The organism is Labrys neptuniae (assembly GCF_040797145.1).
Taxonomy (GTDB): domain Bacteria; phylum Pseudomonadota; class Alphaproteobacteria; order Rhizobiales; family Labraceae; genus Labrys; species Labrys neptuniae.
In genome coordinates, this window is sequence record NZ_JBFNQD010000015.1 from 57,672 (window position 1) to 114,173 (window position 56,502).

General features: G+C 65.6%; 52 protein-coding genes and 1 pseudogene (2 of these 53 running past the window's edge). 34 read left to right on the forward strand and 19 right to left on the reverse strand.

Translation table 11 applies throughout. The features are described from left to right. Nucleotides 1-509: the 3' portion of a class I SAM-dependent methyltransferase gene (locus ABXS05_RS28535; protein ID WP_367626208.1), read on the forward strand. It extends 112 nt beyond the left edge of the window; 509 of the gene's 621 nt are visible here — the last part of the coding sequence; its start codon lies beyond the left edge, outside the window; its stop codon occupies nucleotides 507-509. A gap of 13 nt (nucleotides 510-522) precedes the next feature. Here the strand turns inward: ABXS05_RS28535 and ABXS05_RS28540 are convergent, their stop codons facing one another. From ABXS05_RS28540 to ABXS05_RS28560, 5 genes and pseudogenes are all read right to left on the reverse strand, one after another. Beyond that, nucleotides 523-2,529 carry a mechanosensitive ion channel family protein gene (locus ABXS05_RS28540; RefSeq protein WP_367626209.1) on the reverse strand — a complete coding sequence of 669 codons (2,007 nt, stop codon included), beginning with the start codon at nucleotides 2,527-2,529 and terminating at the stop codon, nucleotides 523-525. Further along, nucleotides 2,526-3,692 (reverse strand): 2Fe-2S iron-sulfur cluster-binding protein, encoded by a 1,167-nt coding sequence (locus ABXS05_RS28545; RefSeq protein WP_367626210.1) that lies wholly within the window; start codon nucleotides 3,690-3,692, stop codon nucleotides 2,526-2,528. The genes ABXS05_RS28540 and ABXS05_RS28545 overlap by 4 nt, the downstream gene beginning before the upstream one ends. 105 nt (nucleotides 3,693-3,797) lie before the next feature. Next, nucleotides 3,798-4,280 carry a class I SAM-dependent methyltransferase gene (locus ABXS05_RS28550; protein WP_367626211.1) on the reverse strand — a complete coding sequence of 161 codons (483 nt, stop codon included), beginning with the start codon at nucleotides 4,278-4,280 and terminating at the stop codon, nucleotides 3,798-3,800. Nucleotides 4,281-4,533: 253 nt separating this feature from the next. Continuing rightward, nucleotides 4,534-5,766: pseudogene (locus tag ABXS05_RS28555) on the reverse strand (glycosyltransferase family 4 protein); the annotation flags it as partial. Nucleotides 5,767-5,909: 143 nt separating this feature from the next. Continuing rightward, the gene (locus ABXS05_RS28560; protein WP_367626212.1) at nucleotides 5,910-7,184 is read right to left on the reverse strand and encodes a glycosyltransferase family protein; all 1,275 of its coding nucleotides are present in this window, start codon (nucleotides 7,182-7,184) and stop codon (nucleotides 5,910-5,912) included. A 357-nt stretch (nucleotides 7,185-7,541) separates the two neighbouring features. Here ABXS05_RS28560 and ABXS05_RS28565 point away from each other — a divergent pair, with 357 nt between their 5' ends. The 4 genes from ABXS05_RS28565 (at nucleotide 7,542) to ABXS05_RS28580 (ending at nucleotide 14,104) form a co-directional block, all read left to right on the forward strand. Continuing rightward, a complete protein-coding gene (locus tag ABXS05_RS28565; protein WP_367626213.1) occupies nucleotides 7,542-10,226 on the forward strand; it encodes an ABC transporter transmembrane domain-containing protein in 2,685 nt (894 codons plus the stop codon). A 178-nt stretch (nucleotides 10,227-10,404) separates the two neighbouring features. Beyond that, nucleotides 10,405-10,851 carry a cyclic nucleotide-binding domain-containing protein gene (locus tag ABXS05_RS28570; protein WP_311934536.1) on the forward strand — a complete coding sequence of 149 codons (447 nt, stop codon included), beginning with the start codon at nucleotides 10,405-10,407 and terminating at the stop codon, nucleotides 10,849-10,851. 230 nt (nucleotides 10,852-11,081) lie between these two features. Next, the gene (locus ABXS05_RS28575; protein ID WP_367626214.1) at nucleotides 11,082-12,257 is read left to right on the forward strand and encodes an aminotransferase class V-fold PLP-dependent enzyme; all 1,176 of its coding nucleotides are present in this window, start codon (nucleotides 11,082-11,084) and stop codon (nucleotides 12,255-12,257) included. Between the two features lie 179 nt (nucleotides 12,258-12,436). Next, nucleotides 12,437-14,104, forward strand: a complete 1,668-nt coding sequence (locus tag ABXS05_RS28580; protein ID WP_311934534.1) for an adenylate/guanylate cyclase domain-containing protein — start codon at nucleotides 12,437-12,439, stop codon at nucleotides 14,102-14,104. A 17-nt stretch (nucleotides 14,105-14,121) separates the two neighbouring features. On the opposite strand, the gene ABXS05_RS28585 is transcribed toward ABXS05_RS28580, so the two are convergent. Then, nucleotides 14,122-14,541 (reverse strand): hypothetical protein, encoded by a 420-nt coding sequence (locus ABXS05_RS28585; RefSeq protein WP_367626215.1) that lies wholly within the window; start codon nucleotides 14,539-14,541, stop codon nucleotides 14,122-14,124. Nucleotides 14,542-14,788: 247 nt separating this feature from the next. On the opposite strand from ABXS05_RS28585, the gene ABXS05_RS28590 reads away from it, so the two are divergent. The 13 genes from ABXS05_RS28590 to ABXS05_RS28650 all read left to right on the forward strand — a co-directional run bounded on the left by ABXS05_RS28590 (nucleotide 14,789) and on the right by ABXS05_RS28650 (nucleotide 27,595). Next, on the forward strand, nucleotides 14,789-15,892 hold the full coding sequence (locus ABXS05_RS28590) for a radical SAM/SPASM domain-containing protein (RefSeq protein WP_311934531.1): 1,104 nt from the start codon (nucleotides 14,789-14,791) through the stop codon (nucleotides 15,890-15,892). Beyond that, the gene (locus tag ABXS05_RS28595) at nucleotides 15,889-16,617 is read left to right on the forward strand and encodes an FkbM family methyltransferase (RefSeq protein WP_367626216.1); all 729 of its coding nucleotides are present in this window, start codon (nucleotides 15,889-15,891) and stop codon (nucleotides 16,615-16,617) included. Before ABXS05_RS28590 ends, ABXS05_RS28595 begins: the two co-directional genes overlap by 4 nt. 243 nt (nucleotides 16,618-16,860) lie before the next feature. Next, nucleotides 16,861-19,053 (forward strand): mechanosensitive ion channel family protein, encoded by a 2,193-nt coding sequence (locus tag ABXS05_RS28600; protein ID WP_367626217.1) that lies wholly within the window; start codon nucleotides 16,861-16,863, stop codon nucleotides 19,051-19,053. A gap of 107 nt (nucleotides 19,054-19,160) precedes the next feature. Then, nucleotides 19,161-19,802 carry a LysE family translocator gene (locus ABXS05_RS28605; protein ID WP_311934528.1) on the forward strand — a complete coding sequence of 214 codons (642 nt, stop codon included), beginning with the start codon at nucleotides 19,161-19,163 and terminating at the stop codon, nucleotides 19,800-19,802. A 125-nt stretch (nucleotides 19,803-19,927) separates the two neighbouring features. Continuing rightward, a complete protein-coding gene (locus tag ABXS05_RS28610; RefSeq protein WP_394310945.1) occupies nucleotides 19,928-20,680 on the forward strand; it encodes a phosphodiester glycosidase family protein in 753 nt (250 codons plus the stop codon). A gap of 115 nt (nucleotides 20,681-20,795) precedes the next feature. Next, nucleotides 20,796-22,217 (forward strand): 3-isopropylmalate dehydratase large subunit, encoded by a 1,422-nt coding sequence (gene leuC, locus ABXS05_RS28615; protein ID WP_367626218.1) that lies wholly within the window; start codon nucleotides 20,796-20,798, stop codon nucleotides 22,215-22,217. A 358-nt stretch (nucleotides 22,218-22,575) separates the two neighbouring features. Next, nucleotides 22,576-23,208 carry a nicotinate-nucleotide adenylyltransferase gene (locus ABXS05_RS28620; protein WP_367626219.1) on the forward strand — a complete coding sequence of 211 codons (633 nt, stop codon included), beginning with the start codon at nucleotides 22,576-22,578 and terminating at the stop codon, nucleotides 23,206-23,208. Nucleotides 23,209-23,375: 167 nt separating this feature from the next. After that, nucleotides 23,376-23,759, forward strand: coding sequence for a ribosome silencing factor (gene rsfS, locus ABXS05_RS28625; RefSeq protein ID WP_376717645.1), 384 nt, complete (start codon nucleotides 23,376-23,378; stop codon nucleotides 23,757-23,759). Between the two features lie 5 nt (nucleotides 23,760-23,764). Beyond that, a complete protein-coding gene (rlmH, locus tag ABXS05_RS28630) occupies nucleotides 23,765-24,244 on the forward strand; it encodes a 23S rRNA (pseudouridine(1915)-N(3))-methyltransferase RlmH (protein WP_367626220.1) in 480 nt (159 codons plus the stop codon). A 247-nt stretch (nucleotides 24,245-24,491) separates the two neighbouring features. Continuing rightward, nucleotides 24,492-24,818, forward strand: a complete 327-nt coding sequence (locus tag ABXS05_RS28635; RefSeq protein WP_311934523.1) for a PadR family transcriptional regulator — start codon at nucleotides 24,492-24,494, stop codon at nucleotides 24,816-24,818. Beyond that, on the forward strand, nucleotides 24,815-25,411 hold the full coding sequence (locus ABXS05_RS28640; protein ID WP_367626221.1) for a DUF1700 domain-containing protein: 597 nt from the start codon (nucleotides 24,815-24,817) through the stop codon (nucleotides 25,409-25,411). The genes ABXS05_RS28635 and ABXS05_RS28640 overlap by 4 nt, the downstream gene beginning before the upstream one ends. Nucleotides 25,412-25,447: 36 nt before the next feature. Then, complete coding sequence (locus tag ABXS05_RS28645) at nucleotides 25,448-26,176, forward strand: GIN domain-containing protein (protein ID WP_367626222.1); 729 nt, start codon at nucleotides 25,448-25,450, stop codon at nucleotides 26,174-26,176. 249 nt (nucleotides 26,177-26,425) lie between these two features. After that, complete coding sequence (locus tag ABXS05_RS28650) at nucleotides 26,426-27,595, forward strand: serine hydrolase domain-containing protein (RefSeq protein ID WP_367626223.1); 1,170 nt, start codon at nucleotides 26,426-26,428, stop codon at nucleotides 27,593-27,595. 13 nt (nucleotides 27,596-27,608) lie between these two features. On the opposite strand, the gene tlpA is transcribed toward ABXS05_RS28650, so the two are convergent. After that, on the reverse strand, nucleotides 27,609-28,286 hold the full coding sequence (tlpA, locus tag ABXS05_RS28655) for a thiol:disulfide interchange protein TlpA (RefSeq protein ID WP_311934519.1): 678 nt from the start codon (nucleotides 28,284-28,286) through the stop codon (nucleotides 27,609-27,611). A 15-nt stretch (nucleotides 28,287-28,301) separates the two neighbouring features. Here tlpA and argH point away from each other — a divergent pair, with 15 nt between their 5' ends. The 4 genes from argH to ABXS05_RS28675 all read left to right on the forward strand — a co-directional run bounded on the left by argH (nucleotide 28,302) and on the right by ABXS05_RS28675 (nucleotide 31,896). Beyond that, on the forward strand, nucleotides 28,302-29,684 hold the full coding sequence (argH, locus tag ABXS05_RS28660) for an argininosuccinate lyase (RefSeq protein WP_311934518.1): 1,383 nt from the start codon (nucleotides 28,302-28,304) through the stop codon (nucleotides 29,682-29,684). Between the two features lie 157 nt (nucleotides 29,685-29,841). Beyond that, a complete protein-coding gene (gene lptM, locus ABXS05_RS28665; protein ID WP_068291140.1) occupies nucleotides 29,842-30,045 on the forward strand; it encodes an LPS translocon maturation chaperone LptM in 204 nt (67 codons plus the stop codon). 18 nt (nucleotides 30,046-30,063) lie between these two features. Then, nucleotides 30,064-31,329 (forward strand): diaminopimelate decarboxylase, encoded by a 1,266-nt coding sequence (gene lysA / locus ABXS05_RS28670; protein ID WP_367626224.1) that lies wholly within the window; start codon nucleotides 30,064-30,066, stop codon nucleotides 31,327-31,329. A gap of 105 nt (nucleotides 31,330-31,434) precedes the next feature. Further along, nucleotides 31,435-31,896, forward strand: a complete 462-nt coding sequence (locus ABXS05_RS28675; protein ID WP_367626225.1) for a hypothetical protein — start codon at nucleotides 31,435-31,437, stop codon at nucleotides 31,894-31,896. Between the two features lie 276 nt (nucleotides 31,897-32,172). Here the strand turns inward: ABXS05_RS28675 and ABXS05_RS28680 are convergent, their stop codons facing one another. From ABXS05_RS28680 to ABXS05_RS28695, 4 genes are all read right to left on the reverse strand, one after another. Beyond that, nucleotides 32,173-32,667: a hypothetical protein gene (locus ABXS05_RS28680; protein ID WP_367626226.1), complete on the reverse strand. Its 495-nt coding sequence runs from the start codon at nucleotides 32,665-32,667 to the stop codon at nucleotides 32,173-32,175. Between the two features lie 116 nt (nucleotides 32,668-32,783). After that, the gene (gene bmt / locus ABXS05_RS28685) at nucleotides 32,784-33,776 is read right to left on the reverse strand and encodes a betaine--homocysteine S-methyltransferase (RefSeq protein ID WP_367626227.1); all 993 of its coding nucleotides are present in this window, start codon (nucleotides 33,774-33,776) and stop codon (nucleotides 32,784-32,786) included. Between the two features lie 147 nt (nucleotides 33,777-33,923). Further along, complete coding sequence (locus tag ABXS05_RS28690) at nucleotides 33,924-35,258, reverse strand: S41 family peptidase (protein WP_311934512.1); 1,335 nt, start codon at nucleotides 35,256-35,258, stop codon at nucleotides 33,924-33,926. Further along, entirely contained in the window at nucleotides 35,255-36,658 is a 1,404-nt protein-coding gene (locus ABXS05_RS28695; RefSeq protein WP_367626228.1) for a murein hydrolase activator EnvC family protein, read from the reverse strand. The genes ABXS05_RS28690 and ABXS05_RS28695 overlap by 4 nt, the downstream gene beginning before the upstream one ends. Before the next feature lie 405 nt (nucleotides 36,659-37,063). Here ABXS05_RS28695 and ABXS05_RS28700 point away from each other — a divergent pair, with 405 nt between their 5' ends. Together ABXS05_RS28700 and ABXS05_RS28705 are read left to right on the forward strand one after the other, a co-directional pair. Continuing rightward, entirely contained in the window at nucleotides 37,064-37,672 is a 609-nt protein-coding gene (locus ABXS05_RS28700) for a YqaA family protein (RefSeq protein ID WP_311934510.1), read from the forward strand. Then, on the forward strand, nucleotides 37,663-38,169 hold the full coding sequence (locus tag ABXS05_RS28705; RefSeq protein ID WP_367626229.1) for a disulfide bond formation protein B: 507 nt from the start codon (nucleotides 37,663-37,665) through the stop codon (nucleotides 38,167-38,169). The genes ABXS05_RS28700 and ABXS05_RS28705 overlap by 10 nt, the downstream gene beginning before the upstream one ends. A gap of 149 nt (nucleotides 38,170-38,318) precedes the next feature. Here ABXS05_RS28705 and ABXS05_RS28710 read toward each other — a convergent pair whose 3' ends face one another. Beyond that, a complete protein-coding gene (locus tag ABXS05_RS28710; RefSeq protein ID WP_437178708.1) occupies nucleotides 38,319-39,494 on the reverse strand; it encodes an NAD(P)/FAD-dependent oxidoreductase in 1,176 nt (391 codons plus the stop codon). Nucleotides 39,495-39,711: 217 nt separating this feature from the next. Between ABXS05_RS28710 and ABXS05_RS28715 the strand changes: the two genes are divergently transcribed. Together ABXS05_RS28715 and modC are read left to right on the forward strand one after the other, a co-directional pair. Continuing rightward, complete coding sequence (locus ABXS05_RS28715) at nucleotides 39,712-40,167, forward strand: thiol-disulfide oxidoreductase DCC family protein (protein ID WP_367626230.1); 456 nt, start codon at nucleotides 39,712-39,714, stop codon at nucleotides 40,165-40,167. Next, a complete protein-coding gene (gene modC, locus ABXS05_RS28720; RefSeq protein ID WP_367626231.1) occupies nucleotides 40,164-41,267 on the forward strand; it encodes a molybdenum ABC transporter ATP-binding protein in 1,104 nt (367 codons plus the stop codon). Before ABXS05_RS28715 ends, modC begins: the two co-directional genes overlap by 4 nt. A 3-nt stretch (nucleotides 41,268-41,270) precedes the next feature. Here modC and ABXS05_RS28725 read toward each other — a convergent pair whose 3' ends face one another. Then, a complete protein-coding gene (locus ABXS05_RS28725) occupies nucleotides 41,271-41,642 on the reverse strand; it encodes a YkvA family protein (RefSeq protein ID WP_311934506.1) in 372 nt (123 codons plus the stop codon). Between the two features lie 217 nt (nucleotides 41,643-41,859). Here ABXS05_RS28725 and sdhC point away from each other — a divergent pair, with 217 nt between their 5' ends. From sdhC to ABXS05_RS28745, 4 genes are all read left to right on the forward strand, one after another. Then, entirely contained in the window at nucleotides 41,860-42,279 is a 420-nt protein-coding gene (gene sdhC / locus ABXS05_RS28730) for a succinate dehydrogenase, cytochrome b556 subunit (protein WP_311934505.1), read from the forward strand. Between the two features lie 9 nt (nucleotides 42,280-42,288). Further along, complete coding sequence (gene sdhD / locus ABXS05_RS28735; RefSeq protein ID WP_149252777.1) at nucleotides 42,289-42,675, forward strand: succinate dehydrogenase, hydrophobic membrane anchor protein; 387 nt, start codon at nucleotides 42,289-42,291, stop codon at nucleotides 42,673-42,675. A gap of 22 nt (nucleotides 42,676-42,697) precedes the next feature. After that, a complete protein-coding gene (gene sdhA, locus ABXS05_RS28740) occupies nucleotides 42,698-44,524 on the forward strand; it encodes a succinate dehydrogenase flavoprotein subunit (RefSeq protein ID WP_311934504.1) in 1,827 nt (608 codons plus the stop codon). An 86-nt stretch (nucleotides 44,525-44,610) separates the two neighbouring features. Then, nucleotides 44,611-45,390 (forward strand): succinate dehydrogenase iron-sulfur subunit, encoded by a 780-nt coding sequence (locus tag ABXS05_RS28745; RefSeq protein WP_311934503.1) that lies wholly within the window; start codon nucleotides 44,611-44,613, stop codon nucleotides 45,388-45,390. Between the two features lie 88 nt (nucleotides 45,391-45,478). Here the strand turns inward: ABXS05_RS28745 and ABXS05_RS28750 are convergent, their stop codons facing one another. Continuing rightward, a complete protein-coding gene (locus ABXS05_RS28750) occupies nucleotides 45,479-45,697 on the reverse strand; it encodes a hypothetical protein (protein ID WP_311934502.1) in 219 nt (72 codons plus the stop codon). A gap of 411 nt (nucleotides 45,698-46,108) precedes the next feature. Here ABXS05_RS28750 and ABXS05_RS28755 point away from each other — a divergent pair, with 411 nt between their 5' ends. Continuing rightward, a complete protein-coding gene (locus ABXS05_RS28755) occupies nucleotides 46,109-46,540 on the forward strand; it encodes an AprI/Inh family metalloprotease inhibitor (RefSeq protein WP_068291175.1) in 432 nt (143 codons plus the stop codon). A 113-nt stretch (nucleotides 46,541-46,653) separates the two neighbouring features. On the opposite strand, the gene ABXS05_RS28760 is transcribed toward ABXS05_RS28755, so the two are convergent. Beyond that, nucleotides 46,654-47,490, reverse strand: coding sequence for a fatty acid desaturase (locus ABXS05_RS28760; protein WP_367626232.1), 837 nt, complete (start codon nucleotides 47,488-47,490; stop codon nucleotides 46,654-46,656). Nucleotides 47,491-47,738: 248 nt separating this feature from the next. Here ABXS05_RS28760 and ABXS05_RS28765 point away from each other — a divergent pair, with 248 nt between their 5' ends. From ABXS05_RS28765 to ABXS05_RS28775, 3 genes are all read left to right on the forward strand, one after another. Further along, nucleotides 47,739-48,587 (forward strand): helix-turn-helix domain-containing protein, encoded by an 849-nt coding sequence (locus tag ABXS05_RS28765; RefSeq protein ID WP_311934500.1) that lies wholly within the window; start codon nucleotides 47,739-47,741, stop codon nucleotides 48,585-48,587. Nucleotides 48,588-48,803: 216 nt separating this feature from the next. Beyond that, the gene (locus ABXS05_RS28770) at nucleotides 48,804-49,277 is read left to right on the forward strand and encodes a hypothetical protein (protein ID WP_311934499.1); all 474 of its coding nucleotides are present in this window, start codon (nucleotides 48,804-48,806) and stop codon (nucleotides 49,275-49,277) included. Nucleotides 49,278-49,411: 134 nt separating this feature from the next. Next, a complete protein-coding gene (locus tag ABXS05_RS28775; protein WP_311934498.1) occupies nucleotides 49,412-50,368 on the forward strand; it encodes an alpha/beta fold hydrolase in 957 nt (318 codons plus the stop codon). Between the two features lie 21 nt (nucleotides 50,369-50,389). On the opposite strand, the gene hisN is transcribed toward ABXS05_RS28775, so the two are convergent. From hisN to ABXS05_RS28795, 4 genes are all read right to left on the reverse strand, one after another. Beyond that, the gene (gene hisN / locus ABXS05_RS28780; protein ID WP_367626233.1) at nucleotides 50,390-51,178 is read right to left on the reverse strand and encodes a histidinol-phosphatase; all 789 of its coding nucleotides are present in this window, start codon (nucleotides 51,176-51,178) and stop codon (nucleotides 50,390-50,392) included. Between the two features lie 371 nt (nucleotides 51,179-51,549). Further along, the gene (locus ABXS05_RS28785) at nucleotides 51,550-51,861 is read right to left on the reverse strand and encodes a hypothetical protein (RefSeq protein ID WP_156771603.1); all 312 of its coding nucleotides are present in this window, start codon (nucleotides 51,859-51,861) and stop codon (nucleotides 51,550-51,552) included. Nucleotides 51,862-51,979: 118 nt separating this feature from the next. Continuing rightward, the gene (locus ABXS05_RS28790) at nucleotides 51,980-55,444 is read right to left on the reverse strand and encodes an ATP-binding protein (protein WP_367626234.1); all 3,465 of its coding nucleotides are present in this window, start codon (nucleotides 55,442-55,444) and stop codon (nucleotides 51,980-51,982) included. Next, nucleotides 55,441-56,502, reverse strand: the 3' portion of a protein-coding gene (locus ABXS05_RS28795) for a metallophosphoesterase family protein (protein ID WP_367626235.1). It continues 195 nt past the right edge of the window; 1,062 of the gene's 1,257 nt are visible here — the last part of the coding sequence; its start codon lies beyond the right edge, outside the window — the gene reads right to left on this strand; its stop codon occupies nucleotides 55,441-55,443. Before ABXS05_RS28795 ends, ABXS05_RS28790 begins: the two co-directional genes overlap by 4 nt.

Sequence of the window (56,502 nt, forward strand, 5' to 3'; positions counted from 1 at the left end):
CGCCCTCCAGCGACGCGCTTGCCCGGGTGATGACCCGCGAGATTTCCCCGGCGCTCGGCCCCGTGCTGGAACTCGGGCCCGGCACCGGCGTGTTCACCCGCGCTCTGCTGGCACGCGGGGTCGCCGAAAGCGACCTCACTTTGATCGAGTTCGGTGCCGATTTCGCCCACATGCTGGAGCGCCGCTTCCCGCGTGCCCGCATCCTGTCGATGGACGCAGCCCATCTCGCCCGGCACGCGCTCTATCAGGGCAGTCCCGTCGGCGCCGTGGTCAGCGGCCTGCCCCTGCTGTCGATGCCGCCCGACAAGGTGGCGGATATCGTGGCCGGCGCCTTCCATTATCTGCGCCCGGACGGCGCCTTCTACCAGTTCACCTACGGCCCGCGCTGTCCCGTTCCGCGTGCCGTCCTCTCCGATCTCGGCCTTGAAGCCAAGCGCATCGGCGGTGTGCTCTGGAACCTGCCGCCGGCCGCCGTCTATCGGGTCACCCGAAGCGACGGGAAAGCCTGAGGACCGGCAAACCTCAGGCGACAGCCGGCTGACTGCCCGGGCTCACTTGTGAGCCCGGGATCACCACGGTCTGCATCCCGTCGGCGAAGCGGATGCCGGCGGCCTGCAGGGCGGCCTCGATGCGCTTATAGGCTTCGGCCCTGACGTCGAACTGCTTGCCCGGTGCGGTCTGGAACTTGCAGCGGAAGATCTTGATGCCGGGATCGATGCGATAGAGCTTGGCTTTCAACGGCTCGCGGATCATCGGGCCGATATCGGGATCGGCCTGCATGCCCTCGCCCACCTTCTTGATGATCTTGCGGACCTGTTCGGAATCCACGCTCACCGGCAGCGGCAGGTTGAACTTCTCGATCACCCAGTCGCGCGAATTGTTGCGCACGGTGCCGAGCGATCCATAGGGCACGAAATGCAGGGGTCCGTTGTGGTGGCGCAGCGCCACGGTGCGCAGGGTGATGCGCTCGACCGTACCCTTGGTGCTCGAACCGCTCTCGATATATTCGCCGATGCGGAAGACGTCCTCGACCAAGTAGAAGATGCCGGCGATGATGTCGCGCACCAGGGCCTGGGCACCGAAGCCGACGGCGAGCCCGAGCACGCCCGCGCCGGCCAGCAGCGGCGTGATCTCGATGCCGAGGGTCCAGAGGGCGGAGAGCACCAGCAGTACCAACAGCACGATGGCGCTGGTCATGCGTAGCAGCGGCAGCAGGGTGCGCAGGCGTGCATTGGGCCCGGGCTCGGCATGGGGATCGAAGGGCCCGATGCTGCGCAGGCGCCGGTCGATCAGTTCGCGGATGGCGACCCAGCCGACATTGATGACGAGCGCCAGGCCGGCGACACCGAGCAGGTGCAGGACGAAACGCATCAGCGGGCTGTCGCCTCCCGCCATGTTGCGCATCGGCGCGTCGAGGGCGATGAGGGCGGCGGCGATGCCGGTGAGCACCACGCCATAGCGCGACAGCGACAATACGATGTTGGGAATGAGGCCGGCGCCGATGGTGCTGCCGTCGGGCGTGACCTCCTCGGGCCAGAAGAAGAACACCCAGCGCCTGAGCCGCGTCTGCACCGTCGCGACGATGGCCAGGATCGCCAGCAGCGTCGCGAGCGTCGAGCCGGCCGCCAGCCAGACGCCGTAAATGCCAAGGATCAGCGCGGCGGCGAGGAAGCCATAGGGAAAGCGAGGCAGCAGCCGGCCGCTGGCGCTGGCCGTGGCGCGGCCCCGTCTCAGACCGATCAGGACACCGGTCAGCACGATCAGGGTGATGAGCGTGGCCGAGATCACCCGCACCGCCGAAGCCGCATGCGGGGCGCTGGCGACATATTCCAGGAGTTCGGGCAGGAGGTGGCTGAGGGCGAGCAGGAAGGCCATGCCGACAAAGGCGGCCACGAAGCGCTGGGCATGGGAGGGATCGATGTCGCCGAGCCGCAATTGCGGATGGCCGGGTGCGGCGATGATATCAGCCATGAGCCAGGCCAGGCGCACGAACACGATGAGCAGGATCGAGGCGATCACGAAGCCGTCGAAGCCGGACGGCCAGTCGAAATAGGCGGCGGCGCCGACAATGGCCACCACGAACAACACGAGGCCGAAGGCGCGCAGGCCGAGGCGCCGCATGGCGAGGCTGAATGCCGCGCGGCGGCTCGTGACGGTGGCAGCCTCCAACGCGATCACCGCCGGCGTGGCATAGGTCCAATAGAGCCATTCTGCCCCCGCCCCGACGATGAGCAGGATGAGGCCATAGGTCAGCGTGACGATGCCGTTGCCCGTCGGCATTGCGGTGGAGACGTCCGAGGCAAGGCGGGCGAACTCACCGGGCGCCAGGGTGAGACTGTCGGCGATGCCGGCGAGGCGATGCTTGGCGGCCTGAAGCAGGCTGGCCACGAAGGCCGAAAGCTGCCCCTGTTGGACCGCCTGGTCCTGGATCAGTGCGGCGGCGGCAAGCGTTTCCGCCTGCGCCCGCTGCAGGACCAGGCCGGCGGCCGAAGCGCCTGCCAGGATGGAAAGGACGCTGCGTGTGCTCATGGCGCGGCCTGCGACGGGATGGGCTGTGGTATCACCCCGCCGGCCGAAGCTGCCGTCCAGCCTGCAGGGTCACGCGCCGCGGTGACGTCGGCATAGGCCGGACGCAGGCGGCTGATCGAAACGCTCTCGCCCAACAATCGGGCCTGGCAGGCGAGGCGCTGGCTGGCACCGGCGTGAATGCGCGCGAGCGTCGCCCGTTCGTCGACACCGATCGGCGACAGGTTGGCCGCGCCTTCGTCGACGGCGACCACACAGGTCCCGCACCGGCCCCGGCCGCCGCAGACATGGGCATGGGGAACGCCGCTGGCCAGGCTGACCTCCAGCAGGGAAAGGCCGGGCCGTCCCTGGCCGAGGAGATCACCGTCATAATGCACGCTGACCACTCGCTGCCGGTTCCCCAGCACACGGCTCAGCATCACGCCGCAAGCCAGCAGCACCAGACCGGCATAAGCCAGCAGGGTAGCGTCGCGGATGGCGCCGATCTCGGCCTGCGCCGCGCTGAAACGCCCCATGCTCGCGGCGATCGCCGCCTGCCATTCGGGCTCGGCGGCGAGCCTGGCCATGGCATCCTTGCCGCCCTGCACGAAACCGAGCAGGGCGGCGACCGGCAGGATGAAGAACAGCGGCGTCAGGATCAGGCCGAGGCGCCGCCAGGCCGGCTTGAGCACCAGCCAGGTATAGAGCCCCACCGCGCCATGCACCCAGACCACCACCACGGCAAGCACCTGCAAGAGGGCATTGGCCGGGGCGAAGTGCCAATAGGCCGCCAGCACCAGGCCGAAATCGGGCTTGAAGCCGGCATCGATCAGGCTGAACACCTGTGCGAACAGGATGTGGTTGATCAAGAGGGGCGTCGCGAGCAGGCCCAGCCCGATCTGCACCCAGTCCGTGCGCGACAAGGCCAGGCTCCGCCGCCTGGCAATCGCCATGAGGCCGAGGACGCCATGCACCAGGGCCGCGGCCGACAGCAGCGCCAGGCCCGGCATGGTGCGCCAGGGCAGTTGCAGAAACGGCTTGGCCTGTTCCATGGCCTCGATGGAAATCAGGCCGAGCGCCGCGTTGACGAGGTGCATCGTCACGAAGACGAGCAGGACCAGCCCGGCGATCAGCCGCAACCGACGCTGCAGCGAGCGCATGTGCTGGGAAAAGGGAAGCGCCGACAAGGGACCCGCCTGCCGCTTGAGTTCATTGCGGCCATCATCCTACGAAATCCGTAAGATTCAATGATCCCTATCGAAGACCGGGACGCTCCTGTCCCCCAGCCATTTTCAGGTGGTGCAGCGATAGAGAAAATAGCGCCCGGACGGCACGCCGGCCGGCAGGTCGAGGTGCTGGAGCGTGGCATGCCGCAAGGGAAGGCCGCTGGCGACGATGCCGCCGGGCTGCAGCAGATCGGCCGCCAACGGTGGCAACCAGCGCATCGTCTCGGCGTCGACCTCGGCGTAGTTGGTCTCGATGTCGGCATGCACCAGTGCGGCGCCGATGCCGGTGAAACGGGCGGCAGTTTCGAGGATTTCGCCGAGCACCAGGTCTTCCTCAGGCGGCACCGAACTCTTATGGGCGCCCAGGGCCCTGTCGAAGGCGACGATGCGCCGGCCGGGCAGTCTTTCCCGCAGATGGTCGAAGGTCCGCCCATTGCCGAGCCCGAGTTCGAGCACCGGACCGGGCAGGCCGGCGATCAGGCCGCAGACATGATCGAGCACGTCGCGCTGGGCGCAGACCCGGCGGATGAAGCTGTCGAGCCGGCTCACGAAAATTCATCCGCAGTTACGACGATGCGTAAATCCGGCGCGACGCTCGGGCCCCCTTCGCCCCGCTTGCGGGGAGAAGGTAAGGATGAGGGGCAGCACAACCGTTCAAAATGATAGCGTGTCACAGCCCCTCACCTCTATCCTCTCCCCGCAAGCGGGGCGAGGGGACTCCTGCGTCGAGTTGCACTGGCCCCCGATCATCTCGCCCAACCCTCGCCCCTGCGGCCATGGGGAGCGATCCGGCCAGCACGCCATCGAACTTGCCGGCCAGCACGGCTATACCCGCTTCGAAGGAAAAAGCTTCGCGCACGCGCCGATAGGCCCCCTCGCCCAGGCGCTGGCGCAAGGCCGGATCCGTGGCGAGGGTCCACAGCCCCCCGGCGAGGGCTTGCGGATCGTTCGGCGGCACCAGCAGCCCTTCCTCGCCTTCGCGCACGAATTCCGGCACGCCGGCAAAACGCGTGGAAAGGATGGGCAGGGCCTGCGTCGACGCTTCCATGATCACGTTGGGCAGCCCGTCGCGGTCGCCGCTTTCGCCTTCCTTGCAAGGCAGCACGAACAGATCGGCGGCGCGCAGGGCCTCGATCACCTCGCCTTGCGCCAGCGCCCCTCGCCAGATGATGCGATCGGCCAGGCCCAGCCGCTCGGCCTGGGCCTGCAGCGCCTTGCGCAATTCGCCGCCGCCGATATGGGTGAGGCGCCACGAGAGGCTCGGGGGCAGTTGCGCCAGTGCCGTGAGCAGGTCGTCGAAGCCTTTCTTGGCGACGGCGCGTCCCACGGTGACGAATTCGACCGGCGCTTCGGCGCTGCTGCCGTCGCGCCACGGCCGTTCGGCCGGCGGCACAGGAAAACGGCCGAGATCGAGGCCGTGATAGACGAGGCTGACCCGATCGGGATCATCCGCCGGCGCGAGGCGCTGCAAGGCCTCGACCCCGCCGCGCGTACAGGTGACCCCCCATTGGCTGTCGGCGATCTTTTCGCGCTTCTCCCAATCGGTGGTGGTCCAGATGTCCTTGGCGTGCGCGGAGAAAGAGAAGGTCCGCCCGGTCAGCAGGGCGGCATAGCGCGCCACCGAGGCCGGCGTGTGCAGGAAATGCACATGGAGATGACGGATGGCCGGATCGAGCTCGCGCGCCATCACCAGGGCCTGGCCGAGGCGGCGGCCGCGGCTGGCGCTGAAATCGCGACGAAGATCGCGCAGGAACAATCCCACCAGCTTGAACAGCCTGGGGCGCTTGAGGGCACTGAGCGCCCCTGCCAGCACCCGCAGCGGCGCCTGATGCAGATATTCGGGCAGATAGACCGGCCGAGCCTTGATCTGCCGGTTCAGCATGTGCACCGCCCCGTCCGTCGGCTGGCGCAGCGACCAGATCTCGAAGGCAAAGCCTGCCTGCTCCAGCGCCAGGATCTCCTGGGCGATGAAGGTCTCGGACAGGCGGGGATAGCCCTTGACGACGATGGCAATGGGAGAGCGGCTGGAAGACATCAAGATCCGGTCGGAGAGAAACGTGTTGGTCATCGCTCGCGTCGACAGGAACCTCCGGGTGCACGGGCATCCTGCCCGTTCTTCCCATCCTGCCAATGCAGCGTATCCAGGAACGGGCAGGATGCCCGTGCACCCGGAAAGGGTCAGGTTCCGGCCACGCGGCCGAGCGGGACGGCGTTCAGCCTGGCCTCGAACCAAGGCGTCGCCAATTGCTCGATACGGTCGAGGCCCTCGAGCAGGTGCGGCAGGAAGGCCTTGGACGGCAAGGACTGGCTGGGCAGGTTGCGGATGGCCTGCGCCATCTCCAGCGGATCGCGGCGAGCGCCCGGATTGAGGTTGTTGCCATCGAGCATCGAGACCAGCCCGAGACGGGTCGCATGCTCGGCCCGAATCGTCTGCTCGCGGCGGGGCGTGGTACGCGGCACGATCAGCGCCCGTTTGTCGAGCGAGAGAATCTCGCAGAAGGTGTTGTAGCCGCCCATCGAGACGATGCCCTGGGCCTTGACCATCAGGTGCTCGATCTTGGCGTCGAAGGTGATGGCGTCGACATTGGGCAGGCGGGCGATGCGTTCCATGAACGGACCGCGCCGATCGCGGGCGACGAACGGCCCGAATACCAGCAGTGCCGGGGTCGGGATGCCGGGATCTCGCTCATAGGCGGAGAGCACCCAGTCGACCAGCTCATGCCCGTCACCGCCACCGCCGGTGGTGACCAGCACGAAGGGTCCCTTGGTCAGCTTGGGATAGCGGATCAATTGCGGCTGGGGCGGCAGTTCGCGGCGCAGGAAGCCGGTATAGACGATGCGCCGGCGGACATGGTCGGGCAGGTCGAGTCCGGCCAGCGGCTCGTAGATCTCGCTCAGGCCGTAGACCCAGATGTCGTCGTAATAGCGCACGAGCGCGTCGACGGCGCCCTTGCGCTCCCACTCCGGCGCCAGCACCGAGGGTTCGTCCATCACGTCGCGCACGCCGAGCACGATGCGGGCACCGGCCCGGTGCAGTTCCTCGAGCGCCGGCAGCAGTTCGCCACGAAAGCCCGTCGGCTCCTTGTCGACGATCACCAGGTCCGGCTTCAACGCGCGGGCCGTCTGCAGGATGATGCCCTCGCGCATCGCCACCGCCTCGTCGAGCGACAGGTTGAGGCTGAGGGTGGTGTAGTTGCCGTCGGCATGTTTGACCACGCCGGGCACGCGCACATAATCGACCCCGTCGCCGAACTCGAAGCTGCCGATCACCGGCGAACCGGAGATGATGACGATCGAGGCGTCCGGGTGGCGTTCGACCAGGCGATTGGCGATGGCGCGCGAACGCCGGAGATGGCCGAGGCCGAACGTATCGTGGCTGTAGATCATCACGCGCGGGCCGCCGGAGCCGCGTTGCGCGCGGCGGGACGGTCCCGGCCCGGGCTGATGCAACATGACGACTAGCCCCCCGAGCTTTTGCTGGATGCTTTACGCATTAAGACCTGATTCTCGCCTGATCGGTTTGCCGGATCTCGACACAAATGAAGCGGGGCGGCGCAGCGCCGATACCCGCTGTGGTTTCATCATAAACATACCGCGTCGCAGCGACAACGGGCAGATAGCTGCTTTCCCAGCCTCCCCGGAGGGGAGGCGATGCCCGAGCACCCCTGCCGTATCGCCGCGCCGATGCGGACGCAACCCACAATTTAGTCACGGATTCATAACAAGCTTTTGTCAGTTCCAAGCAGTCGCTGCGTTGACGGACGGCTTGCAAGCTCTTAACTCCACGACACTGGAAACAGGTGTCACCCGTTGGACCCTAGCCTTTTTCGATATGTCTGGCGGCATTCGCGAGGCGAGCAGATCTTCCTGCTGCTGGTGATTCTTGCGTCCTTGCCCTTCTATTGGATCTCGCTGGAAGTCCCCAAGCACATCGTCAACCAGGCGATCCAGGGCGGCGCCTTCGAGGGTGGCAAGCAGACCGCGCGCCTGTTCGAGATGTCGCTTTCCCTGCCTGATTTCCTCGGCGGCACCACCTGGCGGATCTTCGACGGCATCGAGCTCACGCGGGTGCCGTTCCTGTTCGCCCTCAGCCTGTGGTTTCTGGTGCTGGTGCTGATCAATGGCGCCTTCAAATATGTCATCAACATCCGCAAGGGCATCTTGGGCGAGCGCATGCTGCGGCGCCTGCGCTTCGATCTCTTCTCGATCCTGATGCGTTTCCGGCCCGAGGACATCGCTCCTTTGAAGCCGGCCGAGGTGGCCGGGATGATCAAGGACGAAGTCGATCCGATCGGCGGCTTCATCGGCGATGCCTTCATCCAGCCGATCTTCCTGATCACGCAGGCCGGCACTGCTTTGCTCTTCATCATGATGCAGAGCCCGAGCCTCGGCCTGGCCGCCCTCGTCGTCGTGCTGGCGCAGGCGATCATCATCCCGATCCTGCGGCGTGAGCAGATCCGCCTCGGCCGCGAGCGCCAATTGGCGTCACGCCAGCTCGCCGGGCGCATTGGCGAGGCGATCGAGACGGCACCCGCCCTGCATACGTTCGGCGCCACGCGCTACGTCGAGGCCGAAATCGGCGACAGGCTCGGCGGCCTCTACAGGATCCGTGCCGACCTGTTCCGCCGCAAATTCGCGGTCAAGTTCCTCAACAACCTCCTGGCCCAGCTCACGCCCTTCATCTTTTATGCAGCGGGCGGCTATTTCGCCTTGATCGGCACCGTGAGCATCGGTTCCCTCGTCGCCGTGATCAATGCCTACAAGGATCTTCCTGCGCCCATCAACGACCTCATCACCTGGGACCAGCAGCGCCAGGACGTGCAGGTCAAATATGAGCAGGTCTCGGCACAGTTCTCACCGGAGCGGCTGCTACCGCCGGCCAACGGCAAGGCCGCGGCGATCCCTCCCGCCGACACGCCCATCCAGCTCACGTCGGTGAGCGTGCAGGATGCCCGCGGTGTCTCGCTGCTCGACCGCCTCTCCCTCACCCTGGAACGGCCTGGTCATATCGCCCTGGTCGGACCGGCCGGTGCCGGCCGCGACATCCTGGCCCGCATCCTCGGACGCCAGTTCCTGGCCTATCAGGGCAGCGTGAAGATCGGCGACGCCGAGATTTCGTCCTTCTCCGACCTCGAACTCAGCCAGATCCTGTCCTTCGTCGGCCCCGATCCCCTGCTCTCGCCCGGTTCCATCCGCGACAACATCCTGTTCGCCGCCCAGCGCCGCCCACCGACCCTCGGCGACATTTCGGTGCTGGTGTCCGACAATGCCCAGTACAAAACCTTCCTGGAGGCTCGCCGTTCCGGCAATCCACTGGTCTCCGCCGACGCCGACTGGACGGACTACCAGGCGCTGGGCATCGCCGGGCCGCAAGAGGTCGATGCGGCGATCCGCAGGGCACTCGACGCCGCCGGCGCCTTCGCCGATATCAACCGCTTCGGCGTACGAGGCCGCTTCGACGACAGCCATAGCGACGCCTTCCTCGAGCGTTTCGTGCGGGCGCGCCAGGTCGTGCGCGAGCGCCTGGCCAGCAAGGGCATGTCCCATCTGGTCGACCCCTTCGACCCGCAGCTCTACAATGCCGGCGCTTCGGTCGGCGAAAACCTGCTCTTCGGCGTGCCCAAGGGCAAGAAGCTGCATATGGACAGCCTGCAGCGCAACCCGTTCATGCGCTCCATCCTCGAGGCTGAGGCCCTGCTGGAACCCTTGATCGATTTCGGCCTGCGCGTGGCGGAAATGGCCGTGGAGACCTTTGCCGGCCTGCCACCGGAACATCCCGTGTTCGAACGCTATTCGGCGATTCGTCCCGAAGACCTGCCGCGCTTCCAGGAAATCGTGGATTCCGTGCATGCGCGCGGCACCACGCGGGCTCTCTCGTCCTCGGCGCGCACGCGGCTGCTCGGCGCGGGCCTGGCCTATATCGAGCCGCGCCACCGCCTGGGCCTGATCACCGAGGCCTTCACGGCACGGGCGCTGCGGGCGCGCCACAGCTTCCGCAGCCACCTGCCATCGCAATACAGCGACGAGATCGAGTTCTACGATCCCGCGCGCTACATGCGCGCCGCGCCGGTGGGCGACAACATCCTGTTCGGGCGCATCAGCTACGGCATCGCCAATGCGCCGGAACGCGTCTATGCGCTGGCGCGCGGCGTGGTCGAGGAACTCGGCCTCGACAAGGATATCTTCGCCCTGGGGCTGAATTTCGAAGTCGGCAAGAATGGCTGGCAGCTGCAGCCGGCCCAGCGTGCCCGCATCGCCATCGCCCGGGCCCTGGTCGCCAATCCCCAGATTCTGGTGATGGAGAACGCGCTTCTGGCCTTTTCCAGCTCGGAAGCGGAGGAGCTTCTCCACAGCGTACGCAGCGCCATGCAGGGGCGCACGCTGATTGCAACCGTTGCGAGCGCCAGCCAGGCCGAGGGATTCGACCGGATCATCGAATTCGACGGGCCAAGAATCGTCACTCGCGATATTGTTACTCTTGCGCAGAGTGCCTAAATGATGCTTGGATTGCATCTGGATTTTGCCTCGATTGCTCAACGAGGGGTTGCTAAAGCGTTTTGCGATGTGAGGGAGTCACCTCGAATCGCAAAGGCGTGTCGGAACAAGGAGCTAGAGCAAATGGGCGTTCACACTTGAACGCGCTTTGCTCTAGGGTTGAGCGGGGAGAGGGACCTTGGATCTCGATCTGGAAGTCAAAACCATCAGGAACGCGCCGATCTTCACGGGCATCGATCCGTGCAAGATGCGGCTGCTCGCCTGCATGAGCGAGCAGTTGACCTTCGAGAAGGGCGACTATCTCTTCAAGATCGGCGAGATTCCCGATGCTGCCTACGTCATCCTCAGGGGCGACGTCGAACTGCTCGCCCAGAATGGCGAGAACCTCATCGCCATCGGTACCGAAGGTCCGGGCGCCATGATCGGCGAAGTCGCGGTGCTCTGCGACGCACGCCGTTTCACTTCGGCGCGGGCCCATACCGACATTTCGGTCATGCGCATCAACAAGGATTGCCTGCTGCGCATGATGCAGGACAATCCGCAGTTCTCCATGTCGATCGCCAAGGAATTGGCGCGCCGCGTCATGCAGATCGCCACGCAGGATGCCCACGTCCTGACGCACTGAATTCCCGCACAGGCGGATACGGCCTGCCGGCGCGGCCGTTGGCTGTTTGCCGAGTGCACCCACAATCGCTTGAATCGCAAAAAATGGGCGGGCAAGGCTCGGTTGTGCATGTGCGCCATGCCCGCCCCTCCTTCCGAGTGCGTCTACAAGCCGCCTCCATCCGATTCCATTTCGACGCATCTTTGCGATTCGATGCCTCCATCCGATCGAAAGATGCCCGAGGAGCCATGATGACCCTTGCACTCGACCGCCTTCGTGCCGAAACCCCCGGTGTCGCCAACCGCATCCATCTTAACAATGCCGGCGCGGCGCTCATGCCGGCGCCGGTGGTCGATGCGATGACCTCCTATCTGCGACGCGAGGCCGAGATCGGCGGTTACGAGGCCGCCGAGGAATCGGCAGCCCGGCTCGACAGCGTCTATGACAGCCTAGCCCGCCTCGTCGGCGGCGCGCGCGACGAGATCGCCTTGACGGAGAATGCCACCGTCGCCTGGCAGATGGCATTCTACGCCCTCCCCTTCCGGCCGGGTGACCGCATTCTCACCACCACGGCCGAATATGGCGCCAATTACGTCGCCTTCCTGCAGGTCGCCAAACGGACTGGCGCGGTGATCGAGGTCATTCCCGACGATGCCGACGGCGTGCTCGATCCCGCTGCGCTCGAGGCCATGATCGACGACAGGGTGCGCCTGATCGCCATCAACTGGATCCCGACCAATGGCGGCCTGGTCAACCCGGCCGCCGCCGTGGGGGTCGTGGCCCGGCGCCATGGCATTCCCTATCTGCTCGATGCCTGCCAGGCCGTGGGGCAGATGCCCATCGACGTCGAGGCTCTCGGCTGCGACATGCTGTCTGCGACGGGCCGCAAATTCCTGCGCGGGCCGCGCGGCACCGGCTTCCTCTATGTCCGCCGCAAGCTCTGCCTCACGCTCGAGCCGCCGATGGTCGACCATTTCGGCGCAATTTGGGTCGACAAGGATCATTACCGCCTGCGCGATGACGCGAGGCGCTTCGAAAGCTGGGAGAACAATTACGCCGCCCGGCTCGGGCTCGGCGTCGCCGCCGATTATGCCCTTGCCGTCGGCATCGAGGCGATTCGCGATCGCTGCCAGGCGCTGGCGCAACGGCTGCGGGCGGGTCTGCGATCGCTCCCGCGCCTGCGCGTCTTCGATCTCGGCCCACATCCGGCAGCCATCGTTTCCTTCACGGTCGACGGCCTGGAGGCGGACGAGGTCCGCAGGCGCGCCACCGAGGCCGGCATCAATCTCAGCATATCCCGGCCCGGCAGCACCTTGCTCGACGCGCTCGCCCGCCATCTGCCGATATTGGTGCGTGCATCGCCGCACTACTACAACAGCGAGGACGAGATCGACGCCCTGCTGGCGCTGCTGGAGAAGATGCATTGATGGCAGGCTCGGGCCGGAACACCCCGGGGGCGGTGCCGCGGATCGCAAAGTCGCGTCGAAACAAAGAGCTAGAGTAAAACTGCGTTTTCGCTAAAACGGGCTTTGCTGCCAGGCCCGCATGGGCTCTCCCCTTTGACCGACTGCCGCATCCCGGCACTCATCTTCACGAGTTCGACCGCATGAGCGACACCGAGAGCGCACCCGGGCAAATCGAATGGCGATTGCCACGGGAGCGCGAGTTGCGGCTATGGGCCGGCGTCGTGCTGTTCGCCTTCGTGACCACCCATCTGCTCAACCACGCCCTCGGCGTGTTCGGCGTGACGACCATGGAGGCCGTGCAGCGCTGGCGAATCTGGGCCTGGCAATCCTATGGCGGCACCGTGCTCCTCTATGGAGCATTGCTGACCCATGCGACGCTCGCACTCAAGCGCCTGACCACGCGGCGCATTTCGCGCATGCCACTCGAGGAACTGGTGCAGATCGCCCTCGGCCTGGCCATTCCCTATTTCCTGATCTCCCATGTGCTCGGCACGCGCATCACCTCCCTCTACGGCTACAGCGAAAGCTATGGCGAGGTGCTGGCGCGGATCTGGCAGGGCGGGCCGGCCAAGCAGATCCTGCTGCTGCTCTGTGCCTGGACGCATGGCTGCATCGGCATCGGCCAGGTGCTGCGCAGCCGCTCCTTCTATGCGCGCTGGCGCGACCTGCTGATTCTGGGCATGGGCATGCTGCCCACCCTGGCGCTGGCCGGCTTCTTCTCCGCCAGCCGCGAGCTCGAGGCGGCCGGACGCACGCCCTCGCCGATCGCGACCGACCACACCATGGCCCTGCTCGTCGCGGGGCAATGGCTGCTGCTCGGCCTTGCTGCCGTGATCGCCTTCGTTGCCTTCGTGATGATTCTGCGGGTCGTGCTGCGACTGCGGTCGGGCACGGTCTCCATCCGCTATGTCGGCCATGGCACCTTCAAGATCCCGCGCGGCACCACCGTGCTCGAGGCCAGCCGCGCCAACGCCATCCCCCATCCGGCCCAGTGCGGCGGGCGCGGGCGCTGCTCGACCTGCCGGGTGGCCGTCACCTCGGATGCGAGCGCCCTGCCGGCCCCGAGCAAGGCCGAGCGCACCATGCTGGAGCGCATCTCGGCACCCGCCAATGTGCGCCTTGCCTGCCAGCTTCGCCCCGACCACGACATCTCCGTGCAGATCCTGCTGCCGATCGTGCCGTCAGGCATGCGCGGGCGTAGCGGCGACGATCTCTATCGCTGGGGTGCCGAACGCGAGATCACCGCCCTCTTCGTCGACATCCGCGCCTTCAATGCGATGACGAGGCTGCAGATCCCCTACGATATCGTGCTTTTGATGAACCGCTTCGTGCAGGAAATGACCCAGGCCGCCGAGGCCCATGGCGGGCGCGTCGATGCCTTTGCGGCCGACGGGCTGATCGCGATCTTCGGCCTGGGTGACGAGCCCTCCCGCGGCGCCGCCGATGCCATCCGGGCGGCCCGGGGCATGCTCAAGAGCGTGGAAGGCCTCAACACCGAATTCGGGGCGGCCCTTTCGATCCCCCTCAGGGTGGGCATCGGCATCCATTCCGGCCCCGCCATCATCGCCCGGGTCGGCGACAGCGAGCGCGGCATGCGCCTGGTCGCGCTCGGCGACACCGTCACCATCGCCGGCCGGCTGGAAGCCGCCACCAAGGACTACCTCACCGACTGCCTGATCTCCGAAGAAGCCATGCAGCGTTCGGGCATGTCGCTGCGCCGCCAGAACGGCAAGCATCTGCACATCGTCGGCCGCGACAAGCCGATCACGCTCTATACGCTCGACGAGACGCCGGTACCGGCCGAGTGAAGGGTCACGCCGGCCCTTCAGCGCAAGCCTTCCCGGATCGTCGCCGGGAGCGGCGTATCGGCTGGAGCGGGCTTGGGCGGCGTCGCAGATTGCAGAGGTGAGGCAGGCTGCGCGGTGCGCGGGCGACTGCGGGCCTCGGCCGCCCGTCGCTGGTTGGCATCATACTCCCGCCGGGCCCTGCGGCCCTCCTCTATGCCCCATTGCCGCGCCGTGCGGACCAGCCAGGCATCGGCGGCAGCCTTGCCGTCGCGCAACACGCGGCGGCGGTATTCGGGTTCGATCTCGCGCATCTTCTGCTGCACGCGCGCCGGATTCGGCCGGACGGGAATCGCCTGCGCGGTTTGGGCATGAACCGGAGGAACAGCCAATCCGGACATGCCGGTGAGGCCGACGAGCGCAGCCATGGCCAGCAACGGGATCTGCCTCTTCAGCTGCATTCCTCTTCCTTCCGGACCGGGACCGACAGGATTGTCGCCTCAGATTCCCTGAAGTCGTCGCCATCGTCAAACCCGGCTGGGATCCGGTACGGTCCCGAACGGGATTTTTCCGGCATCCGGCACGCCATATCCTGCCGGAACCGCCATCACTCGAATTTGAGCGCGGCCTGTCGCACTCCCGCCAAATCTGCGCTACACACGGGCTCAAGCCACCGGCCTTGACCCGGTGTGCCGGATGGAGAAGACCGTGCTTGACCTGACTGCGATTGGAACCAAATCCGCCGCCCCCAAGCTGCTGCACCGCATGCGTGACAAGGTGACGGACCAGATCCAGAAATCGCCCCTGGCCCGCAAGGCGTTCACCTATGCCGCCAGCCATATTCCGCTCAGCTATTTCAAGAAATTGCCGACGATCATCGTCGTCGACGTCACCAATTCCTGCAATCTGCGCTGCCCCGTCTGCCCGGTCACCTTCGCCATGACGCGTCCGCGCGGCCTGATGAAGATGGAGATCTTCCGGCAGATCGTCGACGATTTCGTCGACGAGCCGCTCAAACCGGCGATGTATTTCAACTTCTCCGGCGAGCCGACCATGAACAAGGCGCTGCCCGAGATGATCGCCTATGCCAATGAGCGCGGGCACGACACCTTCGTCTCGACCAATGCCACCAAGCTTTCTTCCGAGCTGATCGAGAAGATGCTCCAGGCCGGGCTCGGCCGCATCAACCTGTGCATCGACGGCTTCGACGCCGAGGCGCAGGAATCCTACCGCGTCGGCTCGAAGTTCGAGCAGGTGAAAGCCAATATCGAGAACTTCCTCGCCATCAAGCAGCGCCTCGGCAACACCAAGACGGTGACCGTGCTGCAGACGCTGCTGACCTCCTATTCGGAAAAGCAGATCGACGCGATGGTGGAGTGGGCGGACAATATCGGCTTCGACCAGGTACGCTTCAAGACCTTCAGCCTCGGTTCCTACACCGATGACGACCAGCAGACGAAATATGGCCACCTCGTGCCGAAGAACCATGATCTGCAGCGCCACCAGAACGAGAAGATCAGCCTGCTCTGCGACGTGCCGCTCTATCAGACCGTGGTGTTCTGGGAAGGTGACCTCGGCCTGTGCTGCATCGACTATGACCGCATGATCAAGCTGCCCAATGTCGACAAGGTCGGCTTCAAGCAGGCCTATCTGTCGGACGAGGCGGCCAAGGCCCGGCGCCACGGCTATACCAAGCAGTTCGATATCTGCCAGAGCTGCTCCTATTCCAACGCCGACAATATGGGCTTCAAGATCAAGCTCAACAAATTGCGCCGGCAGAGGGCCGCCGAGCTGCAGAGCAAAGCGGCGTGAACGCCCGGCTGCGCAGCGTCGCCGGCGCGAGCTTCGCCGTCGCCGACGACAAGGACGGCTTCTGGGACAAGGCCGAGAGCGGGGCCTGGGAGCCCGAGACACTGGCGAGTGTGCATGCGCTGACCGGTCCCGGTACGTTGTTCGTCGATATCGGCGGCTGGATCGGACCGATCACCCTGACGGCCGCCGCACTCGGAGCCGATGTTCTCGCCTTCGAACCCGATCCACGCGCCTTCGAGCTCATCAGCGCCAATGTCGCCGCCAATCCGGTGCTGGCATCGCACATCCGCCTCCACCATGCCGCGGTGTCGCCGACGGCGGGGCGCGTCAGGCTGGGTTCGCCCAAGAAGCCCGGCGACAGCATGGGCAGCATCCTGGCCGCCGACAGCGGCGCCGCGCTGTGGGAGGCGGAGGCGATCCTGCCCGCCGACATCGCCGCCATGGCGAAGGATGCCAAGCGCATCGTGCTCAAGATGGACGTGGAAGGGGCCGAGTATCAGCTCCTGCCGCATCTGGCCTCCCTCCTCGGCCCGCGCACCGTGGCAGCCCTGATCGCCTTCCATCCCCGCCTGCTCGCCAAAGCCGGCCGTTCGGCCGCTGAGATCGAAACCCTGACGGCGACGGCCCAGTCGGCACTTGCCGCCTACACGCTGCGCAGCCTTGATTGCGAGGGCGCGCCGATATCCCGGCAGGCCAATTCCACCGTGCTGGCAACGCGAAAGTAGCGGCTTGCCGATACGGCGCCATTGACCGGCTCTTCCGCCTGTGTCGTGAATTGGTTGCAATCCGGTCGGCAGCACGCGCTATGTGCGACTGCCTGACGGCAGCGGGAGCAAGGCGGGTTCGCGGCTGAAGGCTCGTTTGCGCCAGCTCTGTGTTTCCAGCCAATCCGGCGGGATTGGCTATAGCGTCTTTGCGATTCTCGGCGTAGCCCGCAAATCGCAAAACGCCTTGGGAGGACGTTCGTCTTGAGACTGCCTGGCGGGTTGCGTTGGCTCTTCGTGGTTTTCGCCTTGGCCGCCTGGCCGTGCTGGGCGCAGGGAACGCCGTCTCCTGCCGCTCCCGCGCCTCCCGCCATGAGCCAGCAGCAGATGGACACGATGGTGGAGGCCATCAGCCAATCCGTGATGAAGAAGCTGCAGGCCCAGGGCGCCCAACCTGCTCCGCCCAGCCCCGACGGCAGCGGCATGCAGATGGCAAGTGCCCAGCAGACCGAGATGTTCATGCATGTCGGAGGCCTCGTCACCGGCCTGCCGGCTCTCTGGGCCGAATTTGGCAAGCTCGTCACCAGGCTCGATGCCGATTACAACGATGGCCGGGGCCTCGGCCGCTATTTCCTGCTGCTGATCGGCGCGCTGGCGGCAGCCCTCGCGGCAGAATGGGTGGTCCGGCTGCTGCTGACGCCACTACGGCGCCGGCTGGTGATCCGGATGCACGGCCTGCATGGCATCAGGGCGCTGCTCGGCCTCGGGGCCCTGGAACTGCCGCCCCTGATCGCGCTGTGGATCGTCGGCAATGCCAGCGAAGCGGCTCGCTTCATGGGTGACCTGCCGCAGACCCGCTTCTCCATCGCCATGCTCAAGACCATGCTGATCTGGCGCCTGCTCCAGGCCGTGTTCCGCTTCACCCTGCAGCCCCGCCTGCCCGAGGCCCGCCTGCCCGATCTCGGGGATGCCGATGCGCGCGCAATCTACCGTGGCGCTTCCTTCGCGATCCTGCTGCTTTTGTTCAACGCCGTGCTCGCCGATGTGCTGCGTGCCCTGCAATCCCCGCCGCTGGCGGTCGGAACCGCCCAGCTCTATGGCGCCGTGGTCATGATGTTGGGCATGGTGGCCGTCTGCATCCGCCTCAACGGCCCGATCGGCCGCTGGTTCATCGGCGTCGCCAATCCCGCTCAAGCCAGCCCGGTCAAGACCGCGATCGCCAAGCACTGGTTGTTGGGGGCCCTGCTGCTGTTCGCCCTGTTCGTCACCGCCGATATCTACGCGGCCGTGGCCGGCCAGACGCGCATCTCCGGTGCCCTGATGCTGACGCTGGCGATCCTGGTGGCCCTGCTGGTGGTCGAATCGCTGGTGCACCGTATCCGCATCATGCTCCAGCACCAGACCGATGGCGTCCGTCTGATCCATCCAAGGGGTGCGGAAGCGCTGGCGCGCTGTGCCCGCTTCGGCGTGCTGATCCTGGCGATCGGTGCCCTCGGCCGCACCTGGGCCGTCGATGTCAGCGGCGTCATGGCGGGCGATGACTTCAACCGGGTGGCGCGTAACCTGTTCTCCGCCGGACTGACGGCCTTCGCCGCCTATTGCGCCTGGGAGCTGGTGCGCTACATCACCGACCGTTATTCCGCGGGCCGCAGCGGCCCGGCCCTGCCGGGCGCAGCTGATGCCGAGGACGACGCCCCGGTTTCCACCGCCTCGCGCATTGCCACCATGATGCCGGTCTTCCGCATCGGCCTGGCGATCGCGATCTCCATCCTGGCCGTGCTGACCGTCCTGTCCCAGCTCGGCGTCAACGTGACGCCGCTGATCGCCGGCGCCTCGATTTTCGGCCTTGCCATCTCCTTCGGATCGCAGACGCTGGTGAAGGACGTGGTGTCGGGCGTCTTCTTCCTCATCGACGATGCCTTCCGGGTCGGCGAATATATCGATGTCGGCAAGGCCAAGGGCACCGTCGAGGGGTTCACCCTGCGCTCGCTGCGCCTGCGACACCAGAACGGCCCGGTGCATACCATCCCCTATGGCCAGCTCGGCCAGGTCACCAATTACAGCCGCGACTGGGCGACCATCAAATTCCCGCTGCGCTTCGCGCGCGAGACCGATCTGGAAAAGCTGCGCAAGGCGGTCAAGAAGATCGGCCAGGACATGCTCGAGGATCCCGAGATGAAGGAGGAGTTCCTCACCCCCCTGAAGATGCAGGGCGTGTTCGACATCACCGACAACGCCATCGTCGTCCGCTTCAAATTCACGGTCAAACCGAACAAGCCGACCTTCATCCAGCGCGAGGCGCTCAAGCGCCTGGTCCGCATCCTGCCCGAACAGGGCATCGAGTTCTCCACTGGCACCGTGGCGGTGCGCACGCTCGACGGGGAGGGCCGTGCCGGCCTCGGTGCCGCCGTCGCCGCCAATGCGGCCTTGGCCTTGCCTCCGGCCGCTGCCGGATAGGCCCGTAAAGATAGGAGGTGAGGAGGGCTGGCACCACCTAACCCTTCCCCAAACGCGCATCCGGGTGTAGCAGACACCTACTTGATTTGTGCTGGCGGATTGTCGCGATGACGTTTCTACCCGATCTCCATACGCTTGCCCTCTATTCGGCCGCCTGCATCTTCCTCTTCATCACGCCCGGTCCCGATATGAGCCTGTGGCTGGCCAAGACCATCTCCGGCGGCCGGCGCGGCGGCACCGCCGCCATGCTGGGCACGCAGGTCGGCTGCCTGTTCCATACCTTCTTCGCCGCGGTCGGCCTGTCGGCCGTGCTGGCGGCCTCGGCCACCGCCTTCACGGCCCTGAAGATCGTCGGCGCACTCTATTTGCTCTGGCTTGCCTATGGCGCCATCCGCTCCGGTTCGGCCCTGAACGTGCGCGATGAGGGCAAGCAGGAGGCCGGATTCTGGCCGACCTTCATGGTGGGGCTCGGCATCAACCTCACCAACCCCAAGGTGGTGCTGTTCTTCCTGACCTTCCTGCCGCAATTCGTCGATGCAGCCGACCCCCATGCCTCCCAAAAACTTTTCTTTTTGGGACTCTATTTCATTGCCATCAATCTGCCGTTTGCGTTTCTATTGATTCTCGGGGCTGAGAAGGTGGTGTCGTGGCTGAAGGCCCGCCCGCGGGTCTTGCGAGGCATCGACTTCACCTTCGCCGGTGTCTTCGGGCTTTTCGCCTTCAAGATCCTGACCACGCAGACCCGCTGACGGAGTTCGCCTAAAGCGTTTTGCGATTTGACCGAATCGCTCCAAGTCGCAAAATCGCTTTGAATCAAAGAGTTAAAGTAAAAGCGTTTCTGCTCGAAATGCGCCTGGCTCTGGGGAGTTGTTGCTTGCCGTCGTTCCTGCGCCGAGCCCTGCTGGGCCTGGCAACCATCGTCGCTCTGATCGGTTCGGCCGTTGCAGCCGAGGCTGCCTGCGAGGACATGACCTCAAAGGGGCGCAGCTACATCGTGTGCCGTTTCGATCTGTCGAACGACAGTCTGGCCCTCTATTGGCGCGGTGCCGACGGCACGCCGCTCGGCAGTCCGGACCGGCTCGCCCAGGAACTGGACACCCAGGGCAAGAAGCTGATCTTCGCCATGAATGCCGGCATGTACGACAAGGCGCTCGGCCCTGTCGGCCTCTATGTCGAGAATGGCCGCATCCTGCACAATGCCAATACCCGCAACGGCTTCGGCAATTTCCATCTCAAGCCTAATGGCGTGTTCTATTTCGGCGACGGCAAGGCCGGCGTGATGGAGACGAGCCGGTTCCTGAAAGCCCGCATCAATGCCCGCTTCGCCACGCAATCGGGCCCGATGCTGGTGATCGACGGCCAGATTCATCCCAAGATCCAGCCGGACGGGCCGTCGGAGAAGATCCGCAATGGCGTCGGCGTGCGCGACGGCAAGATCGTGATCTTCGCCATCTCGGCCGAGCCGGTGAGCTTCCACGATTTTGCCGAGCTGTTCCGCGACCGGCTGGGCACCCAGAACGCCCTCTTCCTCGACGGCTCGATCTCCACCCTCTACGCGCCGCCCATGCCAGCGATCGGCGGCTGGACCACGCTGGGGCCGATGGTGGGCGTGACGGAAGGACCGTAGCGCCGGCGCGACGCGCTCCTGCTTGCCGCAAGGCTGTTAGTTTTTACACTCTTTTCCAGACGGGCATTTTTGACTACATCAGCCGTCAAAATCGCGTCACACTCTAGGAACAGCCATGGCTCCCCGCACGCTCTATGACAAGATCTGGGACGATCACGTCGTCGAAACCTCCGCCGACGGGACGAGCCTGCTCTATATCGACCGCCATCTCGTGCATGAGGTGACCAGCCCGCAGGCCTTCGAGGGCCTGCGCGTCTCGGGTCGCCAAGTGCATTCGCCCCAGCGCACCCTGGCCGTGGTCGACCACAACGTGCCGACCTCCGACCGCTCCAAGGGCATCGACGACCCCGAAAGCGCCATGCAGGTCAACACGCTGGCCCAGAACGCCAAGGATTTCGGCGTCGAGTACTACTCCGAACTCGACAAGCGCCAGGGCATCGTCCACATCGTCGGCCCTGAGCAGGGCTTCACTCTGCCCGGCACCACCATCGTGTGCGGCGACAGCCACACCTCCACCCATGGCGCCTTCGGGGCGCTGGCCCACGGCATCGGCACCTCCGAGGTCGAGCATGTGCTCGCCACGCAGACGCTGATCCAGAAGAAGGCCAAGAATATGCGGGTCACCGTCGACGGCGTGCTGCCGGACGGCGTGACCGCCAAGGACATCATCCTGGCCATCATCGGCGAGATCGGCACGGCGGGTGGCACCGGCCATGTGCTGGAATATGCCGGCGAGGCCGTGCGCGCCCTCTCGATGGAGGGCCGCATGACCATCTGCAACATGTCGATCGAAGGCGGCGCCCGCGCCGGCCTGATCGCGCCCGACGAGAAGACCTACGCCTATCTGAAGGATCGCCCCAAGGCGCCGAAGGGCGAAGCCTGGGATAGGGCCCTGGCCTATTGGAACACGCTTTACACCGAGGATGGCGCGCATTTCGACCGCGAGGTGAAGCTCGACGCCGCCGCCCTGCCGCCGATCGTCACCTGGGGCACCAGCCCCGAGGACGTCGCCTCGATCATGGGCAAGGTGCCGCATCCGGACGATGCGCCGAACGAGCACAAGAAAGCCGCGATCCAGCGTGCCCTGGCCTATATGGGCCTGCAGGGTGGTGAGCGCATCCAGGACCTGGCGCTCGACCGCGTCTTCATCGGCTCCTGCACCAATGGCCGTATCGAGGATCTGCGCGCCGTCGCCGGCATCGTTGCGGGCCATACGGTCAACGCCAACGTCAATGCCATGATCGTGCCGGGCTCGGGCCTGGTGAAGATGCAGGCCGAGGCCGAGGGTCTCGACAAGATCTTCCGGGCCGCCGGCTTCGACTGGCGCGAGCCGGGCTGCTCGATGTGCCTGGCCATGAATGCCGACAAACTCAAGCCCGGCGAGCGCTGCGCCTCCACCTCGAACCGCAATTTCGAGGGACGCCAGGGCTACAAGGGCCGGACCCACCTGGTCTCGCCGCAGATGGCCGCCGCTGCCGCCATCGCCGGCCATTTCGTCGACATCCGCGAATGGGCAAAGATCGCGGCCAACGCGTAAGCGGGCAGCGCCCTCCGGCTCTTTCCCCATATGCGGGAAGAGAGCAAGGGTGCGACCGTCAAAAAGGGGACTGAATTGGCTCCGACATTTGTCATTGCCGGGCTTGACCCGGCAATCCAGCCCCTTCCCTGCAGGCATCACAGACGAGGCCTCTGGATGCCCGGGTCAAGCCCGGGCATGACAAAGGTGGCGTTTCAGTTATTTCTGGGCGAGACCTAGAGCAAAACGCGTTCAAGTGTGAGCGCTTATTCACTCTAACTCTTTGTTTGGACGCGTCTTTGCGATTCTTGGTGACGCCGTCAAATCGTAAAACGCTATAAGGGTGAGGGGCGGCGCGACCGTGCACGAACAAGTCCTCATGCCCCATCTCTCGCCCGCCGATGCCCGTCGTCTGCCGTCCTTTGCCCCGGGGATGACCATCGGGCTGTTCGGCGGCAGCTTCAACCCGCCCCATGAAGGCCATCGCCATGCCAGCTTGGTGGCGCTGACGCGGCTCGGGCTGGATCGGGTCTGGTGGCTGGTGACGCCGGGCAATCCGCTCAAGGACAACCGTGCCTTGCCCCCGCTCGAGTTACGGGTAGCCGCCGCCCGCCGGCTCGCCGATCACCCGCGCATCGAGGTAACCGGCATCGAGGCCGATATCCACACCCGCTATACCTATGACACCATTGCCTGGCTGCAGCGCCGCTGCCCGGGCGTGACCTTTGTGTGGATCATGGGCGCCGACAATCTCGCCGGCTTCCACCGCTGGCAGCAATGGCAGGCCATCGCCTCGCGGGTGGCCATCGCCGTGGTGGCCCGCCCCGGCGCCACCACCAAGGGCCCGCTTGCCAAGGCGGCTCGTGTGCTTGCCGCCTATCGCGTCCCCGAATATCAGGCCGCGACGCTGAAATATCGCCGAGCCCCAGCCTGGATCTTCCTGCACGCGCCGCTCGACGCCAATTCCTCAACCGCTTTGCGGGCCAGCGGCCAGGGCTTGCCCACAAGGTAAAAATTAACCACTTATTAACCATGTCGGAGCAGGCTTAATTCTATTGGCGTCATTGAATCGACGCGATGGCTTGCTAATATTGTGGAGCGAGTGGAATTCGCGGAGGTCCGCGAATCAATGAGCAAGAGGGTGTGCCCCTGACCACGTTGGTGAGACGCGAAGCGGACGTGATTCCGCTTCATCCCGTGAGCCGAGCGATCCGCCCGGACGTTGAAGCTACGGTTCGCCTGATCCTCAATGGCCTCGATGACATGAAGGCCGAGGAGATTGTGGAAATCGATCTGCGCGGCAAGAGTGCAATCGCCGACGTCATGATCATCGCGACAGGCCGGGTGGCCCGCCATGTCGCCGCGATCAGCGATCGCATCGCCAAGGATCTCAAGGAAAACGGACACGGCAATCCCCGCATCGAAGGCGTCCCGGTCTGCGACTGGGTGCTGATCGATACGGGAGACGTCATCGTGCACGTGTTCCGCCCCGAGGTCCGCGCCTTCTACAATCTCGAGAAGATGTGGTCGTCAGGCCGCCCGAACGAACTGCTTCCGAGCTGACCTGAATGCGCCTGATGATCTGCGCCGTCGGCCGGCTCAAAGCCGGCCCGGAACGCGATCTCGTGGCCCGTTATGCAGAGCGGCTGAACGCCAGTGGCCGGAGCCTCGCCCTCGGCCCGCTCGACATCATCGAAATCGACGAAAGCCGCGCCCGGCGGCCCGAAGACCGCAAGGCCGAAGAGGCCGACAAGCTGCTCTCGGCCGCCGGCCAGGCCTCCATCATTGCCCTGGATGAAACCGGCAACTCGCCCGGCAGCGAGGCGTTTGCCGCCAAGATCGCGGGCTGGCGGGACAGTGGAACCCAATCCCTTGCCTTCCTGATCGGCGGCGCCGATGGTCATGGTGACGCGATCCGGTCGCGCGCGATCCTGTCGCTGTCCTTCGGCAAGATGACCTGGCCTCACCAGATCGTGCGCATTCTCCTGGCCGAGCAGCTCTATCGCGCTGCCACCATCATCGCCGGCCACCCCTACCACCGGGTGTGACGCACGCTCGCCCCGAGACCATCTTCCCAAAAGCCCCCCTGACCGTGCCGGCACTTCCAAAGCCTGGCGCGAAGGCACAAAGTCGCCGAGGCCAATGACCGGGCCGATCTCAACCACCGCCGTCGCGAACGCCTCCCCCACACATCGTCCTTTTGTCGGCGATCCGTGGAGTTCGAATAAATAATGCAAGGTACCTTGCATTAAAAGGTACCTTGCATTATTCTCCATCTCGAAGCATAGGGAGGCCATGACCGATTCCATCGATATCCAGCTCAAGAAGGGCGCCCTCGAGCTCTGCGTCCTCGCTCTGCTGCACCGGCGTGAAAGCTATGCCTATGAGATCGCCAGCACGCTCACCGAGCGGGTCGGCATGGGCGAAGGCACCATCTATCCGCTGATGCGCCGGCTGCAGACCGAGGGACTGGTCAGCACCAGGCTGGAAGAATCGGCCAGCGGCCCGCCGCGCAAATATTACCGTCTGACGCCCGCCGGCCAGGCCGCCTATGCGGCCCGCCAGCGCGAATGGCGGGATTTCGTCACCGCCGTCGACCGACTAATGGAAGGCATGCCATGACTCGCCAGGACTTCTCTCGCCAGGAATTCCTCGACGCGTTGAAGGCCGGTCTCGATGGGCTGCCGCCGGCGGAGATCGAGGACGTCCTGCGCGACTATGCCGCCTATTTCACCGATGCGCAGGAGGCCGGGCGCAGCGAGGACGACGTGGTGCAGATGCTCGGCGATCCCGTCCAGCTCGCCCGGGCGCTCAAGGCGGAAAGCGGCCTGCGCCAGTTGCAGGCGCGACCGAGCCCGTCGACCGTGCTGGGCGCGATCGCCGCGCTCACCGGCTTGGCCATGCTCGACCTCTTCGTGCTGCTGCCGGTTCTTTCGATCCTTCTGGTGGTCTTTCTCGTCCTCGGCCTGGTCGCCTTCGCCCTGGCGCTCGGCGGCTCGGCGATGGTGCTCCATTCGGCTTTCATGTGGGATGGCGCGCCCCTTCTCGCCCATCTCGGACGGGCCTTCATCGGCTTCGGTTTCATCGCCATGGCGGTGTGCCTGAGCTGCCTCTTCCTGCTCGGTCTCAATGCCGGACTGAAGGCGATGGCCGCCCATGCCCGGCGCTATACCCGCTTGCTCACTTCCCCTCCACGCTCCGTCGCCACGCCGTGACAATGTTCGCGCCCCGCAGGCGCCATGGGAGGCACCATGCCCTCGAAACTCGGAAAACTGGCGGCCTTCTCCTTCCTGATCGCCTTGGCCTGCCTGTTCCTCGGCACCAGCCTTGCAGGCCCGAATTACGGCTCACCGTGGCGAGGCTGGCACCGAGCGGCGCTGACGGGATGGGGAAGCTGCCCCGAAACACCGCAAAGCAGCGATGCCAAGGCCGGTTCGGTCACCTTGCCTTGGGACAATGACGGCTCGCTCGTCATCGCCGTTCCGGCCAGCGTGAGCTATGCTCCCGGCTCGCAATCCAGCGCCGTGATCAGCGGTGATCCCGCCCTGATCGGCCATGTCCGCCTTTCGGCGGGCCGCCTTGAGCTGGACGAGGACTGCGATCTCCCGGACGGCGCCATCGCGGTGCGGCTGACAGGTGGCACCGTCAGGGACTGGACGGTGAATGGATCCGGCGAACTCCATCTCGCGGCGATCGCGCAGGATCGACTCGATCTTCGCCTCCATGGCAGCGCGCAGGCGACCGGCGAAGGCTCGGTGGACCAGTTGAACCTGCGCATCTCCGGCTCCGGCAACGCGGATCTGGCCAAACTCTCCGCCAAGGCGGCCGAGATCCGCATCAGCGGCAGCGGCGAGGCAGGCATCGCCGCCAGCGAGAGTGCCGACGTCACTCTTTCCGGCAGCGGCAATGTCACACTGCGCGGCAAGCCCAGGCTTACGACACAGATCCACGGCAGCGGCCGGATCGAGGCAATTCCATAAATCACAGTGTGACTAGACGGAATCACCTCGACGCAAGGAACGGGAACAAGCAAGTGCCGTCACCAGAACGCGCTTTGCACTAGCCGCCCCGACTCAAAGCACTGATTCCTTCCCGTCGCCTCGAGCGGCGTCGGGGATGGCTGTCCCTTCGCGTCCCGCGTCCACGGATAAACCCGTGGAATTCCAGGCTTATTCCGGTCGAAGTCTCGCTGTTCCCATCTCCCCGTCACACCTTGCAAGGAGGCGCTCATGCGACCCCATAGCTTTTCCGTTGCCTTGGCTATTCTTCTGACCGGCATGACCACGGCCGGGCTGTCAGGCCCGGCGGAGGCCCAATCGACCTGTGGCGCGCCCGGGAAGGGCAGCGAGGGATTGGGCACATCGGGCTGGCCGGTCGCCACGCCCGACGATGTCGGCCTCGATCCGCAAAGCCTGTGCACGCTCGCCCAGAGGCTCGACTTGGCGAAGGAGGACAATGTCCATGCCGTGCTGATCGCCCGGCACGGCAAATTGGTGTTCGAACGCTATTTCACCGGCTCCGATTCCCATTGGGGCCAGCCCGAAAAGGACGTTACCTTCGGGCCGGACGTTCCGCACGATCTGCGTTCGATCACCAAGAGCGTGGTGTCGCTGCTGGTCGGCATCGCCGTGGGCGAGGGCTGGGTCGCCTCGATCGACCAGCCGGTGCTGGGGCTGCTGCCCGCTTATGCCGATCTGAGCACCCCGCAAAAACAGGGCATCACGCTGCGTCATCTTCTCACCATGTCGCCGGGCCTGGCCTGGAGCGAGCAGCTCCCCTACAGCGATCTTCGCAATAGCGAGAACGGCATGGACATGGCCAAGGATCCCTGCCGCTATGTGCTGGAGCAGCCCGTGACCCATGACCCCGGCACGGTATGGACCTATAGCGGTGGGACCACCGGCTTGCTTGCCTGTGTGCTGCGCCAAGCCACCGGAAAGCCTCTTGACGCGTTCGCCCGCGAAACCCTGTTCGAGCCCTTGGGCATCACCAAGGTCGACTGGGCGCGTTATCCGCAAACTGGCGAGCCGGTTGCGGCTTCGGGCCTGCGTCTCCTGCCGGCTGACACCTTGAAATTCGGCCAGCTCGTGCTCGACAAGGGCGCCTGGAACGGCAAGCAGATCGTGCCGGCCACGTGGATCGAGATGGCGACGGCGCCGCAGGTCAATGCTCCCAACGCGATGTTCTACGGCTTCCAGTTCTGGCTCGGGCGCTCCCTGGTCGACCGCCGCACCATCGAATGGATCGCCGGCTTCGGCTATGGCGGGCAGCGCCTCTTCATCGTGCCGTCGCTCGACCTTACCATGATGGTGCAGGCAGGGCGCTATGGCGGCCAGGACGAGGGCGGATTCGCCGCCGCCATCCTCAACCGCTACGTGCTGCCGGCTGCCAAGCCGTAGGTCGCACGGAGTGTCAGGACCCGATCGCCGCCCTGATCAGCGCCTTGGCATCCTCGCTGGCCCACTCGGCCGGGCCGGCCATGGCGCCGATGCGGCAGCCCTGCTTGTCGATCAGCACCGAGGTCGGCAGGCCCTGGCCGAGGCCCTCGTTGCGCAGGCTCTGCAGGATGCCGGTCGAGGGATCGGCATAGCGATGCAGCTTGTCGATCTTGGTCTCGTTCAGGAAGGCCTCGACCCGCTCGGGTCCCTGCGTGTCGATATTGACGGCCACGACCTCGAAATCCTTGCCGCCGAGATCGGCCTGCAGCTGATTGAGAGCCGGCATTTCCTTGCGGCAGGGCACGCACCAGGTCGCCCACAGGTTGAGCAGCACGGTCTTGCCCTTGAAATCGGCCAGGGTCGTCTTGCTGCCATCCGCCTTCTGGAAGCTGATCGGCACCAGCGGCTGGGGCGCCTTGGAAACGGCGAGGGCCGCCACCTCGCCCTTGGCCAGCGGGTCGACGCGAGCGGCAATCGCCGCCGAAGCAGGGCAGGACGCGCTTTCCTGATTGCCCGAGCCGCCCTTTGTCCCGTATACCGCGGCAACACCCACCACGGCTCCCGCCAGGATTGCCGCGCCGATCAGCCAGCGCCGGTTCGATCCTTGCGGTGGCTGACTCTCAGAATGTTCCTGCCGACTATTCTCGTTCACTGAAAGCCTATCCGGATGAGCAACAAAATGTGGGGCGGCCGGTTCCAGTCGGGACCGGACGCGATCATGGAAGAGATCAACGCCTCGATCGACTTTGACAAGCGCCTATGGGCCCAGGACATCCGCGGCTCTCTGGCGCATCTCGCCATGCTGGAAAAGCAAGGGATCGTCGCCGCCGCCGATGCCAAGGCCATCGCGGATGGTCTAGAGGCGGTCCGCGGCGAAATCGAGAGCGGCTCGTTCACTTTTTCGCGTGCGCTCGAAGACATCCATATGAATGTCGAGTCGCGCCTGGCAGCGATTGCCGGGCCGGCGGCCGGCCGCCTGCATACCGCCCGCTCGCGCAACGACCAGGTCGCCACCGATTTCAAGCTGTGGGTGCGCGACACCATCGACGATCTCGACGCCCAGCTGAAAGACCTGATGACCGCGCTCGCCGAGAGGGCGCTCGCCTTCGCCGGTGCCGTGATGCCGGGCTTCACCCATCTGCAATCGGCCCAGCCGGTCACCTTCGGGCATCATTTGCTCGCCTATGTCGAGATGCTCGGCCGTGACCGCGGCCGCTTCGCCGATGCGCGCCGTCGTCTCAACGAATGCCCGCTCGGCGCCGCCGCGCTCGCCGGTACCTCCTTCCCGATCGACCGCCATGCCACGGCCAAGGCGCTCGGCTTCGACCGCCCCACCGCCAATTCGCTCGATTCGGTCTCCGATCGCGACTTCGTGCTGGAGGCGCTCGCCGCCGCCTCGATCACCGCCATGCATCTCTCCCGCTTTGCCGAAGAGATCGTGATCTGGACGACGCCGCAATTTGCCTTCGTGGCGCTGTCGGACAAGTTCACCACCGGCTCGTCCATCATGCCGCAGAAGCGCAATCCCGACGCAGCCGAACTGGTGCGCGGCAAGGCCGGCCGGGTCATCGGCGCGCTGGTCGGCCTGATCACCATGATGAAGGGCCTGCCGCTCGCCTATGGCAAGGACATGCAGGAGGACAAGGAACCGGCCTTCGACGCGCTGCAGACCCTGTCGCTGTGCACGGCGGCCATGGCCGGCATGGTCAGGGACATGGTGCCCGACCTCAAGCGCATGAAGGCGGCGGCTGGCTCGGGCTATGCCACCGCCACCGACCTTGCCGACTGGCTGGTACGCGAGCTCAACCTGCCCTTCCGCGAGGCCCATCACGTCACCGGCCGCCTGGTCGGCATCGCCGCCGAAGCCAAGCTGCCGCTGGAGAAGCTCTCGCTGGCGCAGATGCAATCGGTGGAGCCACGTATCCATCAGGGGCTTTTCGCCGTACTCGGCGTGGAAAAGTCGGTCCGCAGCCGTATCTCCTATGGCGGCACGGCGCCTGTCAACGTCAAGGCCCAGGCCAGGAAGTGGCTGAAGGCACTGGCGAAATAGCCGAAGCGCGGACATCACAGCAACATGCTTGCATGTTGCGATGTCCGCTCTTGGAACCACCATGCCGACAGGATAGGAAGAGCGGACAAGATGTCCGCGCTCCAAAGAACACCAAATCAAAATTCGTGCTACACAGCGTCAAACACTGGAGTTCCCCATGGCTGGTAATGCGTTCCGCATCGCGCTTGCTTTGACGCTGGTCACGACCCTCGGCCTGGCTGGTTGTGGCCGCAAGGGCAAGCTCGAGCCGCCGCCCGAGCAGCATGTCACGACTGGCGATGGCAATGGCTACAACAAGAAGAAGGATCCGGGCTATGTGAAACCGGACCGCAAGCTGCCGATGGACTTCCTGTTGAACTGATTTCGAACCGAACCGACCATGCATCACTTCACTTATCGCAACGGCGTGCTTCATGCCGAAGATGTCGCACTGCCGGCGATCGCCGCCGCCGTCGGCACGCCCTTCTACTGTTATTCGGCCGCCACGCTGCGCCGGCACTACAAGGTGTTCGCGGGCGCCTTCAGCGATGTGCCCTCGCTGGTCTGCTTTGCGGTGAAGGCCAATTCGAATCTCGCCGTGCTGCGCCTGCTCGCCAAGCTCGGCGCCGGCATGGACGTGGTTTCGGAGGGTGAGTTACGGCGCGCCCGCGCTGCCGGCGTACCCGCCAGCAAGATCATGTTCTCGGGCGTCGGCAAGCTCGTGCGCGAAATCGACTATGCGCTCGACGAGGACATCCTGTGCTTCAACGTCGAGTCCGAGCCCGAACTGGAGCTCTTGTCGCAGCGCGCCAGCGCCAAGGGCCGGATAGCCCGGGTGTCGCTGCGCATCAACCCGGACGTCGACGCCAAGACCCACAAGAAGATCTCCACCGGCAAGTCGGAGAACAAGTTCGGCATCCCGATCGCCCAGGCCCGTGCCATCTATGCCCGTGCGGCCAAGCTGCCGGGCATCCTGGTCACCGGCGTCGACATGCATATCGGCAGCCAGATCACGGCGCTCGAGCCCTATGATGCCTCGATCGAACGCCTGGTCGGCGTGGTCAGGGACCTCAGGGCCGACGGCCATGTCATCGATCACATCGATTTCGGCGGTGGCCTCGGTATTCCCTATCGCGACGACAACGAGCCGCCGCCCCATCCCGACGACTATGCCGCGGTGGTCAAGCGCTATGCCAAGGATCTCGGCGCCACGCTGGTGTTCGAACCCGGCCGCCTGATCGCCGGCAATGCCGGCATCCTGGTGAGCGAGGTCGCCTTCGTGAAGGAGGGCGAGGGCAAGACCTTCGTCATCGTCGACGCCGGCATGAACGACCTGATCCGCCCGACGCTCTATGAAGCCTATCATGCGATCTGGCCGATCAAGGAACGCCCGCTCGGCGGCGCCATGGTGACGGCCGACGTGGTCGGCCCGGTCTGCGAGACCGGCGACTATCTCGCCCTCGACCGCGATATCCCGGTGGTGGCGCGCGGCGACCTGGTGGCGGTGATGTCGGCTGGCGCCTATGGCGCCGTGCAGTCGGGTACCTACAACACCCGTCCCCTCATCCCGGAAGTGCTGGTGGACGGCGACAAGTTCGCGGTGATCCGGCCTCGCCCGAGCTATGACGAACTGCTCGGGCTCGACAAGGTGCCGGACTGGCTGTGATCCTGCGACGGGAACGCGTTCCCGGGAACAGAGAGTGTTTCCGGGAACAGCCCGCTTCCCGATCCTGTCGTAAGGCCGTCATTCCATCTGGAACTCCGAGGATCCATGCGCAGTCTCGTTGCACTTTCCCTTCTCGCCAGCGTCGCCGCGGCCACGCCCGCCTTGGCGGACGCCTATCGCTGGCAGCTTCGCCAGTCGCCGGAATCGGTGGTCGTGGCCTATGAGGTGCCCGACACCGACGACCAGCCGCTGGGTCTTTTTTGTGAACCCGAGGGCAAGGCCTTCTCGATCACCTATCGGCCTGGTGCCGACAAGATCCGCAAGGGCTGGAGCGGCGTGGTCAGTTTCAGTTCCGACGGCGGGCAGGTCGATGTGCCCATGCAGGCGGTCGAGGACGAACTGAGCGGGCTCACCTTGGAAGCCAAGGCAGCCTTCGACCCGGACTGGACCGTCGTCCTCGGCAAGGGCCGCACCCTCAAGATCGCCTTCAGCGGCCAGAGCGAGAGGATCAAGCTGGCCGGCGTCGCCAAGGGAGCCGCTGCGCTGGCCAAGGCCTGCGGTCGATAGGACGATTGTTTTTGTAGCGCAGTGCCGCCCCTCACCCGTACCCTCTCCCCGTAAGAACGGGGCGAGGGGGCACGGGCGTCGCGCTCGATCCTCAGACCCTTCATCTCGCCCGGCGGTTGAGCGAGACGATCGGGGTTGTATATGAAATACGCGATCAAAGTCCCCCTCGCCCCGTTCTTACGGGGAGAGGGTATGGGTGAGGGGCTACGCTACCCCGACAATTTCTGCGGGAAATGGTCCCTCGATCAGCCCTTTTGATCCGCGCTTGCTCCGTGCTCACCTGGCAATGCCGAAGCACTTGGCCAGCTTCGCCGCGACGGCGTCATAAGTCGCCGCTTCCTTGGCCGGATAGGTCAGGCGGAAGGCGCGGATGGTTTCCACCGCGCCTGTTTTGTCCTTCTGCAAGAGGACCTTGGCATAGAAGATCTCGCCATCCTTGCGGCCTGAGACCACCACCCCGCTCTTCGCCGCGCTGCGGTAGGTGATCTTGCCGTCACCGGCGACGCCGTTGACGATTGCATCGATGTCTTCTTCCGCGGCATTGTAGGAACCCCAGACCCGCAAGCTCGCGCCGGAAGGGGCCGAGAAGACGCGTCCGTCGCCATTGTCGGCCTCGGGTTCCGCCGTCATGAGGTCGGACGGATAGCAGATGCGGTAGCCGAAACGCGCATTGGCGTAGTCGCTCCAGTCACGCGCCGCCGCCGGCCCGGTCGCAATGGTGAGGCTCAGGAGCGGGGCGATCAGGGCGCAGAAACGGATCAGGCGGCGCATCGGCCTCTCCTTGCGATATGAACGCCATCGCGGCGGAGAGGCTCCGCGCGATGGCTGTCCTGTCTTAGGTTGCTTGGCCCGGGCCGGCTGTTCTGCAGGGAACCAGCGCGGCCGGCTCAATGCCGGCGCCGGCGGCGCACCTCTTCGCCACCGCCTGCCTTGGGCGGGGCGACCAGCGGACCGATCTCGGCGATCACCTTGGCCGCATCCGGGCGCTCGGCGCGGACATGGCCGTCGATGGCCTGGCGCATGGCGGCGAGATGGGCCGGCGAGGTGCCACAGCAGCCGCCGATGATGCGCGCGCCTGCATCGATGGCGAGCCGCGCATAGTTGGCCATCAGCTCCGGCGTGCCGGAATAGTGGATATGATCGCCGTGGAATTGCGGGATGCCGGCATTGGCCTTGGCGATCACCACCACATCGGGATTGGCTTCGGTCATCGACAACACGGAGACCAGCAGGTCGGAAGCCCCGACGCCGCAATTGGCACCGACCGCGACGGGATTGGGATCGACGCCACCGGCAACCTCCGGCATGGCCGAGGGCGGAATGCCCATCATGGTCTTGCCGGCCGTGTCGAAGCTTGCCGTCACCGTATAGGGCATGCCGGCCTTGACCGCCGCCTTGGCCGCAGCGCGCATCTCCTCGGCGGCCGACATCGTCTCGATCCAGATCACGTCGGCGCCGCCTTCCTTGAGCCCTTCGATCTGCTCGACAAAGATCTCGACGGCCTCGTCCTCGGTCAGCGGCCCGAGCGGCTGGAAGAGGTCGCCCGTCGGGCCGACCGAGCCGGCCACCACCACCGGACGGCCCGCGCCGTCCGCAACCTGGCGTGCATTGCGCGCCGCCGCGGCATTGAGTTCCTTCACGCGCCCGTCGAGCTTGTGCAGCGCCAGGCGCCGGCGATTGCCGCCGAAGGAATTGGTCAGGATGATATCGGCCCCGGCATCGACGAAGGATTGATGCAGCGCGTGGATGCGGTCGGGATGGTCGAGGTTCCACATCTCCGGCGGATCGCCCGACATCAGGCCCATCTCGAACAGATTGGTTCCGGTGGCCCCATCTGCGAGCAGCACGGGCTTTTGAGCCAGAAGTTCGGTCAGGCGCATGGCGTGTCCTTCATCGAGAAACCATGCTTCCACATAGGCCTTTGCGGGCGCGATTCAAGCAGGAATGTCCGGGAACGGCCTCGCTCCCAAAAACAGCAACGCCGGGACAAGCCCGGCGTTGCAGAAGCGGTGAAGGAAGAGACGGCCTCAGTTCGGCACGCCCGCCTTCGGATCCGGCGGGAAATAAGCGCTCTTCTGCACGCCATGCAGCAGGTCGATCGCCTTGTTGAGCTGGGTATCGTCCTTCTCGTTGGCGGGCACATAGGCCGAGGAGCCGCCCTCTTCGGTCTTGTCCGCATCCGGATTGGCCAGATGGCCCTTCAGGCCGGACTCGCCCTTGGTCTGATCCTTGCCCTTGAGATCGTCCGGCACGTTCTCCTGCACCACGATCTCCGGATCGATGCCCTTGGCCTGGATCGAGCGTCCGGACGGGGTGTAGTAGCGCGCCGTGGTCAGGCGCAACGCGCCATTGCCCTGCAGCGGGATGATGGTCTGCACCGAGCCCTTGCCGAAGGAACGCGTGCCCAGGATGGTGGCACGCTTGTGGTCCTGCAGGGCGCCGGCGACGATTTCCGAAGCCGAGGCCGAGCCGCCATTGACCAGCACGATCACCGGCTTGCCATTGGTCAGGTCGCCGCCACGAGCGGAATAGCGCTGCACGTCATCGGCCTGGCGGCCGCGCGTGGACACGATCTCGCCGCGCTCGAGGAAGGCATCGGAGACCTGGATCGCCTGGTCGAGCAAGCCGCCCGGATTGTTCCGGAGGTCGATGATGTAGCCCTTGAGCTTGTCCTGCCCGATCTCCTTGCTCAGCTTGTCGATATTCTTCTTCAAGCCGTCGAAGGTCTGCTCGTTGAACTGGGTGATGCGGATATAGCCGATGTCGTCGCCGGTCTTCTTGGCCTTGACCGACTGCACCTTGATGATGTCGCGCACCACCTTGATGTCGATCGGCTCGCCCTTGTTGCGCAGGATCTTCAGGGTGATCGGCGTGTTGACGGCGCCGCGCATCTTGTCGACGGCCTGCTGGAGCGTCATGCCCTGCGTCGCCTCGCCGTCGATGGCGGTGATCAGGTCGCCCGCAAGCACGCCCGCCTTGGAAGCCGGCGAATCATCGATCGGCGAGACCACCTTGATGGCACCGTCTTCCTGGGTCACTTCGATGCCGAGACCGCCGAACTCGCCCTTGGTCTGGACCTGCATGTCCTGGAAGCTCTTGGCATCCATGTAGCTCGAATGCGGATCGAGCGAGGTCAGCATGCCATTGATGGCCGCTTCGACCAGCTTGCCGTCCTCAGGCTGCTCGACATAGTCCGAACGCACCCGCTCGAACACGTCGCCGAACAGGTTGAGCTGCTTGTAGGTGTCGGTGACGGCGGCGTTGGCACCGCCCATCAGCAGCAGGTGGGGCTGCGTTACCGCGATCGTCGCGATCGCGCCCATGGCCACGCCGCAGAACAGAATGGGAAGCTTGCGAATCATCCGCGTGCCTTCTCGCCTTGATTGGCCCACCACGGGGTGGGGTCTATGGAAACACCGTCTTTGCGAAACTCTATATATAGGGCGGGTTGCCTTGCGCTTGAAGCACCGCCAAACGCCGCAGCCGTCGCCTGCATTCCCGTATCTGTCTTACCCAAGCCCGCCTGTGATCCCGGATCGGCATCCGATCCCAGAGACGGACCTGAACCCATGGCGGCAACCGGCTCGCCCGTCAAGACAAACTGGCCCAGCCCCACATTGATCTTATCCATGCCGGCCATCACGATATGATACCCGCCACCGGCATTGATGATCAAGAGTTGGCCGTAGGAGCGGAACTTGCCGGCGAAGACGACCCAGCCGTCGCAGGGCGCGGTGACGCTGGCGCCGGGCGTCGCTGTCAGGGTCATGCCCTTGGTCGCGCCGCCATTGCCGTCATCGGCACCGAAGCCGCGCAGCATCGCGCCGGTTACCGGCAGGCGCAGCAGGCCCTTGGCCTGGTCGAAGGGCATGGCCGGGGTCAGGCGGCTCGGATCCTGCAGGGCGGCAAGGGACGGCCGAGCCTGGTTCGTCGCCGCATCGGCCGTGTCGGCGGCACGCTTGGCCGGCGCCACCTCGCGCTCCATGCGGGCGATCAAATCTTTGAGATTGGCCGCTTCCTGCGCCAAAGCGGTGGCATGGGCCTGCTCGGTGGCGAGGGTATTCTGCTCCTGGGCCAGCACCTTCTGGCGCTCCTCGACCAGAAGCTGGGTGCGGGTGCGTTGCTCGGCCAGGGTGATCAGCGCCTGTTTGAGCGTGTCGCGTTCGACGGTGATCTCCCCGCGCACCCGGGCCAGTTCCTTGAGATCAGCCACGAGGGCCTGCATTTCCTGGCGCATTTCCGGCAGCACTGCACCCAGCAGCATCGCCGTGCGCACCGCTTCCAGCGCGTCGTCCGGACTGACCAGCAGGGCCGGCGGCGGATTGCGCCCCATGCGCTGCAGCGAGGCCAGCACCTCGATCAGCAGGCCGCGCTTGGAATCGAGCGAGACGCGGATATTGTCCTCGTTGCTGTCGAGCGAAGCCAGCCTTGCCTCCGCCCCCAGCACCTTGGCCTCGGTCTCATGCGTCTGGTTGCCGGTCTCGACCAGTTGCTGGCGCAGCTTCTCGCTGTCGGCCCCGATGGCCTGGATCTCCTTGCGCAGGCGGGCCAGGGTCTCGTCGGACAGTTTGATCTCGCCCTGGATGCGTGCGAGGTCCTGGCGCTTGGCGGCCGCCCCGTCGGTGGCGGACGGGGCCGCAGCCGGAACATCCTGGGCCGCTGGCGGCGTCTCGGCTCTTGCCGACGGCAAGGCCACGCACAGCGCCAGCAACGCCCCGGCAAGGACGGAGCCGATGATCGAGTTTGCGCTGTCGTGGTTCATTCCAGATTGATGCGACCAATATGGTTAACGAAGTTTCAATCGTTAACGATTCTTCATTGTTGTCGAGGGATAGTGGCGTGTCATCCCGTCTTTTCTGGGGCAGACCGGCCATACCACCGGGAAATGGCCTGTCGCGATGTCATGCGAATCGCGATTTTTTTCCAATTTGGCGCTTTGACGCATTTTCTCAACCAAAAATGCTGTAAGGGGCCTCATCCCGCCGCGAACATGCCGCAATCGCACTGCCGTCATGCCCGCCTGCCATTCAACCATGCAGTCGCTTCGGTGGCTGCATCGAACAAGGTGCGATTTCCTTGGATCATGCCTTGTTCAAATTGCCTGTTTGACGCGCTTTCTTAATCGACAAGTCTGTCAACTTTTCAGGAAAGCGCTTTAGGGACGATCATGCTGCGCCGCTTCTACGACTGGATGATCCGCATTTCGGAAAGTCCCCGGGCCGTCTGGGCCCTCGGCATCGTTTCCTTTGCCGAAAGCTCCTTCTTTCCCTTTCCGCCCGACGTCATGCTGGTGCCGATGGCGGTCGCCAAACCCAAGAGGGCCTGGCTCTATGCCGCCGTCTGCACCGTCACCTCCGTGCTGGGCGGCGTGTTCGGCTACATGATCGGCTGGCTGCTCTACGACACCGTCGGTTCCTGGCTGATCCGGGCCTATGGCTATGAGCACGGCGTCGAGCAATTCCGCTGCCTCTATGCCCAGTATGGCAGCTGGATCATCCTGATCAAAGGCCTGACGCCGATCCCCTACAAGATCGTCACCATCACCTCCGGCTTTGCCGGCTACAGCCTGTTCTGGTTCGTCCTGCTGTCCCTGCTCACGCGCGGCGCCCGCTTCTTCATCCTGGCCGGCATCCTCAACCTGCTGGGCGAGCGTATCCGCACCTTTATCGAGAAGCACCTGACGGTCGTCGCCATCGCCTTCGTGGTGGTGCTGGTTGGCGGGTTCTTCGTCGTCGAACATCTGATGCCCACCGGTGGTAGTGCCACATGCCAGTAAATCTCAGTTCCCGCGCCGCATTGGCGGCCGGATTGATCGGCCTCGTCGTCATCGTCAGCGCCCTGGTGCTGCAGCATGGCTTCGGCTACGCCCCCTGCCCGCTCTGCCTGGAGCAGCGCTGGCCCTATTATATCGGCGTGCCCATCGCCTTCATCCTCGCTTTCATCGGCGACAGACTGCCCCGGAAGGTCATGGCCGCGGCGCTGCTGCTGCTCGCCATCCTCTTCGCCTATGGCTGCGGCCTCGGCATCTACCAGGCGGGAGCGGAGTGGGAATATTGGCTCGGTCCGGCCAATTGCGCCGCGGGCAATATCGGCTCCAACCCAGCCAATGTCGGCGGGCTGCTCGATGCGATCGACAGCTCCACCGTGGTGTCCTGCACCAATCCGAGCCTGCGCATCCTCGGCCTCTCCCTGGCCGGCTGGAACGCCATCGTCATGGCCGTTATGGTGCTGATCTCGCTGAAGGGGGCTTTGAGCGCGGCCAAGTCTGGCTGAGGAAGCGCTGTCATCCCGGACGCGGCGCAGCACGAAGTGATGCGGCGCAGATCCGGGATCGCCTTCCCGTTCGAGCACCTTCTTCGTCTTACGATCCCGTGTCAGCGACGCAGCATTGCATGCTGCATCGCGCACGGGATGACCACATTTCAGATCACGTTGAGCTCGAAGACCGGCCTGTTCTCGATCACGCGCGAATAGTCGAACACCGACAGGTCGAGCGTCTGGAAGCGGCCCGTCGTGATCAGTTCGGCAACCGCGCGTCCGGCGGCGGGTGCCTGCTGCAGGCCGTGGCCTGAAAAGCCGTTGAGGAAGAAAAAGTTCGGCATGGAAGGATGCGGGCCGATCACCGCATTCTGGTCGAGCGTGTTGTATTCATAATGTCCCGCCCAGGCGCGCACGAGCTTGAGCTCCTCCAGCGCCGGGACCTGGGTGGCGAGCGCCGGCCAGACCGCCTCCTCGAACAGGCTGTAGTCGACCTCGAAATCGCCATCGGCCCGCTTCTCGCCGCGTTCGTCCTCGGCACCGCCGCAGATATAGACGTCGCCTTCCGGCCGGATATAGATGCCGCCCGGCTCGACCAGCAGCGGCATGCGCGGCAACTCGGTCTTGCAACGCACCACGAAGACGGAACGCTTGCGCGGCTCGACCGGCAAAGCGAGGCCGGCGAGGGCGGCAACGTCGCCGCCCTGCGGCCCCGCCGCGTTGACCAGCGTGCCGCAGGCGATGCGCCCGCCCGATTTCAGCCTGACCGCCTCGGCCTTGCCATCCCGGTGATCGATGCCCACCACCTCGTCCTTGACATAGACGGCGCCGGCATCCCGGGCCGCCTTGCGGAAGAGATCGAGCAGGGAATGGGCATCGAACCAACCCTCGCCCCGGCGGCCATAGGCACCGGCGGCGATGCCCTCGACATTGAGCCAGGGAAATTCATGGCTGAGGGCCTCGGGGCCGAGCAGTTCGATCGCCGTGCCCTCGGCCTGCTGGACCTGCCAGTTCTGCTCAAGGATCGCCTTGCCACCCTCGCTCGCCAGCAGGAGGTAGCCGCCCTCATGAAAGCCGATATCGGCGCCCGGCCCGAAGCGCTCCTTGAGACCGCGCATGATCTCCAGCCCGAACAGGCTCATGCGGATGTTCTCGGGCGTGGAGAATTGCTGGCGGATCGAGGCCGCCGAGAGGGTGGTGGAGGAATGGGCGTAGGTGGGATCCCGCTCGACCACGGTGACGGTGCCGGCAAAACCGAGCTGGACCTTGAGGAAATAGGCGGTAGCGGAGCCCATGGCGGCGCCGCCGACGATGACGATGTCCGAGGAGAAAGGGATCACGAGAAACTCGCTGGCAGAAGGGGCGATTGCACCCGGGGGTCGGCCTTTCTATGATCGGAGACGGGATATGCGCAACGTCCTCGAGCAAAGCGCGTTCAAGCATGAACGCTCATTTGCTCTATCTCTTTGTTTCCAAGCCAATCCGAGGGATTGGCTCGAACGTCTTTGCGATTCGAGGCGACTCCGTCAAATCGCAAAACGCCATGGGAGAGTGTCTGTGAGTTCCTGGCGGCCGCAGCCTGCAAGCGACCTGCCCGACGGGCTGATCCTGTTCGACGGGGTCTGCGTGCTGTGTTCAGGCATGGTGGCCTTCGTGATCCCCCGCGATGCCGTCGGCCGGTTTCGATTCGTCGCCGTCCTGAGCGAGGCGGGCGCCACGCTCGCCCGCCGCTTCGGCATCCGGACTGACGATCCCGAGGCTGTCGCCGTGGTCAGCGACGGCATGGCCTATTTCAAGGCGGACGCGGCCATCGCCATCGGCCGGGGCCTGCCGGGCTGGCGCTGGGCGATAGTGCTGAAGGCTCTTCCCCGGCCCGTGCGGGACTTTCTCTATGACCGCATCGCCCGCAACCGCTATCGCCTGTTCGGCAAGCGCGAAAGCTGCCTGATGCCGACCCCGGAGATCCGTTCGCGCTTCATCGCCACCTTGCCCGATCTGGCGAGCGCGGCATGATCGAGGCCGACATCACCGTCCGGCGCGCCGGCTTCACGCTCGAATCGGCCTTCACCTCCGATGGCGGCATCACCGCCTTGTTCGGACGCTCGGGCTCGGGCAAGACCACGCTCCTCAACGCCATGGCCGGGCTGATCCGGCCCGACAATGGCCATATCCGCCTGGATGGGCAGACGCTGTTCGAAGCCTCCACGCGCATTTTCCTCGCCCCGCATCGGCGCCGGATCGGCCTCGTCTTCCAGGACGCCCAGCTTTTCCCGCACCTGACCGCCCGGCAGAATCTTCTTTATGGCCGCTTCTTCAACCGCCGATTCTTCAACGTCGCGGCCGGCCCGAAGCTCGATTTCGACGCAGTGGTCGGCGTGCTCGGCATCGGAAAGCTGCTGGAGCGCCGCCCAAATGCGCTTTCGGGGGGCGAGAAGCAGCGCGTCGCCATTGGCCGCGCTCTGCTGGCCTCCCCTCGCCTCCTGCTGATGGACGAGCCCCTCGCTGCCCTCGACACCCCGCGCAAGCTCGAAATCCTGCCGCTGATCGAACGCGTGCGCGACGAGATGAAAGTGCCGATTCTCTATGTCTCGCACGCGGTGGAGGAGGTCGCGCGCCTCGCCGCCCGTGTCGTGGTCCTGGAAGCCGGCAAGGTCAGCCGTATCGGCACGCCGCAGGAAGTGCTGGCGCCGGCTCCAAATTCACTCCTTGGCCCGCTCTCCAATCAGCGCTTCGAGACGGTCTCACTGCTGGAAGCGCGGGTGCGCAGCTACGACGAGCATTACGGCCTCTCGACCCTGGACCACCCCGCCGGCCCGATCAGCATTCCCGGCCGCGCCGGCACGCCCGGCGCCAAGGTCCGCGTGGTGGTGCGCGGCTCCGACGTTTCGCTCGCCATGAAGCGCCCGGGAGCGGTGTCGATCCGCACCATGCTGGCGGGTGAGGTCAAGACGATCGATGCCGATGATGGTCCGGTCGCCCGCGTCGATCTCGCGCTGACCGGCGGCGACATGCTGTCCGCTTTCATCACCCGCAACGCCGTGGATGAACTGGGCCTGGGCCAGGGCGACACCGTGCTGGCCATGATCAAGGCCGCCTCGATCGATGCGCGTTGAGGGCTAGCGGGCCTTCTTCACCTCGTCCAGCCAGCGCCGGGCCGCTTCGTGATGGCGCGGCTGGATGGCGCCGGAAACCATGCGGATGGCGGCATAGAGAATGGCGGCATCGTCCGTGAAGCCGAGGCCGACGATGAAATCGGGAACGACGTCGAAGGGCAGCACGAAATAGGCAAGCGCAGCCGCCAGCGTCGCCCTTACCTTGAAGGGCGTATCGCGATCGAGCACCGCGTAATAGGCGGCCAAGAGATCGGAAGCAAAGGGGACATGGGCGAGCGCCAGCTTCAGCTTGGGCAGGAAATCGGCCTTGAGCTGCGCCTTGCGCCGCTCGAAACGACGGCCGGCATCGTCATACATACGCGACTGTGTGACCATGGTACCCTCCTCAACGCGAAAGCATGTGGCCCCGCCTTCAGCGGTTTCAAGCGCTACATACCCTTGCGTCATGAAAATATTTCGATCTGCATGGCTGCTCTGCGCCCAAAATCCGCCAGGATCTCGGGATTCGCGTTCTAATCCATTGCACTGAGCCCGCCGACAGGATATCGCATCGCAGCAAGATTATAACGGGTCGAAACTGGAGGTCCTTCCGATGGCCGATCCAAACGCGTCCGCCGGCAAATCTGGTCTGGCTGATTCGCGTCCCTTGTCGCCGCATTTGCAGATCTATCGCTGGCCGATCACCATGACGATGTCGATCCTGCACCGCGTCACCGGCGGGGCTCTCTATGTCGGTACCTTGCTGCTCGCCTGGTGGCTTCTGGCCGCGGCGACCAGCCCCTCGGCCTTCGCCTGGGTGCAATGGGTGATCGGCAGCCCGATCGGCCTCCTGATCCTGTTCGGCTATACCTGGGCCCTGATGCACCACATGCTCGGCGGCATCCGCCACTTCATCTGGGACTTCGGCCACGGCCTCGGACCGGGCGAACGCGATACCTATGCCTGGGCCAATCTGATCGGGTCGGTGGTGCTCACCGTGCTGATCTGGCTCATCGGCCTGCTGGCCTTCTGAGGATCCGACATGAGCAAGAGCCTCAAGACCCCTCTCGGCCGCGTGCGTGGCCTCGGTTCGGCCAAGTCCGGTACCCATCATTTCTGGCTGCAGCGCCTCACCGGCGCCGCCATGGTGCCGCTCACCATCGCCTTCGTGCTGACGGTGGTCTGCCTTGCCGACGCGAGCCAGGCCACGGCGATCGCCACCTTGTCGTCGCCGCTCGTCGCCATTCTGCTGTTCCTGTTCATCATCGCCGGCATCGTCCATATGCGGGCCGGCATGCAGGTGATCATCGAGGATTACGTCGAGACCGAAAGCCTGAAGATCCTGGCGGTACTCGCCAACACCTTCTTCTCGCTGCTTGTGGGGGCTGCGTGCCTCTACGCTCTGCTGAAATTGAATTTCGGGATGTAACCCAGTTTCGGGGTATTTATTTATGGCCGAAGGCACTGTTAACAATCCCTCCGCCCTGGGCACCGCCTATCCCATCACCGACCACACCTATGACGTCGTGGTCGTCGGTGCCGGCGGTGCGGGCCTGCGCGCCGTGGTCGGCTGTTCCGAGGCCGGACTGCGCACCGCCTGCATCACCAAGGTCTTCCCGACGCGCTCCCACACCGTGGCCGCCCAGGGCGGCATCGCCGCCTCGCTCGGCAATATGGGCCGCGACGACTGGCGCTTCCACATGTACGACACCGTGAAGGGGTCGGACTGGCTGGGCGACCAGGACGCCATCGAATATCTGGTGCGCAACGCGCCGGCCGCCGTCTACGAGCTCGAGCATTGGGGCGTGCCCTTCTCGCGCACCGAGGATGGCCGCATCTACCAGCGCCCCTTCGGCGGCATGACCACCGATTTCGGCAAGGGCATCGCCCAGCGCACCTGCGCCGCCGCCGACCGTACCGGCCACGCCATGCTGCACACGCTCTATGGCGCGGCGCTCAAGCACCAGGCCGAGTTCTTCGTCGAATATTTCGCCCTCGACCTGATCATGGACGAGGAGGGCCGCTGCCGCGGCATCGTGGCGCTGAAGATGGATGACGGTACCATCCATCGCTTCCGCGCCCACCGCACCATCCTGGCGACCGGCGGCTATGGCCGTGCCTATTTCACTGCGACCTCGGCCCATACCTGCACCGGCGACGGCAATGCCATGGTGCTCAGGGCGGGCCTGCCGCTGCAGGACATGGAGTTCGTGCAGTTCCACCCCACCGGCATCTACGGCGCCGGCTGCCTGATCACCGAAGGCGCCCGCGGCGAAGGCGGCTACCTCACCAATTCGGAAGGCGAGCGCTTCATGGAGCGCTACGCCCCCTCGGTGAAGGACCTCGCCCCGCGCGACATGGTCTCGCGCGCCATGACCATGGAAATCCGTGAGGGCCGCGGCGTCGGCAAGCGCAAGGACCACATCTTCCTGCATCTCGACCATCTGGATCCCAAGATCCTGGCCGAGCGCCTGCCGGGCATCTCCGAATCGGCCCGCATCTTCGCCGGCGTCGACCTCACCAAGGAGCCGATCCCGGTGCTGCCGACCGTGCACTACAATATGGGCGGCATCCCCACCAATTATCACGGCGAGGTGCTGACCAAGAAGGGCAACGATCCCGATGCGATCGTGCCCGGCCTGATGGCGCTGGGGGAAGCGGCCTGCGTTTCCGTGCACGGCGCCAACCGCCTCGGCTCCAATTCCCTGATCGACCTCGTGGTCTTCGGCCGTGCGGCGGGCCTGCGTTGCGCCGAGATGCTCAAGCCCGGCGAAAAGCATGCCGACCTGCCGGCCGATTCGGCCGAGAAGGCCCTCTCCCGCTTCGATCGCCTGCGCTATGCCAAGGGCGGCACGCCGACGGCGGAGCTGCGGCTCTCGATGCAGCGCGTGATGCAGAACGATTGCGCGGTTTATCGCACCGGCACCTCCCTTGCCGAGGGTAAGGAGAAGATCCACCAGGTCTGGCAGAGCGCCGACGACGTCCGCGTCACCGACCGCTCGCTGATCTGGAACTCGGACCTGATCGAGACGCTGGAATTCGACAATCTGATCAGCCAGGCCGTGGTCACCATGGATGGCGCGGAGAACCGCACCGAAAGCCGCGGCGCCCATGCGCGCGAGGATTTCCCCAACCGTGACGACCAGAACTGGATGAAGCACACGCTGGCCTGGGCCGATACCGAGAAGAAGTCCGTCAGCATCGATTACCGGCCGGTGCACACCTACACCATGTCGAACGACGTCCAGTACATCGAGCCGAAGGCACGCGTTTATTGAGAAAGGCAGCTCGCTGACGCGAGCCGCCAGCCTGACATCATCAGACTTATCCGGGCGCCTTGCCGCAGCCCACGAGAGACCCGAAAATGGTTCAGCTCACACTTCCCAAGAACTCCCGCATCGTCGGCGGCAAGGTCTGGCCGAAGCCGGAGAACCAGAAGAATCTGCGCGAGTTCAAGATCTACCGCTACGATCCGGACGGCGAGACGAACCCGCGCACCGATACTTATTTCGTCGATCTCGACGATTGCGGCCCGATGGTGCTGGACGCCATCATCTGGATCAAGAACACCATCGATCCGACGCTGACCTTCCGCCGCTCCTGCCGCGAAGGCATTTGCGGCTCCTGCGCCATGAACATCGACGGCGCCAACACGCTCGCCTGCACCAAGGCGATGGACGACATCAAGGGCGTGATCAAGATCTATCCGCTGCCGCATATGCCGGTGGTGAAGGACCTCGTGCCCGATCTCACGCGCTTCTACGCCCAGCATGCCTCGATCGAGCCCTGGCTGAAGACCGACACGCCCCAGCCCGAGAAGGAATGGCGCCAGACCCATGGCGACCGTGAAAAGCTCGATGGCCTCTACGAGTGCATCCTGTGCGCCTGCTGCTCCACCTCCTGCCCGAGCTATTGGTGGAACGGCGACCGCTATCTCGGCCCGGCTGCCCTCCTGCAGGCCTATCGCTGGCTGATCGACAGCCGCGACGAGCGCACCGGCGATCGCTTGGACGAGCTGGAGGACCCCTTCAAGCTCTATCGCTGCCACACCATCATGAACTGCGCCCAGACCTGCCCCAAGGGCCTGAACCCGGCCAAGGCAATCGCCGAAATCAAGAAGATGATGGTGGCAAGGCAGGTGTGAGGACAGAGCTGCTACCCCTCATCCCCCTGCCGGGACCTTCTCCCGCAGGGGGATGAGGGACTTTATCCAGCTTGGTCCACTTGCGCCCTCACCGCACCGGGCCGGTGACGTCAACGTCTTCCACCGGCGGCTGCCGGCCGAGTTCGTTGCGATCGAGCCGCGGCGAGGCGGCGGCCGGCACCGTGGCGGGCGCGTGGAGCGTGAGCTTGGGCAGTTCGAGATTGCTGTCGACGCGGCCGATCGGAGCGGCTGCAGACGTCATCGTCGACAGGGCAACCAGCACTGCAACGGCGCTTGGGGCAGCCATGGGGTCTCTCCGGGACGTGTGACGTTCAGGCCACACCTTGGCGGAATTGATTTAAGCAAGCCTTAAGATCATCCGGCCTATCAAAGAATCGACACAGAACCAGCTCAACAGGGTCGTGCATTCTCGCTATCCGACTTCCCCTACGGTATGCGGGATTGTCCGGCCGATTATCGCATGCGGCATTACGCTTCTTGCTGTCGCCACCTGCCTCGATCTGATATTGGCAGTACCTGTTAACTCTGACTGGGACCGGATGGACCGATGAGATTTTCCGCGCTGGCAATTCTACCCTGTGCCCTGCTGCTGGCGTCGTGTGCGTCATCCACTCGTCTTGGCGACGCTTTCGATTTCGGCAGTTCCCAACGTCCCCCGCCGGATGCCGGCCGGCCCGTTCCGGCGCCGGAGCCGCTGATGGCGGCACCGACGGAGGACGTGACCTCCCAGCCCCTGCCGCCCGCCGGCGGCGAGGCGACGCCCGGCGGCACCGCTGCTGCGCCTTCCACTTCGCTTGCCCCGCCGAGCAACCAGGTCGCCGCCCTGCCGACAGCACCGCGCCCCTCCTCTACCAGCAGCATCTCCGGCAGTTGGAAGATCTCCGATGCCGCACGCGGCAGCTGCAACATCTCGCTGACGCGCCAGGCCCTGCTCGACGTCTACCGCGCCTCCCCCTCGGGCTGCCAGGCCGGTTCGCTCGCCAAGGTCAATGCCTGGCAGCAGCGCGGCCAGGAGATCGACCTGCTTGAGCCCGGTGGCCGCACGGCGGTGCGCCTGTTCCCGACGGGCGACGGCGCCTATGAAGGCGCGGCCACGCTGTCGGGCGCCAAGATCCGGATGACCCGCTAAAGGGCTCTTTCAGCAAGCACATGCCGAAGGGCAGGCCCGCAGCCTGCCCTTTGCTTTATAGATCCCGGCGAACGAGGAACGGCAGGCCGGCGGACGAGCCGGCCCTGTCCAACTCATCCCTGCACAGGCGCCCGCCCATAGGGATGGATCAGCGTGTCGTGCTCGGTGATGAAGTAGCGCCGGGCTACATCCCAATAGCCGTCATAGACCAGGCCGCCATTCTCGCGAATCACCCGCTCGCGATTGGCGCGATACCAGGCCGGGATCTCGTACCAAGGCATCATCGGATTGTCGTGATGCACGACATGCAGATTGTTGTAGAGGAAGAGCAGCCCGAAGACCGGCGCATTCTCGACGATGGCCGTACGCTCTTCCACCTCGTTCTCGGCACGGTGCTCGGCGAAGGAACGCACCAGCATCAGCGCCGTAGCCGGATAGACGATCGCTGCAAAATACACGAGCGGATTGAGATCGCACACCAGCACCAGCCAGGCCAGCACCACCAGGAGCTGCAGGGCATGGCTGGTCCAGATTCGGCGATGCATTGGCTCGCCATGCCACACGGCGCGGGCTTCGCGGGTGAGGAAGGTCGACATCGCCCGCGCCGGACCGATGGTCATCCGGCCGAGGAAGGTGGAATTGGCGCGAATCGCCCAGGCATGGAAGCGGCCGAGCCGGTCCCACTGCTCCTGCGTCCAGTAATGTGATTCGGGATCGTCGAGCGGGTCGGTCAGCCGCTCGTCCCGGTGATGCAGCAGATGGCTGATGCGATAGGATTCATAGGGCAGCCACAAGAGCAGCGGCCAGCAGCCGATCCAGCGGTTGAGGGCGCGGTTCGCGGTCGGATGGCCGTGAATGACCTCGTGCTGGAGGGAGGCGTGCCAAGCGACCGTCCAGGCCCCGAGCGGGATCCAGATCCAGAGCGGGATTGCCGCATGAAAATAGGTCAATAACCCCCAAAGACTATAGATTATAGACGCAAGAACGACCGTCGGCCACTCGACCGCCTTCCGTCTCCGCCGCGCCTGAATCTCAGCCTTACGCATTCAAATCACTCCACAATTACAGTGATGATGCGGTGAAAGCCCAAATCACACAAGGATTGTGTTGTCGCATAACATTGACATTTGTCGTCTAATGCTCTCTCTTGTAGATTATTCCATTCTTTGTTGACCAATATAAACATCCAGGGCAAAAAATGGCGCATCCCTCCGCGGCACAGAGCTTTCGTGACCGACTCGAACGGGTCATCGCCCAGACGGGCCTCAACCAGGCGGGCTTTGCCCGCCATGTCGGCATCGACCGCTCCACCCTGTCGCAATTGCTCTCGGCGGAGAACGACCGCCTGCCCCGGGCCGAAACCTTGGCGGCCATCGCCAAGGGGTGCCGTATCTCGATCGACTGGCTGCTGGGCCTGAGCCAGCGCGAGCAGATCGGTGCGGAACTGGTGGAAGCCGTGCTGACCATCGAGACCCAGGCCCACGCTCCCTTCAACGAGCGCTTCCTGCGCTGGCATGCCGAGGCAGCCGGGCGCAAGCTGCGCACCGTGCCGATGAGCTTTCCCGACTTCCTGAAGACCGACGAAGTGATGCAGTTCGAATATGCGGCGGCGCTCGGCCCCGATTCAAAGCCGGCACTGGCCGAGCGGCGGCGGCTGACCATTGCCTCCATCCGCGATGGCGGCGAGATGGAGGCCTGCGTCTCCGTCCAGGCGCTGGAACTCTTCGCCAGGGGCCACGCTCAATGGGAGGGTTTCGATGCCGCCGCCCGCAAGGCCCAGTTCAACACCATGGCCAGCCTGGTGGACGAGCTCTATCCGACGTTGCGGCTCAATCTCTACGATCTCAGGCAGACCTATTCGGCCCCCTTCACCATCTTCGGCAACTCCCGCGCCGCAGTCTATCTCGGGCCGACCTACCTGGTGCTCAATGCCAGCGAGCATATCCGCATGTTGACGCGCCGTTTCGAGGACATCGTACGCACCGCCACGGTTCAGCCCCATGTTGCGGCAGCCTATCTGCGCGATCTCGGCGCCTCTCTCGACTGAGAGGCCCGACGGGCGCATCCTCCACGCAAGATGAACGCCACGTGAACGGGTGCTTGCATGATTGTTCACACTAATCCGGTTATGGTCCGCCTCAAGTCAAGGGCATTCGCGATCGAATGCTCATCTGCGCCAACGTTTCGTCTCGACGTCTCTTTGCGACCTCCGGTGATTCCGACCGGTCGCAAAGTGCTCTAGCATCTGGTCTGGAGAAGCTTCATGCCCTGCCGAGCCCTTTTGGGGGTGATTGCCGGTCTGGCCCTGCTGACCCTGGGCCTTCAGACCGACGTGAACGCTGCTTTCGCACAAAATTCGCTGAATAATTATGCCCAGACGCCACAGCAGGCACCGGCGCTGGGGCGCAATCGAGGCCTTCCCCAGGCTCCCGACGAGATCGGCCAGGGACCGGACCAGGGACCCGACATGGCAGGCAATCCGCGCCTGTTGCCACCGCGCGCCATCATTTCGAGCCTCGCCGGCCGGGGATACCACAATGTCGTCATCAAGCGGGTACGCGGCGACAGCTATATCGCCGAGGCGGAGGGTTCGGAAGGCGGGCGCGTGCTCATCGTCATCGACGGCCATACCACCGAAATTACGGGATTGCGGCAATTGGGCTGGGCTCGCCCGCCCCGGCAATGGGACAACGACAGTTGGGTCCCACCGCGTCCCTGGAGTGGTCCACGCTGGTAGGCTCGAGCCGAAGTTCAGTTCCTGGCTCGATAGCTCGGCGTGCTCCGGAGCGGTCCGGCAGCCCGCCTGCGCCCTCGGCGCGGGCGGGCTCGTTATTTGACGCTGCCGCGGCAAAAAATGCTAAGGAGCAAGTCATGCTCCAGCCTACTGGCCCCCGGCTCCACGACAGCCCTGACAATCCCTGCCCGGCCGGCGCCATCGTCGAGGCGCTCACCACCCGGGACGGCATCACTTTGCGCACGGCGCGCTGGCCCTCGCTGTCACCGCATCCCAAGGGAACGGTCTGCCTGTTCCAGGGGCGCTCCGAATTCATCGAGAAATATTTCGAACTCATCCGCGAATTGCGGGCGCGGGGCTTTGCCGTGGCAACCCTCGATTGGCGGGGGCAAGGCGGATCCGACCGTCTGCTGCGCGACGGCCGCCTCGGCCATATCGACGATTTCGGCGATTTCGGGCCGGATCTCGATGCCTTCATGCGCAAGATCGCCTTGCCCGAATGTCCCGGCCCCTTCTATGGGCTGGCCCATTCGATGGGCGGTGCCATCCTGTTCGCCAATCTGCCGCCCGGCTCGATCTGGTTCGACCGGCTCGTCGTCACCGCGCCCATGATCGAGATCGACCGCAAGCCCCCCGGTGCGCGCTGGCTCGCCCGTTTCCTCGGCGGGCTCGGGCTGGGACGGCTGATCGTGCCGGGCTGGTCGCCCCGCCCGGTCGGGCTCAAGCCTTTCGACGGCAATCCGGTGACCTCTGACAAGGCCCGCTATGACCGCGCCGCCCGCATCGCCCGCGACGCCCCCGAGCTTGCCATCGGCGGGCCGACGATCGGCTGGGTCCGAGCTGCCTTCCGGGTGATGGACCGGCTGGCCGACCCGCGCTTCGGAGCGGATTGGCGGATCCCCACCCTGGTCCTGCTGGCGGGCGACGATCACGTCGTCTCCTCGCCGGCCGCCCAGCATTTCGCGGCCAAGCTCTATGCCACCCGGACCTTGACCCTGCCCGGCTCGCGCCACGAGATCACCCAGGAACGCGACGCCATCCGCGAGGCCTTCTGGGCCGCCTTCGACGCCTTCGTGCCGGGCACGCAGGCGTAAGTCCGGGACCGCAGGAGATCCTCAGCCCTGTGCCTGCAGCCGGGAAAGCGCCGCCGCATGCACGCGCGCATCGCCCGCCGCGACGATGCGGCCGCCGGCCTGGGCTGGACCGCCATCCCAGGTGGTGATGACGCCGCCGGCGCCTTCCACGATCGGGATCAGGGCCGTGATGTCGTAAGGCTGCAGGTTGGATTCGATCACCAGGTCGACCAGGCCCATCGCCAGCATGGCATAGGCATAGCAGTCGCCGCCATAGCGCGAGAGCTTCACCTTCTCTTCCACGACGGAGAACAAGGCCCGATCGGCCTCGGCCATCAGGCGGGGGCTGGTGGTGTAGAGCACGGCGTCGGCGAGGCCTGCGCAGGAGCGGGTGCGCATGGCGCGCTCGCCACCGGGGCCGCGATATTTGGCCGAGCCGCCATCGCCCGAAAAACGCTCGCGCGTGAAGGGCTGGTGCATCATGCCATAGCAGGGCTGGCCATTGCGCAGGAGGCCGATCAGCGTGCCCCAGCCGACCATGCCGGAGATGAAGGATTTGGTGCCGTCGATCGGGTCGAGCACCCAGACGAATTCGGCATCCAGGCGTTCGGAGCCATATTCCTCGCCCATCACGCCATGGCTGGGAAACATCGCTCGGATCTTCTGGCGGATCACCGCCTCGGCGCCTCGGTCGGCCTCCGTGACAGGATCGAAATTGCCGCCGCCGGACTTGTCTTCCGTGGCCAGGGCCGAACGGAAGAAGGGCAGGATCGTGGTGCCCGAAACATTGGCGAGCTCATCCACGAAGGCTTCGAAATCCACCGGTGCCATCTTTTTCTCCGCGCGGCCAGAGCGCTTCGTCTGTGCCGGTCTCCCCCTAGAGCAAAACGCGTTCAGGCGTGAACGCTTTTTTCTCTAGTTCGTTGATCCGACGCGTCTTTGCGATTCTTGGTGATTCCACCAAATCGCAAGACGCTTTAGAGCCTTTTGCGATCCGGCGAAATCGCCGGGGCACGCAAAGGCATGTCAACGAGGAGTTGGGGCAAAGCGCGTCTCGGTCTGAACGGGCTTTGCTCTAGAGCAGATTCCCGCCGGAGCAAACCGGTTTTTGAAAATGAAAACCCCGCCTCGCGGCGGGGTTCCGGGGCCCTGCTGCCAGCCGCCTGTCGGGGCCGGTGCCGGGACGCTACCGTGAAATTCGATTAGCGGCAGACGCGCACGCGCTCGACATGATAGCCGTAGTCGTACTGGTTCGGCACGCGCTGGCGCTCGAACCAGCAGCGGGGCTGCACATAGACCGGAGCGGGCTCGTAATAGCCATCGTCATAATCATAGCCGCGATCGCGGTTGCTCAGCGCGCCGCCCAGGAGCAGGCCGCCGACGAGGCCGGCTGCCGCACCGCCGGCGAAGGCGCCGCCGCGGCCGTAGCGAGCTTCGGCGGTACCGGTGGTCGCCATCGAGGCACCGGCAACAGTGGCAACAACCAGGGCCGATGCGAGAATTTTCTTCAACATGATCAATTCCTCACGGGGGGGCGCTCCAGAAGCGCCACCATCGGTAGCTGCTTTGTGCCCTTGAACTCATGGGATGCACTTTAGGGGGTACAAGCTGAATGGACTATGAACGCTTCCGTCAGCTTTCGGTCGGGTTTTGCGGGTCCAGCGCGACGATGTCAACGGCCGGTCCCAGGCGTTCGCGGGCGATCTCTATCACATGGCGATGGTGGGTGAACAGGATCTTCTGGAGCCCCGATTCCTTGGCCGCCAGCACCTGCAGCGCAGCGGCGACGCGCTCCTCGTCGAAGGTCATCACCAGATCGTCGCCGACGAAAGGCGGCACCTCGCGCCGCGCCGCCATGGCTTCGAGATGGGCGAGGCGTAGCGACAGATAGAGCTGGTCACGCGTGCCCTCGCTCAGGCCGCCGATGTCGGTGGTGCCGCCATCGGGCCGGCGTGCGGCAAGGCGCAGCCTGTCGGCCTCGTCATACAGCGTGGCGATGCCGGCAAAGCCGCCGGCGGTGATGGTGGCGAACAGGCCGCCCGCCCGTGCGAGCAATGGCCCCTGCTCGGAGCGGAGCTGGCGGTCAAGCCCCGCCTCGAGCAGCAGGGAAGCCGCCTTCAGCACCAGATAGTCACGGGTGATGCGGGCAAGGTCGCTGCGGGCATCCTCCAACGCCTGGGCCGCCCCGGCAGCGCCGGCTTCCCGCTCGATCGCCTCGCGCCGCCGCCGTAATTCCCCGAGGGCCAGGGCCGCCTGCTTGTCCGCTTCGATCAGGCCGTTGAGTTCGGCCTGCACCGCCTCGCTCTCGCCCGCGGCCTCGTCGACGCCGATCTCGGCCGCTTCGGCCCTTAGAGCCGCCTCTTCCAAACCGTCGCCCTGTCCGCCGAGTTCGGCCCTGGCCGCCGCGAGTTCACGGTCGAGACCGGCGCGCAGGGCGAGATCGGCCGCCAGCGCTGCAAGCGCCGCTGGCTCGCGGCCGGCCTTGGCGGACAGGCCGGCAATGGCCTCGTCATGACCGCCTTGAGCCATCCCCGCCTTGGCCAGCGCCTCGCGGTAGCGATCCAGGCCTTCCCGTGCAGTGCGGCGACGGATCGCCGCATCGCGGGCGGCCGTCAGAGCCGCCATCAGGCCGAGAGCCGTCTCCGCCGGCTCGCCGCTCGCCTCGGAGGGGAGCCTGTCGACGAGGCCGGCAGCCCGCTGCGCGAAGGTGGTGCTGTCGTCGAGAATACTGGCGATGCGGTGCTCCAGGCTGCCGAGCTGGGCCAGCTTGCCCTGCACGGCGATCCAGAGCTCGCTCGCCTTGGCTGCTTCCTGGGGGCTCGCTTCCGGCGCCAATCCGAGAACGGCGAGAGCCGCTGCCCAATCCGCCTGGGTGGCGTCGCGGGCGGCTTCGGCCGCCGCCCGCGATTTTTCCGCCCGGGCAAGCTCGGTGCGGCTGGCTTCCAGCTGGTCGGCGAGAGAGCGGGCCTCGCGGGCCCCGAGTTCGAGCGCAGCGAGGCCATCCTCGATCAGCCGCACCAGACTGGGCAGGCTCTGTGTCGACGTACCCGCAATGCCGATTTCGGCGGCAAGGGCCTCGAGGCCGGGCCGCTCCCCGGCCAGACGTCGCTGGCCCCGCTCGATCCTGAGCTCCAGATCCCGCAGCGCCTGGCGTTCCTCGCGCAGCCGCGCCAGTTCCACCAGAAAGCGGCGCATCACCACCGGCGTCTCCGCCTGGCAGCCCAGCGGTGCGAACAGGGCCTGCCAGTTTTGGCTGACCTGCTCGCTTTCACGCAAACGCGCCGCGATCCCGACCTCGGTTCGGGCAAGAGCCGCGGCGTCCCTGTCACGCGTCCGCCGTACCACCTCCCGGCGAGCCAGATGCTCGGCCTGCGCCAGCCTGCGGTCGGCAAGTTCGTCCACGGCAGCGACGATCTTGCGATAGGCCTTTGCCGCCGCCGCCGAAGGTTGGCTGAGGACGGCATCGAACAAGGCATCGCGCTCCGACCGTTCGCGGGCCAGCGTGGCATCGTCGATCAGTCCATCCCTGTCCCCCGTCTGGGCCAGGAGCGCGTCGGCTTCCGCCAGGGCGTCACGCAGGCGCCGGACTTCGGCTTCCTGTTCCCGGGCCGTGCTCTCCAGCGCCGCCAGGGCCCGTTCGGCCTGGGCGATCGCTTCCTCGGATGGCTCGCGCCAGGCCCAGAGCCTGTGCTCGTCCGCCACCGCCGGCGACAGCCGCGCCAGCCTTTCCTGCTGCAACGCGCGGCGGCGCGCCAATTCGCCTTCCTGCTCTTCGATGGTGCCGGCTTCCGCCAGGGCCGGCTGCATGGCCTTCAGCCGCTGGCGCAGGGGACTGGGATCGGCGCTCGCCTGGAAGGCAGCCGTCTTGCGTTGCAGGGCCTCGATGGTTTCGCGGGCCCGTTCGGCGGCGCGGGCGCTTTCGCCCGCCTCCCGCTCGATCTCGCGCCGGCGCTCGGCCAGCACGCGGATACGTTCGAGAGCGAGATCGTCCGGGCTCAGGGCCGAAAGGGCGGCCCGGTTCTTCTGGCCGAGCCGCCGGGCGAGGTCGTCGAGGTCATCGGCGATTTCCCGTGCCTCTGCCTCCCGGCGCGGCAGGTCCAGCATCGCCTTGGCCAGGGCGGCGCGCTCCTCGTTGAGAGCCGTGATCGCCTCGCCCGCCGCCAGCACATCGTCATCGACGATGATCGCGGCCAGGGCCCGCTCGGCATCCTCGACCTCCCGCTCGAGGCGCGCCAGGGTCTCCCGCCCCGCCTCGGCCCGGGCCAGCGCCACCTCGATCTCGGCGGCAAAACCGTCGGGCAGATCCGGCAGGGCCTCGAGAGCGGCCAGGGCCGACTCGGCCTTGCCAATCCGGGCGAGCAGGGGCGCGACGCGGCGAACGCGATCGATGCGGGCGCGCCGGATGCCGGCCTGGCGCAACTGCTCGGCCAGGGCGCGCGCCCGCGCCTCGCCGGCTTCGATCTCGGCTTCGAGGGCGCGCACGTCATCGGCCCGCAGTGATCGCTCGCGCAAGGCACGGCGGGCCTGGTCGTAGCGCTCCTGCGCCTCGTAGAAGGCGCGCCTGCTCGACTTGCGCGCGCCGAACAAGCCGTCCGCCTCGCCCTCCAGCCCGGCACGGACCGAGACCAGGGTCTTCAAGCCGGAAGCGGCGGCGAACAGGCTTTCACCCACCTCGCCCTCGGCCGCCAGCATCTGGCGGGCGCCTTCCCGCAGGCCGGCCTGGTCGAGCCCGAAGGCGGCCAGGAAGACCTCGCGCGAGATGCCGCTCAGCAGCGGCTCGAGCAGCCCGTCGTCGAGCGGTGTGTCCTCGGCGTCGGTGAGGGAATGCTTCAGCCGCTTGCGCCGCCAGAACCGCAAGGCGCTGCCATCGGCTTGCTGCAGTTCGGCGCCGACCTTCAGATCCTCATAGCGATGCCTGAAGTTGGCGGGGCTGCGCGGCTCGAAGCCATAAAGCAGGTCGGTGATCGCCGACAGTGCCGAGCTCTTGCCGGCTTCGTTCGGGCCATAGACGATGTGCAGGTCGGCATCGGGACGAAAATCGAGATGTGTCCCGGTGAAGGGGCCGTAGCGGTCGAGATCGAGACGGGTAAGCTTCATGCCGCCTCCCCGGCGCCGGCCCTGCCGCCGCGGCGCAGGCGCGCCAAGGCAACGGCGCGCGCCTCCTCCACCAGTGCAGCGCCGATCTCCTCGCCACGCACGGCCTGGCGGACCTCATCCGGCAATTTGGCGAGGATGTCCTCGACGATGCCGGCCAGCGCCTCGCTGAAATCCGGCTCCGTCTCCAGCCCGGCCAGCAGGCCCTGCGGATCGGCAAAGCCCACGGTCTCGTCCACCGCGATTTGCGGGGACGTGGTCGCAAGCTCGATGCGCTCGATATAGAGCCGTTCGCTCACCCGGTCGGCCGCCGCCTGGATCTCGGCCCGCAAATGCTGAGCATCTGCAGCAAGCCCGTCATGGGTCGGGGTTTCGCCCGTCAGCGTCAGGCGCAGAGCGAGCGGGCGTTCGCCCGCCGCGTCGATTTCCTCCCGCAAGGCAGTCTCGACCCGTACCAGCACCTCGGCCAGCGTCGTGGCCTCGCCGATCGCCACGCGGCGATGCCCCCAGCGCGCCTTGTCGAGCACCAGGGGCGTGAGCGCGGCGACGGTGCCATCCTCGACCTCCACCAGCATGGCGCCTTTCGGCCCGCTTTCCCGCACATGGCGGCCCTGGAGATTGCCGGGGAAGACGACAGGGGGATCGGTGGCGACGATTTCGGCGGCATGGATATGTCCGAGCGCCCAATAGTCGTAATTGCGAGCCTTGAGATCGGCGAGGGTGCAGGGCGCATAGGAAGCATGGCCCGCCCGACCATCCAGCGAGGTATGGAGCAAGCCGAGATTGAACCAGCCCGGGCGTGTCGGCGGAAAATCGCGCACGATATTGTCGCTTAGGGAGCGCTCTGCGAAGCTGCGTCCGTGCAGGGCGACCTTGAGCTCGGGCAGCTCCATGGTCTCGGCCTTGCGGGTGCCGAAGGAATGCACCAGGGGCGGCAGCGTCACCTTGCGCGAGATCTGGCTCTCGGCGTCATGATTGCCCTGGATCAGGTAGGTGGGAATGCCGGCGCGCGACAGCCGTGCCAGCTGTGCGGCGAAGAACAGGCCGGTGTGATAGTCGCG

Bases quoted from the DNA above. Each gene is read 5' to 3' on its own strand.
- sdhD (WP_149252777.1), top strand. From the start codon at position 42,289: ATGAGCAAGAGCCTCAAGACCCCTCTCGGCCGCGTGCGTGGCCTCGGT.
- lysA (WP_367626224.1), top strand. From the start codon at position 30,064: ATGCATCACTTCACTTATCGCAACGGCGTGCTTCATGCCGAAGATGTC.
- ABXS05_RS28585 (WP_367626215.1), bottom strand. From the start codon at position 14,541: ATGCAGCTGAAGAGGCAGATCCCGTTGCTGGCCATGGCTGCGCTCGTC.
- ABXS05_RS28635 (WP_311934523.1), top strand. From the start codon at position 24,492: ATGACCGATTCCATCGATATCCAGCTCAAGAAGGGCGCCCTCGAGCTC.
- bmt (WP_367626227.1), bottom strand. From the start codon at position 33,776: ATGCGCCTGACCGAACTTCTGGCTCAAAAGCCCGTGCTGCTCGCAGAT.
- ABXS05_RS28680 (WP_367626226.1), bottom strand. From the start codon at position 32,667: ATGCGCCGCCTGATCCGTTTCTGCGCCCTGATCGCCCCGCTCCTGAGC.
- ABXS05_RS28775 (WP_311934498.1), top strand. From the start codon at position 49,412: ATGCTCCAGCCTACTGGCCCCCGGCTCCACGACAGCCCTGACAATCCC.
- ABXS05_RS28620 (WP_367626219.1), top strand. From the start codon at position 22,576: ATGCCCCATCTCTCGCCCGCCGATGCCCGTCGTCTGCCGTCCTTTGCC.
- ABXS05_RS28605 (WP_311934528.1), top strand. From the start codon at position 19,161: ATGACGTTTCTACCCGATCTCCATACGCTTGCCCTCTATTCGGCCGCC.
- ABXS05_RS28705 (WP_367626229.1), top strand. From the start codon at position 37,663: ATGCCAGTAAATCTCAGTTCCCGCGCCGCATTGGCGGCCGGATTGATC.
- ABXS05_RS28750 (WP_311934502.1), bottom strand. From the start codon at position 45,697: ATGGCTGCCCCAAGCGCCGTTGCAGTGCTGGTTGCCCTGTCGACGATG.
- ABXS05_RS28675 (WP_367626225.1), top strand. From the start codon at position 31,435: ATGCGCAGTCTCGTTGCACTTTCCCTTCTCGCCAGCGTCGCCGCGGCC.
- lptM (WP_068291140.1), top strand. From the start codon at position 29,842: ATGGCTGGTAATGCGTTCCGCATCGCGCTTGCTTTGACGCTGGTCACG.
- ABXS05_RS28755 (WP_068291175.1), top strand. From the start codon at position 46,109: ATGGCGGCACCGACGGAGGACGTGACCTCCCAGCCCCTGCCGCCCGCC.
- sdhA (WP_311934504.1), top strand. From the start codon at position 42,698: ATGGCCGAAGGCACTGTTAACAATCCCTCCGCCCTGGGCACCGCCTAT.
- ABXS05_RS28785 (WP_156771603.1), bottom strand. From the start codon at position 51,861: ATGTTGAAGAAAATTCTCGCATCGGCCCTGGTTGTTGCCACTGTTGCC.
- ABXS05_RS28560 (WP_367626212.1), bottom strand. From the start codon at position 7,184: ATGTTGCATCAGCCCGGGCCGGGACCGTCCCGCCGCGCGCAACGCGGC.
- ABXS05_RS28690 (WP_311934512.1), bottom strand. From the start codon at position 35,258: ATGATTCGCAAGCTTCCCATTCTGTTCTGCGGCGTGGCCATGGGCGCG.
- ABXS05_RS28650 (WP_367626223.1), top strand. From the start codon at position 26,426: ATGCGACCCCATAGCTTTTCCGTTGCCTTGGCTATTCTTCTGACCGGC.
- sdhC (WP_311934505.1), top strand. From the start codon at position 41,860: ATGGCCGATCCAAACGCGTCCGCCGGCAAATCTGGTCTGGCTGATTCG.
- leuC (WP_367626218.1), top strand. From the start codon at position 20,796: ATGGCTCCCCGCACGCTCTATGACAAGATCTGGGACGATCACGTCGTC.
- ABXS05_RS28580 (WP_311934534.1), top strand. From the start codon at position 12,437: ATGAGCGACACCGAGAGCGCACCCGGGCAAATCGAATGGCGATTGCCA.
- hisN (WP_367626233.1), bottom strand. From the start codon at position 51,178: ATGGCACCGGTGGATTTCGAAGCCTTCGTGGATGAGCTCGCCAATGTT.
- argH (WP_311934518.1), top strand. From the start codon at position 28,302: ATGAGCAACAAAATGTGGGGCGGCCGGTTCCAGTCGGGACCGGACGCG.
- ABXS05_RS28695 (WP_367626228.1), bottom strand. From the start codon at position 36,658: ATGAACCACGACAGCGCAAACTCGATCATCGGCTCCGTCCTTGCCGGG.
- modC (WP_367626231.1), top strand. From the start codon at position 40,164: ATGATCGAGGCCGACATCACCGTCCGGCGCGCCGGCTTCACGCTCGAA.
- ABXS05_RS28645 (WP_367626222.1), top strand. From the start codon at position 25,448: ATGCCCTCGAAACTCGGAAAACTGGCGGCCTTCTCCTTCCTGATCGCC.
- ABXS05_RS28745 (WP_311934503.1), top strand. From the start codon at position 44,611: ATGGTTCAGCTCACACTTCCCAAGAACTCCCGCATCGTCGGCGGCAAG.
- ABXS05_RS28765 (WP_311934500.1), top strand. From the start codon at position 47,739: ATGGCGCATCCCTCCGCGGCACAGAGCTTTCGTGACCGACTCGAACGG.
- rlmH (WP_367626220.1), top strand. From the start codon at position 23,765: ATGCGCCTGATGATCTGCGCCGTCGGCCGGCTCAAAGCCGGCCCGGAA.
- ABXS05_RS28540 (WP_367626209.1), bottom strand. From the start codon at position 2,529: ATGAGCACACGCAGCGTCCTTTCCATCCTGGCAGGCGCTTCGGCCGCC.
- ABXS05_RS28640 (WP_367626221.1), top strand. From the start codon at position 24,815: ATGACTCGCCAGGACTTCTCTCGCCAGGAATTCCTCGACGCGTTGAAG.
- ABXS05_RS28575 (WP_367626214.1), top strand. From the start codon at position 11,082: ATGACCCTTGCACTCGACCGCCTTCGTGCCGAAACCCCCGGTGTCGCC.
- ABXS05_RS28770 (WP_311934499.1), top strand. From the start codon at position 48,804: ATGCCCTGCCGAGCCCTTTTGGGGGTGATTGCCGGTCTGGCCCTGCTG.
- ABXS05_RS28790 (WP_367626234.1), bottom strand. From the start codon at position 55,444: ATGAAGCTTACCCGTCTCGATCTCGACCGCTACGGCCCCTTCACCGGG.
- ABXS05_RS28700 (WP_311934510.1), top strand. From the start codon at position 37,064: ATGCTGCGCCGCTTCTACGACTGGATGATCCGCATTTCGGAAAGTCCC.
- ABXS05_RS28725 (WP_311934506.1), bottom strand. From the start codon at position 41,642: ATGGTCACACAGTCGCGTATGTATGACGATGCCGGCCGTCGTTTCGAG.